We start from the raw sequence: 57671 nt of genomic DNA, 5'->3' as shown, positions 1-57671 counted from the left end.
CTTGCGCATAATTCAAAGCGAAGTCAAGCAAGGTAGGGCGCAGTTAATCGCATGGGGTAACGCCGAGTTTTTTACCGTTTTGCGCGAAGAAATTGCAGCAAACGGCAAAGAGTTAGTTATTGTTGCCGCAGCGGGTAAAAATTCAATTCAGTATTTAGATGTAATTCACAAACAAGCAGCGGCGCAAGGGTTCGCAAGCGTTCGGCTCCACACAATGCGCCCCGACTCAATGCTAAGAATGGGTAAAAGTCTTGGTTATCAAAAAGCCGAGACAATATTAAGGGCGGTATTATAAATGGGTTCATCTTCCCGCAGTGCCTCAACGCAGGCTACAGAAAACAATTCAACAACGTTCGGCATTCAAGGCGCTAACAACGGCCTGATTTTAAACGGAAGCGGTAACACGGTCACAGATGGCGGCGCATTTAATTTGGTCGGTAAACTGGTCGAACTCTTGCCCGATTTTAATCAGGCGGGCTTAGATATGGTTAGTGACGGTTTTAATGCTGTTAGTGATGTATCAATGGTTGCCGAGCGCCAAAATGAGCATTTGCTCAATACGGCGGGTGATTTATTCGGTGATGTTAGTAATTCGCAAAATGAAATGATGCGCCTAGGTGCATCGGTACTGACCGAAACAGGTGATATTTTGCAAAACTCGCAAAACAACGCCTTTGATTTTGGCTCAGATGCAATGGAGCATGTAAGCCAAACCGCAGACGCCGCAATTTATGCCAACGGCATGGTAACAACCGAAGCCATGCGCGGTAATAGCGATTTAGCCGCAATTGTCGCGGGCGCAATTGAAGCGGCAAATGATAACAACACCTTTTTAGCTGGCCGCTCAATGGATAATAGCGCCGTTCTCGCTGAAACGCTGACAAAAACCACACTTGACGCAGGCAATGAAGCCAATGAAACCGCAATGGGGCAATTACAGCGGGGCTTTGATTCTATGATGGGGTTTGCAGAGCAGTATAGCCGCAGTGATGGCGCGGCACTGGCAGAAAACAACAACAAAACAATGATGTATACACTAGGCGGCGCGGCATTATTTGCGGGCGCGATTGTATTGGCGGGGCGTAAATAATGATTTTCAGAACAACATTAAAACCGAATGAGCCGAACGTTTTAAATAAACAGGGGCTTTATTTTTATTTGCTTACCGCGCAAGACTCGCTGAGCGTTCGGTTTAGAGATGCTGACAAGTATAAAACCGACTTTGAAAGCGAAATGCGCGAGGGCATGAGCGCAGATTTTAAGGCGTCAATAAATGAAATAACACTAACCAGCAAAACGGCACAATATGTTGAGTTTTGGTTAGGTGAAACAAAGCTTGATTATAGTGTCTCAAAAGATATTGATGTCGGCTCAAAAGCTGTTGAGTCTGACAGTAGGCAAGTGTTTTTTGGTGAAGCTGTAAAGATAGCTGACTATAAATTTGCAAGAAAAGGGGTTTTGATTTATTCAGAATCGGATTTGCTGATTGGGTCGGGTAGTCTCAATATTACCAACGGGGTGAGGGTTAAGGCGCTAAATACGATGGGGGTAAATACCCAAGGGGAGATTTACGCGATGGCAACAAATCCCGCATATAAAAAGAAAGTGTCAACGGTGGTGGATGGTGAATCAAATATTGTTGAACAGGCCGATTTAGGGCAGAGAATTGACGTTTTATCATATGATAGTGAATCAGATAGTTTGATTTTTGCTGATGGTTCAGGTTGTTATTATTCGCCTATGTCGGGGTTTTCTGTAACCCCAAGGGTTAACGTCTCAGGGGCGCTAGGTTTTGATTTAGCGGATTATATTATTCCTTTAGAGAGTGAAGACGGGCTTACGTATCCAGTAATTAAGGGCGGCTTTCATCAACTCCAAACACTAAACAAGAAAACTAAACAGGTTAGCTTTGTATCAACTGGAGTGACAAGCTCTAATTCTGGGATTATTGGCGCCGTAGTTGATAATCAATCAATGTTTCTAGTCTTGGATAATGGCGATTTAGTTAAAGCAAGCGCGGGAGGGTTTTCGGTCGTTAATTGTGGTCTGACAGGAATTGTTGCCGTAGCTGTTGAGGGGCAGACAGTGGTTGTTGCATCCTCTGATAGTTATGTAATGTCGATTGATGGCGGTCAAACGTGGTCAGGCGTTGGTGCATTGCCAAGGCCAGCACAGCAAAGTGGAAGTTTGATTCGTGTTATAGGTGGCGCCGTTTATGTTTGCGATAAAACAGCAGTAAGCAGAACACTGGACGGATTGAATTGGGAGACTTTAGTTGATGGTTTGAGTGGTATAACGTTTTTTGATTATTATTTGAGTCAGTTGGTGGTTTTGGATGGTTTTGGCTTAGGTATCATAGAGAGTGATTCGGGTTTTGTTAGAACAAAGTATACGGGCGGAGTGACTGGTTATTCGGCGGGAACAAAATTCAAATCAATAATCACTGGCCATTTATTGGTTGCAAACCAGACGGGACAGGTAACTAAGATAGAGGGTGAATCAGTTGTCTCTGGCGGTGTTAATGTTGCCGTAATGTCGGAGATTAATTAATGCGCCGCCTTGCGATAGTTACCGCAGGCGCGGCAATTGGTGCGGGCATTTGGTGGTTAATCAAAAAGCCACAAACGCCCGCCGCTATTAGTCAGCCTTTACCAGTGCAGCCACTAACCGAGCCGTTGACGCTCGGCGGCCTTGATTATCTAAACTTTGATTTTGAAAGTTTGCTTTTCCCTTGGGGGCAAAACGTGAAACCAGAAACAGCTTACCCAGTGCAGGGCGCTAACACTATGCAGCCGCGCGGCATTGCTAATAATAACCCGCTTAATATTGAATACGGCGATAACTGGCAAGGCTTAACGGGCAGTGATGGCCGCTTTGCAAAGTTTGAAAGCGCTTTTTATGGCATTCGAGCAGCGGGGCGAATTTTAAAGAATTACCGCGATAAGTACGGCTTAAAAACCGTTACAGGTATCGTCAACCGATGGGCGCCGCCAAGTGATAACAATCCAACGCAAAAATATATCAATTTTGTTGCAAGCAAGGCGGGCGTTAATGCTAATTCGCCATTATCAATGGCCGATTACCCGCGAGTGGTGGCCGCTATGATTCACTTCGAAAACGGGTTTAATCCATATGACCAAAACGAAATTATCACCGCAGTTAATGCGGGCTTTGCCTGATTTATTAACCGCAGCCGCCGCGCTTTATGTGGGGTACTGGCTTAAAAAGGGTTATCAGGTGGGCGATAAAGTAGCAGAAACCGCCACCGCGCCCGCTGGCCAATTGTGGTCTGATTTTTCAGCGTGGGCGGGTGGCTGGCAGCCTGTAGAATTAACCGATTTAATTATTCAGCCGTGGTACTTAGATAATAATTACCGCTTAACAGATGAAGCCTATAAAACACTAAGCAAAGCTTACCCTAAAGAGGTCGAACATTTTTTTAGTAATCGCGTATTAAAAAGCCATTACTGGCATTTAATAGGCCAACCAATAAGGGGGTTTTAGTGGGTAATTTAAAAAACTATTTAACGCAGTGGTCAACGTGGCGCGGTCTTGCGCTAATTGGCGCAGCAATCGCGGGCATTCATCCAGATGCAGCCAACGCCGTTGTTTCATTGGGTGACGCTGTTGTATCAGGTCAGGGCGCAGCAGTTGCCGCCGTTGGCATGGTCGGAGCGTGGGAAGCATTCAGAAACGAGCGCAAGCAAGATAAAACAAAAACAAACGGGTGGTAATAGATGGATAAGCATGTAGCAGAATTGTTGAAAACAGGCGGCGCGGGTAGCTTTGGTTTGATTGTGGTGTATTTGTTGATGACACTTAATTCAACGATGACTGATATTAGTAAAGCAGTGCAAGACAATGACAGCCGCTTAGATGTTGTTGAGTACCGACTAAACGCAGGCGGTTAATTATGTTTAGTGGCTTACCAAGTGATTACAGCGTGGCGATTAAGACGCCCGACCCGATAGTGTTAACCATTCAGCCAAGTAATGAATTAATAGCAATCTTTGCGGCCGTGGTGATAGTGGGCGCGGCATGGGTAAAGCGCCGATAAGCAAAACAAAAAAAAGCGCCACAAAGGGCGCTTTTTTATTACCTGTTTTTGGCTACCGCCTTTGTGAAACTTCGTTTTTCGGCAAGAATCGGGGAGTTTTTTAGCTTTCCAAGCGTTTTAATGATTACGTCTATTTCTTCGTTTATGGCTTCAGCCTCCTCATTATTCCTTAACGCGCTTATTTGCTTATTAAGCTGTTTATTGTCGCGGTTCGCTATTGCGTGAAACTGTCTATCATAAAACAGCATTAACAACTCGCTTGGCGCCAATTCAAGCCGCTTGAATGGCGTAACAAGTTTATTTCCGTTAAAACTAAAGCCTTGCCAATCGGTATTATCGGGGATTGATTTAGCGGCCATTTCTGCAAATTTATTAACCCAACTAGGACAGCCAACACGCCACCAATGGCGAATGGTTCGCGGTGAAACGTCAAAGTGTTGTGCGGCTTTTTCTGCGATTATGCCGCCTTTGTTGTTTCCGAACTGATTTAAAAAATAAAATCGTGTCTCTGATTTCATGGGTTTAAATTCCTTTTTATTAGATTTATTTGTCATATAAAACCCCGATCTAATAATCATAAGGTATAAAAACGGCTTACCCCAAAACTACTAAAAACAAGGGGTTGAATAGTAATAAAGTATTAAGACAATAAAAAGGCGTGTTTCCAAAATGGCAGAAATTGCCTTATGCGCACAATGTATATTATGTTAAATAAGATATTGTGAGATTATGCCCTAACTGTCTATTGTGTGGTTTTTCATTTCAAATGGTTTTATTGTCATTTCGTGGATCTGGAACTTTAGTATTTAAAATCAGTCAGCTACAACCTAAAAACCTATTCTACCGCACCGTTTTAGTGCAAAGTTTTTATTTAGAGCGCTTTTGGGTTTAATTAGATGCCTCAAAACTCCTTCAGCATGTGGTTAGAGTTTTGACTGGTTTTAGAATGGCTACAGCGAGTTTTAGATTAACAATAACCGTTTACCTGCAGAAATGGTCATGTTGAAATTTTTCAAAAACACTACGCTTATTTCCAAAGCCAGAATCCATTAATCCAAGTTGTTGGTACTCGAGCCACAAAGCAACTGCATTCTCGATTCCAAATTGTCCTTCCGATAATCCTTGAATAAAAAATTTTGGATTTATCGTCAGGTCTTCAGCTTGAAATCTTTGATTTGCTATAACGGTATCCTCAAGCTCATTTTAGCAAGCAGTCATCTGTCTTTTATGCTAACTAGAGCATTAATAACTAAATCAATAACATATGCAGATTGTGTTTGTGCAAACTTGAATTGCTAAAGTGATAGATTACATATCTATCATCACTCCAGATGAAACTGATACCTTTAGCATTTTATGACAGGAATTGACTGCCATTGGGTTGTGTATTGCGGAGTGAGTAGCTCTCTGCGCATGGCCCATTTTTGATCTATGCCTTGAGCCGCTAAAAACAAGGTGTCAGTACCATAACGTTGATTGATACCGTCTAACGCACCCATTAAGGCTGGATTAGCCTTAGGAGGATGAAATAAATCCAGTTGCACGTGTTTTTGGCTGGTTAAGTTAATCAACCCTACGCCTATTTTGTAATAACGTACACCTAGCCTAAACAGTTTAGGCGCAGCTTCTGCCATCGCCTTGGTTAACTCTGCGGTGCAATGGGTCGGGCAAGTAAAATAAACCAACACTTTAAAACTAACGGGATGTTCATCATAGGGAGAGTTATTGGCAAATAGCATCATGGTTTTACAATGTGATCGCTGCTGACGGGCTTTGGCTGCTGCAATAGCTACATGCTTACTTAAGGCTTGCAGTAATGAGTCATAATCAACTATACGTTCACCGACACTGCGGGTTGAAAAGATTTGCTGCTTATCTGCCCTCGCCTCATCCCATACCTTGCATACTTGGCCATTTAACTCACGTACAGTGCGTTCAATTTCAATGCTGAATTGCTTACGGGCTAACCCGCTTGGCATATTGGCTAGCTCAAAAGCGGTATTGATATTCATAAGGGCTAATTTTTTACTCATACGTCGACCAATGCCCCATACGTCACCCGCTTGCATCGATTGTAAAATATTCACTCGCTTTTGTTCGTTATCTATAACGCAAACACCTTGGTAATCTGCGAGTTTTTTAGCCGCGTGATTGGCCACTTTCGCTAAGGTTAAGGTGGCTCCTATACCGACACAAACAGGCAAGCGAGCTTCTTTCCAAACCGCTTTGCGTATAAGCAGCCCCTGGGAGTGTAAACATTGAATGGCTGGATAAGCGTGTTTAAAAGATAAAAAACTTTCATCTATTGAATATACGTGCTGTTCGGGAGCAAAACGGCCAATAATATTCATCATTTTCATCGATAAATCAGCGTAGAGTTCATAATTACTTGAACAAACAATCACGCCCAGCTTGGCGCATAAATCTTTTACTTGAAAATATGGTGCAAACTTAGGCACGCCAAGCTCTTTAGCTTGACGGTTAGCGGCAACAATACAGCCGTCATTATTACTCAATACAATAATAGGTTTTCCGCGCCAATCTGGACGAAAAACTTGCTCCGCACTGCAGTAAAACGAGTTGGCATCGACTAAGGCAAACATAGTTTATCGCCTAAGATTGGGTCATTAATAAAGGACTTTGGCGATGACAACGAATAGAGCGGATCACCACGCCTTCTATATTGAATGAGTCATATTCATTAATGACCTGTGGTTGATACATTTCATTAGATGAAAGCAGCATTCGACGGTGCTTATCTAAAATCTTACAAACAAACTCACCATTAAAATTAGCCACGATCACATCGCCATGACGTGCACTGACGTGACGATCTACAATTAATAAATCGCCATAAAAAATACCGCATCCCTGCATTGAATCTCCCTTTGCAATACCAATAAATGTCGCATTAGGATGTTCAACCAGCAGCTCATCTAAACTTAACGATAATTGCAAATACTCAGTAGCGGGTGATTCAAAACCGGTAATCCCCGCACTGGCATGGATAGGAATAATACGCATAACCACAACCACTGTTTTTATATACAGTGTATTTTAGGGGCTTTTTGTTTTTTTGCAAATTGTTACGTTGAAAAATTCATCTACAAGCTTAAACAATGCCATAAAAGTGAATATTCGCTATAGATTTAGATGTTAGGGTTTGATGGCGCTTAATGAATAAACTAATGGCATCGGGATGTCATTTTTTATCAGCTGATAACGCGGCGTAGCATGGCGCTTATCTTGAGTCAGTCCAGCAAAGCAGTTGTAAGGGCTATAATCGAACTCATTGAAATGTTTTAGCTGCAATCCCGCAGACAATAATGCATTTATCACGTCACTAATTGGATGAGCCCATGTGATAATGGTGTGTTTTTCGTTGGTGCAGTTTTCAGTATAAGTCCCCTCTTGTTCCACATCTGGCTGCTGACGATGAAAGTATGGGTAGCCTTCAAAAACATCGTGAAATGGATGAAATTCAGCCATGTAAAACGTGCCCCCCGATGTTAAACTGTTTGCTATCGTTTGAGCCCATAGCGATAAATTTGGCAGCCAGCAAATGACGCCAAAAGATGTAAACACAATATCAAAATCCGCTGTAGTAGTCTGACCCAATGCACAAACGTCCTGACAAACAAATTTAGCATTTAACTGAGTTTCAGCGGCTAATGCATTGGCTTTATCAATTGCCTTATCGGATAAATCGACACCGGTAACTAACGCTCCTTTTCTTGCGAACGAAAGGCTATCAAGGCCAAAGTGACACTGTAAATGCAATAATCTTTTACCATTCACGTCACCCAGCTCCGCGGTTTCGATTTCAGTTAACGATGAGGCGCCCTGTAAGAAATTGTCAATATCATAAAACTTGGAGGCCACATGAATATCTGTTCGTGCATTCCATGTGGCTTTATTGGTGGTGAGGTAGTCTTTACATAAATCCATGTGACTTTTTTCCTATAAAAAAACCGAGCGATTGCTCGGTTTAATCATGTAAAAATAAATGCGTTTTCGTTATTGGTATCGATTAACACTTATTCTCTAATGAGAAAGCATATTATTGTTCCACAACTTCAATCAATGGAAAATAATATGATGCGAACCCTTAATTTAAGCATATTAACGATTGAGTGTAAACTTACTGACAATATTTGACATTGCACTAGCGTCATTAAGTAATTGATCATTTAGCTCTGATATTTGTTGTGCTGTTTCTCGCGTATGTTGATAGATTTCACTGATTTTAAGTGCATTGCGATTCACCTCTTCTGCCACAGCTGATTGCTCATGGGTAGAGGTGGCAATTTGCTCGTTCATGCTGTCAATCACTCCAACATGTTTCACAATAAGATTCAGTTCTTTACCCGCATGCACCGCTTCCTCAACACTTTGTTGCGCTTGCGTTTGGCCACGCTCCATGGCTTGAACCGCTAATGAAGCACCCGATTTCAATTTGTCCGTCATGCACTTAATATCTTCTGTCGATTTTTGTGATCGTTGAGCTAATGTTCGCACTTCATCCGCAACAACCGCAAATCCACGACCTTGCTCCCCGGCTCTAGCCGCTTCAATTGCGGCATTAAGTGCCAATAAATTAGTCTGTTCGGCAATTGAACTGATCACATCCAATAAAGAGACAATATCCTGTACATCTTTATCTAATGTTTGGATTGCGGTTGCCGCATCGCCAATCTCAACGGCTAAGGTTTTGATCGCATTACTGGTTTTGCTAACATCACTGTTACCTGTTTTGGCTTCAAAGTTGGCTTGAGCGGATGCTTCTGAGGCTTGCACCGCATTGGCCGCAATTTGCGTGACTGTCGCACTCATTTCTGTCATTGCAGAAGCGACCTGCTCCGCTTCAGCGGAACCTTGCGACACATCACTTTGCATTGAATGGGTAAAACCATTCATTGTTTCAACAGCATTCACGAGCGTGATAGCATTTTTTCTGACTTGATCAATGATGATTTCAAACTCATTCATCATACTATTGAAAGAAGAGGCCAATTGACCAAATTCATCAGAGGTTTGATGATCTATGCGCGAGGTTAAGTCAAAATTAGCGCCCACATGGGTAATGGTTTTTTGTACTTTGCGTAAGCTAACATGCAAATATTTTGCAATACTCATCGTGACCGAGATAACAAAAGACAGTGCAATAATTAATGCCAGTAACGAGGTCAGCATATGCTGAGAAGCATTATCAAGCTTAGATTGTGCAGATTGTAGCAGCATCTGAGTAAGTTGATTCTCAATATCCTTTAAACCATTAATACGTGCGGTAGAGGTTTTGAACCAAGCTTCGGGAGATTGTTGCGCAATGTTGTTTGCTTCTTGCGAAAAAGCAATTTCGCGGATGTCGTCAACATCGGTAAATGCGCTGGTGTTCAACGCACCTTGATATAACTGCGCTTCATCTGGCATGGCTGAGGCTAAAAATCGTTCGGCATAAGTATTTTGCTCTGCGACTAAGGTTATGAATTTACGATACATACCAGGCTTAAACCCTGGCTGACCAAAAGTCGAACTTAAAACGGCCCTTTCTATACCTGCACGCTCTTTAGCTTGTAAAAATGCGGCAAAAGATTTTAATCTTAATGCTAGCTCACTGATTTGAGTTTCTGTCGCTGCGTCATCCACCATAGATAAAAGCAGGGTATTCATTAGAGTGTAATACTTTACTTCGTCGGCCACTGATATTGTCAATGTATCAACTGAGTCTCTTATTGAATTGAGTTGCGTTAAGGCTTGTGAAACTTGATTCAATTTGCTGTTGAAAGCCTGGGGCAACTCAACATTGGCGATAAACTGGTTAAACAGCTGCAGTTGTTGATTAGTGAGTTGACGTTGCTGGGGTAAATTATCTTTAAAAGCATTACCTTGTGAGCTAATAAAACCCGCACTCATACCTCGCTCTTTTTGCAGTTCATGTACAAAAGCGCTGTTGGTGACCGCAAGTTCTGTTAACGACATAATAAGGGTTAATTGTTGGCGAATTTGATATTTATTATGGACAAACATACCGCCATAAATCATGCATATTAATAGAGGGGGAATAGCCAGTAATGCAAGTTTTTGAAAGATTTTAAGATTACCAATCCATTGCCAATTCATATATATCCTTATTGATTTTATGAGTATTTATTCTATTAATGTTAATCTATATCGGTCAAAGCGCGAGAAAACTAAATCCTGAGATGATAAAAGAATACAAAGTTGTGAATTCCGTCATAAATTTAAGCTAATTTTAAACAGAAGTTTGTGATGAGGCTTGGCCATTCGTCAACATCAGCCATATTTTTCGCCTCGTGCAATTCGGCTAAAGGTAACAAAGAAGCTAAAGTGTTAGCGATAGATAAAGGATGGTTTGCGTCGTTATCCCAGGCTAGAATGAGACAAGGAATGTGAAGCTGTGTGAGTGGCGCTTGGGAGGGTAAATCATTTTCTGCAGCGGCTAAAAAAAGGGGTTCAAGACTTGAACGTTTCATACTTTTTAAGCCGTCCAACATACCAAGAACACTATGTTTATGCGCCTCTATTAGCCACGGGGGTAACATTCTATCAATATGCTTGGCATTAATTTTTGCCAGCCCTTTTCCACCAAGGATTTTTGCCGCTTTAGCCACTTTAATATAATAATCATGTTGTGCGGCTCTTAATTCCCAAGCGGTAGGAGGATTCATTAAAATAAGTCCTTTTACCTTATCAGGTTGGTTCAATGCCGCAAACAAACTACTGCCACAGCCCATTGATTGACCACCTAAAACAACCGATTGATTTGGCAACACTTTAAGTATTAGTTGTTGTAAATCATTTGCTAGGCTAGTCCACAAATAATCAGATTTGTGGGATGAAGATGCAGAAAGACCATGCCCACAGGCGTCATATCTGAGTAATGTTAGCTTTTTAGGAAATCGATGCCATGCATAAATTCCTAAAGCATCTTCACTTTGCATACAACCTAATAAGCCATGCGACCACACTAGTGGTTGCCCAAAACCAGTGGAGCGATAATTAAATTGATTAATATCAAACGAACGTGTCATAGGGCCTCCCTTGCTAATGATTATCTGATTATCAGCCGCCTTTAACAATTTCAATGAGACGACAAATAAATGCTTCAACTGCATTTTGGTCATCAAACTTAAAAGCTAAACCGTAATGCACTTCAGATACGCCTTTATTGCGACGAGTCGGAAAACGGGTCATTTGCGCATTGTGATGATAATCGTATTTTGCATGTACACCATTAATGGTAGCTAATTCGCCAGAAAAAACCTCAAAAGCAGGTCTAATTATCAGTAATGGTGTTTTAGCATCAAGGTGTAAATAAACGGCTTCTTTCAATTCAGGCAACATGAATTCAGTCACATTTTTAATATTAAAATTACTACGACAAAGCATTTTTGTCATTGTTTGAACAACTTGCTCTTGAGTTAAGCTCATAATTGCCTCTTATCGTTAATGATAAATTGAGTCTACATCGCTAAAAACAAAAAGCCCCGAACTTTCGTTCAGGGCTAATGACTTTCACTATTTGCAATTAACCTTCAATACCTTTACTTGCAAGGAACTCATCATAAGTGCCTTTAAAGTCATTAATTCCGTTTGCGGTAATTTCAATAATACGCGTGGCCAAAGAAGACACGAATGCACGGTCGTGGGATACGAAAATTAAAGTACCTTCATACAGTTCTAATGCATTGTTCAATGACTCGATCGATTCCATGTCCATGTGGTTAGTCGGTTCGTCAAGCAATAGAATGTTCGGTTTTTGCATGATGAGCTTACCAAAGTACATGCGACCTTTTTCACCACCAGATAAAACTTTAACTGACTTTTTAATGTCGTCTGATCCAAATAACATCCGACCTAAAATGCCGCGCACCGTTTGATCGTCATCATTTTCTTTACGCCATTGGCTCATCCATTCAAACAAGCTCATATCGTTAGCAAAGTCTGCCTCATGATCCTGTGCATAGTAACCAATGTTAGAGTTTTCAGACCATTGTATTGTACCTTCATCCTGTGGAATGTCATGGACCAAAGTACGCAGTAAAGTTGTTTTACCTATACCGTTTTCACCTAAAATGGCGATACGCTCACCCACTTCAACCATTAAGTTTAAGTTACTGAATAATGGCGCATCGTAACCTTTTGCAAGATTTTCCACGACCAATGCATTACGGAATAACTTCTTTTCCTGCTCAAAGCGAATAAACGGATTAACACGACTTGATGCTTTAATCTCATCAAGTTTTATTTTATCAATTTGCTTGGCACGTGATGTTGCCTGTTTTGCTTTTGAAGCGTTAGCAGAGAAACGCGCAACGAAAGTTTGCAGCTCAGCAATTTGGGCTTTTTTCTTGGCGTTATCAGACTGCAAACGTTCACGCGCTTGCTGCGCGGCCATCATGTATTCATCATAGTTACCAGGATAAACACGCAATGCACCGTAATCTAAGTCAGCCATGTGGGTACACACTGAGTTAAGGAAATAACGGTCATGCGAAATGATGATCATGGTGCTGTTACGTTGATTTAGCATATCTTGTAACCAACGAATGGTATCAATGTCCAAGTTGTTGGTGGGTTCGTCCAGCAGCAGTAGATCAGGGTCTGAGAATAGTGCTTGGGCCAACAACACACGTAATTTAAAACCAGGAGCAATTTCACTCATTAAACCAAAATGTTGGTCGGTACCAATACCCACACCTAAAAGTAAGTCACCAGCACGAGATTCTGCTGTGTAGCCATCCATTTCGGCAAATTCCATTTCGAGCTCAGCAACTTTAATACCGTCTTCTTCACTCATTTCGGGTAGCGAGTAAATACGATCGCGCTCAAGTTTTACTTTCCACAGTTCACGGTGACCCATGATCACAGTATCAACAACCGAGAAGGATTCATAAGCAAATTGATCCTGGTTCAATTTACCCATGCGTTCGTTAACGTCTAACGAAACGTTACCGCTTGATGGCTCTAGATCGCCAGCAAGAATTTTCATAAAGGTGGATTTACCACAACCATTTGCGCCAATTAAACCGTAGCGATTTCCGCCACCAAATTTAACAGAGATGTTTTCAAACAGTGGCTTTGCGCCAAACTGCATTGTGATGTTAGCTGTAGTAATCAAAATGAAATTCCAAATCGGGTTGTCTGCGAATGCCGTACTTTAGCAAGCATAGTTGACAAAGTAATGACCTGCACCATGCAAGGCATAGACAAAAAAGTATTAAAAATGAAGCAAAAATAAGCGCTGCATTATAGAGAGATTTGCTTGGGGTATCAACCAAAAGCCCTGTTTTGACAATAAACAATACGGAGTTGTGGTGAAAGAAATGATGGCGCGTAAAGCAATACAGTTAATATTTTAAAACAACACTAAAGCAAAGCCATGTCGCTTTAGTGTTGATGTCTAAATCAGATTACTTCATATAATCAATAATGTAATCAAGGGCGCCAGTAATTGCGGCTACCTGAGCATCATTACATTCCTGCGTTGTCACTAAAGGACTGTCAGGATAAACCTCTGTAGTGGTATTGAACTGATTATTTGTCATACCTGCACACAAGCCCAGTTTCTTGGTTGGATAGTTAATTACCCCAAACTGCTCGATAGCAACACCGATTAATTCGCCATCATCATCGGGAGCGATATGGGTAATTTTTTTCACTGAGTCAATAATGGCTTTTTGAAACTCAGGGCAAGGGTTGTCTGAGTCCCCAACGAGATAAAAACCATCGGGTATAATTCCCTTTTCGTAGTGTTTGCCATCTCTAGCGGACAATGCTGGACGAAACTCTAGCTCATCAGTATCGGTTGTCTCATGTAAATCAATATGAGCATAAATGTCACCCAGTGTTGCAACAAACGACATTAATGCCGCTGATTCATTGGCAGGACTATCAGGGTAAAATGATCGATTGGGATCGACCGCATAAGGATTCCATCGATTAATGGTTTCATATCCCCACGGGCTAACACAAGGGGCGACTACAATATTAAAAAATGATTCATAAAAAGCAGCTTTAGTTTTTAAGAATTGGATGGCGCCATGTACACCACTGGTTTCATAACCATGAACGCCGCCTGTCACTAAAATGGTTTTTTTATTGTTATCCCAGTTTTTAGATTTAAACGCAAACAATGGGTATTTTTCAGGGTTAAAATCAAGGGCGCCGTAATTAATCTGTTGAAAAGTGTCAGAAATACTTGATAACTGGCTAATAACCTCGTCTTGATAACTGCGCTTGATTGTCACTTGCGCAAGCCACTGTGCTTTTTCTTGCTCATTCCAAGGTTGTCCAGGTGTCCCTATGGGGAAAAAAACGTCTTGTGTCATAAGTGCTCTGCCCTAACTGAAATAATGTTTATTAATGGCGAATACTAACTGATTGAAAATTTCATAGCTATTAATCAGGCTTAAAACCCCTCTCAAATGCTGTAAATGGCTGAGCATTAAGCAAGCATTGTTATATTTATACGAATTACATAGCGTAAAACAACGATTTGCCATTATGGATCTCGGTGATAGTATTGATTAAAATATGACATTGAGAATGCACATCATTGAACATGAAAAACCAAAGTAAACTGCAAAGTTTTGGTGAATTGCAACAAGCTCGTGTGATCGCCTTGTTTTCGTTGGTCGGCATGAGCATTACCTTTGTCATGATGTGTTTTGCTGTAAAAAACGCAAACAGCATACTTGCGATCAGTTTACTCTTTGCCAGCGTTGTCTATGGACTGGCGTTTTATTTGGTTAACAATAAAAACAAAGTAAAACTCAGTTCTTACATCATTATTTATTCACTTTATGCCTTAATGCTATATCTCGTTTACTCTGGTGGCGTTGCCTCTACCGGTCCGCTATGGATTTTTATCGTTCCTCCGGTGTCTTTATATGTCCATGGTTTACGAAGAGGTCTGATAAATATTGCGGTTTTTGTTTTACTGATTTGCTTAATTATGTTTATTCCGCAATCGTTTTACGCCCATGCCATTTATCCAATCGAATTTAAACTGCGTTTACTATATTCATTTTTGACAATCAGTTTTTTGTCCGCGTTGTATGAATATTCACGAAGCGAGTTATATAATAAAGCATTGGAATTAAATAAAAAATTTCATCGTTTAGCCCATTATGATGATTTAACTGGATTACACAATCGTCGTGATGCTCAACTGAAATTAAATGAACAAATTGCTGTTGCTGATGTGTCCAAGCCATTTTCAATTTTGTTATGTGATATCGATTTCTTTAAGCTCGTCAACGATAAATATGGCCACAGTGCCGGAGATGCAGTACTGACTGAATTATCCCAAGTATTTAAAACATCACTAAGAGAAACCGATTATGTTGCACGTTGGGGAGGTGAAGAGTTTCTATTTATTCTGGCACAAACGGATCAAACAGAGGCCTTTGATGTAGCGGAACGATTGCGGTGCACTGTTTTTCAACATCCAATAAGCCTTGATGATGAAGATATTAGAGTGACGATAAGCATTGGAATTAAACAATATAACCCGCAATTAACCCTAGATCAGCTGATAAATCATGCCGATAAAGCGTTGTATGAAGCAAAAAGGTTGGGCAGAAATCGTTCACTTCCTACCCCATAATGTTGTATTTCATTATTCTTGATAATACTTAACACAATTTCTACCGTCTGATTTTGCCAGATACAATTGTTTATCAGCCCTTGCAAGTAAAGTGTCCAAATCATCGCCCGTTTTAAACTTGGAAACGCCTATCGATACGGTGATATGTCCTAGGTTTTGTTTCGTTTCTTTGCCGATGGTTAATTGCTTTGCACAAATACGTTCACGTAATTTTTCTGCAACCGTTACAGCATCTGAAATTTTTGTGTCCGGCAACATAATAATAAACTCTTCACCGCCATAACGGGCAACAAAGTCATCGCCTTTGACGGCATTTTTAAGTGCTAGTGCAACGTAGGCTAGCACCTTGTCACCAATCAGATGGCCATAGGTATCGTTGAAAATTTTAAAGTGGTCAATGTCAATCAACAGCAGGCAACAATCTACCTGAGCTTCTTGAAATCGCGTAAGCTGTTCTAAGGCGAAGGTTTCATAAGCACGGCGATTATTTAAAGATGTTAACTCATCAGTCATTGCAACTTTACTTAAGTTATCCATCTCACCTTTAAGATGATATAACTCTTCACCAAGGCTTGATAAATCATTTCGCATCTTGGCATTATCAGCAATCACCTGCTCAACCTCGGCCACAAGATTGAAGACTAAACCACTGAGCACCTCTGCTGTGGGGTTTTGCTGTAATTGATCACCAAATTGATGCAGGTTTTCACCAAAAGAACTTGTACCTGCTGTTATTTCATCTATTTTGTTAAATAGGCTTTTGATTAGAATTTGGGTTTCAATTTGAACATTTTCGATGATTTCAGGACTTCGTTCCTCAATGAAACGATTGTAAAGTCCCGTATTCACGCTAGGTGAAAACACGACTTTATTGGCAAGAAGTCCATCAATGGCACGCTTTAAATTTAAGTTTGTTTCTGCAAAATAATCGTACCAAATCGCATAATTTTCAGGGGTGACTGGAATATTCAACTCTGTCATTTTAGGTACCGCTAATCTCAGTATATCTGCAGTTTGTTCAATATTTTGGTTATGATGCATCATCTAGGACTACCTAAGAATATTTTTGTTATGTTAAGTATTATCACTATGTTATGTCACACTTGTTACAGGAAAACAAATGTTTAGCTGTAATATGTTATTGCTAATTTACGTATTCATCTCAAAATAATAAACAAGAATAAGTTGACGTAAGTTTTAAAAAAATTTAACCCTTTTCCATAATATTTACGTTTACACTTATCGTTACTGAATTAAATCATTCTAAAGTCTTTAAAATTAGGACTTTCAACAGAGGTTTTTATGATTAATACATCCCATATCATGGCGGGTTTTATTGGTTTGAGTATGACAGTGTCAGGAAGTGCAATGGCAACAAGTCCTATCGAACAGGAACAACTGAATACACCTGCAGTTCAAACTGAGGTATTTACTCAAAGTCATCCAAGTACATCGGACCAAATTAACATGTTTCCTGTGGCTGCCAGTGGTATGCAACAACATGTTATTACGTTACCGAAATTGGCCAATGAAGATGATTTTTTACTAGAGATTCAAATCGGCCAAAATAAATTAGTTGATTGTAATCGACACCGATTAATGGGTGATGTGCAAACTGTGACAGTTGAAGGTTGGGGTTATGATTATGTCAAAGTAGATAATGTCATGTCAGGCCCAAGTACTATGATGATGTGTAAAGATCCTAAAACTACCCAATTTGTCATGCTGGGAGAAAGTATTAAGGTAAATTACGACAGTCGCTTGCCAAAAATATTCTATTTACCAGAAAATACTGAACTGCGTTACCGCATTTGGCGCGCTGATAGCCCTTTTACTTTCAGTAAATAATGATTAATTATCCCAATTAGCTCGGCTTGATCCCCGAGCTAGTGTTTAACGTTAACTAAAACCGCCTAATACGCACAACCTGCATGGTTTCAACTTTAAAACCCGCTATGGTTTCTTCTCTTGGGTAATAGGTTAAATTGACTTTTTGGCCGGTTAAGTTTTTATATTTTTTATTACGACGATACTTAAACGGCACATCATAACCTTTCACCATCAAGGTTTGTAAAAACCACTCACCCTGCTCACGCTGGGTATGGGATTCAACGGTGACTCCCTCGCTGTGAATTAAATTTGAATGTTTTTTAAGTAGTTCATCACTATCAATAATCATTTATCCTCCAAAGTGTCTATAGCATTAGCGATATCTTGATAACGCCATTCACTTAACGCGCCATGCCCTGCTAAATTTTTAACCTTCAGCCTTGCAAAAATTGGCACACTCATACCGGCTAAAAATTTAATGATTGTGGTATGGCTAAGTATGATATTTTTACTGGCAACATGTTGCTTCAACTCGTCGATATACTGGCTAAGTTGTGTATCATCAATAACTTGACTAATTTGAGTTACGGGTAACTGTGCAGGCCGTCCATCACAGACACTGCAATGCTGGCAATGAATAGGTGCCTGTTTATCATCAAAGTAGTTGGCTAAGTTATTTGATAAACAAGACGTTAGCTCAAAAAAACGTACCAATTGAGCAATCCGTTTTATTTCTTTGGTTTCTTTGTCTTTAAAGTACTGCTGCATTTGTGTCGCGATGGTATGCTGCATAAGGTCTTTCATATTAACATGAAATACCTGAGTCATTTTTTTTGTTTCTAAAATAATCAGATCTTGCTCGGCTAAATATTCCAATGCGGCCACAACTTTAGCACGGGGAGTTTGAGTGGCTTGATGTAGCCCATCAAAATCGAGCTGCCCCCAGATTTTTTTAAACTGGGTATGATCAAAAATATGCTGTAAAAAGTCAGCTCTGGATGCGTTAAAACGGCTAAGTAGTACTGATTTGTCAACTAACAGTTGATACTTAAAATCGGCAAAATAAGCAAAGCGGGGTTCAATGATACCGTGCAATTCTAATTGCACTAATAAGGTTTTTAATGGCAAGGTTTTAATGTTACAGGCTTTTGAGAGTGCTAACTCTTGCATTTCCCAAGTGCCTGTTTTATCTGTTTCCTGCTTAATGATGTTGAGCAATAAGGTAACATCGGCTAAGTCAGGGGTATCCGCATAAACGAAGTTTTCAATGGTGTTTAATCCATCTAAATTGGCTAACGTTATGCAGGTTGATGGCTGACCATCTCGTCCAGCTCTGCCGATTTCTTGGCTGTAATTCTCAATCGACTTAGGTAAATCGTAATGGATAACAAAACGAATATCTGATTTGTCTATTCCCATTCCAAATGCAATAGTCGCCACAATCACTTGCACTTGATTAGACATAAATTGTTGCTGAATTTGTTGTCTTGATTCGGTATCCATTCCTGCATGGTAAGAGGTGGCATTAATGCCCGCTAATTTTAAGTATTGCGCAACATGTTCGGCGGTTTGTTGAAGCGTCACATAAACAATTCCGCTGCCAGTGAGGTGGTTAATATTATTAACTAAGGCCATGTTTTTATCGGCTTGCACCACTGGCTGAATTTGTAGATTAAGGTTGTTACGATAAAAACCCGTTTGGACTACATGTTGCGGCTCAATGGCAAATCGAGCACACATGTCCATCTTAACTTTTTTAGTTGCTGTTGCGGTAAGTAAAAGCACTTGCGGAATAGCGAATATTTGGCAAAGTTGGGGGATTTTTAAATAATCAGGCCTAAAGTTATGGCCCCATTCTGAAATACAATGGGCTTCATCCACCACAAGTTGGGATATCTTGATCTGCGAAAGAAATTGCCTAAATCGCTCATTCTTGAAACGTTCAACAGACACCATTAAAATTTTACAATCGCCTTGTTTGACCGATTGCATTACAGATTGGATTTGTTGTTGATTCAAGCCGGAGTCAATACTCGCAGCATTAATCCCTTTTGATTTTAAAAATAACAACTGGTCATGAATTAACGCGAGCAGTGGAGAAATAACCAAGGTCACATGGGGTAAATTCAACGCACTTAGCTGGTAACACAACGACTTACCTGACCCTGTTGGAAATATTGCTAAGGTTGAATGACCGTCAATCACTTGTTCAATTGTGGCTAACTGACCTTCCCTAAATGATTCAAAACCAAAAAACTGTTGTAATTGAACTAATAAAGTCGCGTGGTTTTGATTTTCGAACATGGGTAATCCTAATGTTATCGTTTATTCTGAAGAAGGAAGTTTCCTCGCAATATACTTATTAATCAGTTCAGTAAGTTTGTCTTCAAAAAATTCTTCAAGTTGGCTAAGTTCTGCATTGCACGCATGCATGTATTTAATTGCTTTGTCTTTAGTCAGAATTTTGCCCGCTAGACTATATTGTGCTTCATCTAAACTTTTATCAAATCTTGGGGTTAGCTGCCACTGACAAATATCAGCATTAAGTGAATGCAATGCCTTCTGGGCAATAAGGCAAAATACTTCAATATGATCAATCCCATCTGGCCCTAAACATCCAGGCTCAAGTCGGTAAAGGATCACCAATTTATGATTAACACGATTTGAACCTTGGTTAGTGGCTCCATCACTCATGGGTTAATTGTCCTTGGAAGAAATTGAAACTTGTTAGCAAACTTTATCTTACTGCGTCTACAGGACAATCGCGAATAAATTAACCCATTATGGCGCATGTTTAGTTGCCTGTAGGGCATTTTTATACTGCATTTCAAACTGAATGATTGGCGTGAGAGTGTCTTTGGCCCGTCTATTTCGGCCTAATAAGGAAGACTCAACAAACAAATCAAACCACTTTTGTAACACGATACCATTTAGGGGTTCTCCTGCAGCCTCGATTGCTAATGCCGCAACTTCCGCTGTACCTAATTGAAATTCATGACTACCTTTACGTAACGCATAAGTTGCCAACATCTCAGGTGCAAAAGATAATACGGGCATTTTTTGTAAGTAAGGACTTTTACGGTACATTTTGATTGCTTCACGCCAACTGCCATCTAACATCACCAATAACGGACGTTTAGTGGATAAATTGTCATGAGTGATCTGGCTAATGACCGTTTGGTCATTTTCAATATATTGCTCAGGAAAAATTAAATAGGGTTGGTAAATATTACTTTCGAGTAAAGCTAGCATTTGTGCAGCAGGTTCGGTTCTATTCCACAAAAATGCATGGGTATCAGGGATCAAATCAGCGATTAACCGCCCAGAGTTAGTGGGTTTGAGTACTTCATCATCGTACATTATCAGCATAAAACTGAGTGAAGAATTAAGTGATTCACGAAGATGGCAGGTACAAAACTGTACACCAAGCAAGCAAAAGTCACAGCGAATGAGTTTTTTACCTCTGGCACCAAAAGGCTTGGTTGAGAGTGATTTTCTGTATTGATATAACTGGTGGACGGCGTGCGGTGATGCTATTGACTTGTCCGTCATAACCTTGGCTCATGTAATGAAAAAATCATCACTGTTAACAGTGATGATTTTAGAAAAATTATTGAGTCATTATAAAATACGTTTAAGCAAAAAGTCTGCTTTTAATCGCCGAATGCGATTCATAATTTTTTGTACTGGTTGAGGATAAGTTCGTAACGAATCTAATTGGCTATAGTGAAATAGCCTTTCGGTATGTTGCAAAATATGCGCTTGTTCATTTGTGAATGACTGTTTCCAACTTCCAGATTCATCGTGTAATAGCAAGCCATTTTCAAGATCCAGTGCCCAAGCTCGTGGGTTTAAATTTGACCCCGTGATCAAGTGTTTTTTGTTATCACAACTTATTCCTTTTAAATGATAGGAATTATGTTCATGTTTCCACAAAAAGATATTAAGTAGCCCCGACTCTATTGCCCATTGTTGACGTTTGGCAAATTTACGTAACGACTGCTCATACATATATGGCAAAGCACCAATAGTTGAAAAATCTTTTTCGGGTGGAATATAGAAGTCATTTGCCGTCTTATCGCCAACAACAATATCGACTTTCACTCCCTCTTTTAACTTTTTGGTGATAACTTTTGATAAAGCTGCCGGAGGATTAAAGTAAGGCGTGCAAATAAAAAGGTGCTTAGTGGCACTATCAACTAGGTCAATTACAGCTTGGTTAAGAGCATTATCTTTTTTACCTAAACCAATCAAAGGCGTAACTCGATTGCCAGTTCGAGTTGAAAGATAGTCATATTTAGCTTGAGACAAACGACCTTTAAAACTGCGAATATCGTTCTTTTCCCCCACCACTTCAGTGTCAGCAGGTTGTGTTAAGGCTGTAACGGCAGGATCATTGATAATAAATTGCTGGATCATACTTCGCATGCTTTTTGCGAGTTCTGCACTTTTGATAACATGGTAACGATCAAAACGATATTTATCGCCCTGTTGCATATAAATATTATTTATACTTGCACCGCTGTAAATCACAGTGTCATCTATAATGAAGCCTTTTAAATGCAGGACGCCCATAAATTCACGCGACTTGACTGGCACGCCTAAAATATCAATGGGATATTCAGCTTCAGCGATGGCTTTACGATATAAAATATAGTTACCACTGTCCCCTTTTTGGCCAATTAATCCACGGCGTGCACGATGATAGTCAACAAGGACTTTTACATCTAACTGCGGATTACACGCTTTAGCATGAAGAAGTGCTTGCAGTACTTCTCTACCCGCTTCGTCATCTTCAAGATACAAAGCTGCGATATAAATGGATGTTTGGGCTGAAGCAATATGGTCCATTAACGTTTTTTTAAAGTTTTCGGGTGTTAACAACCAACTTAATGCATCAGGTGATAGTGAAATTCCACCTAGCTTGTCCAGCAAGGCATCCTCCTTAAAAATGTTTACCATTGCGATAGTAACGTTGACGATCTAATACGTGAAACATAACAGCGATATCATTTAATGAATCGTCCACAGCTGTAAGGGTATCGCGAATAGCGCATTCGACAGCATCTTGAATTGGCTTCTCACGTGGAAACCAAAATATCTCAACCAAAACGAATTTCAAAAAAGGTGTTGTACCGGTAAATTGTTTTGATGCTAATAACTCTAACGTATAACTACTTTTGGTGTTACCGCAGATAATTGATAACTGTTCAAATAGTGAGTTGCTTATGGTCTCGGCAATGTACGGTGTCACTCCGCGTATTGTGATATGAGGCATGTTGCTAACTCGGATGATGAATAAATTGGCATAGAAAGTACCGATATAACATCGAATGAGCAAGAAATTTCTCATCAAACGCATTAAACAAGCCCTTATAACGCTTATTTTATAAGCATTTGTGTCATTGGGTTAAGTAAAAACACATTTAATGTTTATTTGATGCAAAGGATTTCAAAAGAGATCAATATGGCGTAATTTAGTCGCTAAGCCGTTCAAAATTAGTATCTATATGCGTTTAGCTAAAATTAACCGTTTCATATTGCCTTATTTGTTATTCGTCACTGTTTATTCTACGGTGAACCTTGCTCACTCAGAAGAATCATCTATACAGTTACCATCAGAAGATCAACAACATGTCATGGCATTGATGGACTTTATCACGCCTAAACAGTCTTTAGTGGCACTCAGTGTTTGGGACTTAAATGATAATCGAAGTGTGTATCAACAAAACGCCTACGCACTCATGAATCCTGCAAGCATTCAAAAACTACTCACAGCCTTGATCAGTGCAAAACAACTCGGTCAATCTTTTCATTATCAAACCAGTTTATACACTGATAAGCCTTTATCTACTGTGAGTGGCACGTTGAATGATAATGTTTATATTGAATTTTCAGGTGATCCTACCTTAAAACAAAGTGATTTGACCGATTTGATAAACAATTTATCAAAGGCTGGGGTAAAAAAGATTGATGGTAACATTCATATAATCGGCCATCATCAAGATCAACTTCAAGCACCAGGCTGGGTGTGGGATGATTTAGGGATATGTTATGCCGCGCCGCTGTCGAGCTTTATTATTGATAAAAATTGTGTTTTTGCTCGTCTAAGTGCCAATGGTGTTAATAACACGGCAACATTAAAAGTGATGGGGAAAAGACCTATATTTGTTGAAAATGAGGCCGTCTATACACAAACCAAACAAAAAGGAGTTCCGTGTGATCTGCAGCTTTCACGTAAAGACAGTAACCACTTTACAATAAAGGGCTGTTATTCTGGGGCTAAATCACTCCCTCTGGCGATTGCGGTCAGTGAGCCCCAAGGATATGCGGTGAATGTGGTTAAAAGTATTTTTAAAAAGCATAACATCAGCTTTAATGGTCAAATAATTGTTCAAGCAGAATTGCAACGCCCGCAAGCATTCACTCTCATTGCGCGCCACTTATCAGCTCCACTTATCGAATTGATAGATGAGATGTTACTCAAATCAGATAATTTAATGGCAGAGGCTTTACTCCGCACCAGCGCAGAAAAATATGTTAACCAGCCATTAAATTTTAATCAAACCACCAAAGCATTTGTCGCTATGTTACAAGAGTTTGGCATCGATTTAACAACTGCCAATGTGGCTGATGGCTCAGGTTTATCACGCTATAATTTATTAGCCGCTGAACACGTAATGTCGGTATTAAAAGTAATTGCAACGGATCCAAATTATCATTATCTGCTCGATAGCTTACCTGTTGCCGGTAAAAGCGGCACATTAAGATACAAGCGATATTTTAATAAGCCACCATTAAAAAATAAGGTGATGGCGAAAACGGGCAGTATGTTGGGCGTCGCAAATTTGGCGGGGCAATTTATTGCGTCAAATGGCAAAACATATTTATTTGTGTTGATTGAAAATGGTTTAAGTCCACAAATTAAGCGTAAACAAAAAGCCCCATTTTCGGCGGTATTATTACAAGGTTTAATGGATATGCCATTAGTGAAGCAACCACAAGTGTTGATTGACCCTTTATCTGAATAAGCATCAAATCATGATAAGTGTTGAATAAGTGAGTTTTAACATATTCATATTCATTTATTTCAAATAAAACTGGTACAAGGTGTATCTAATTGGGTATTGCTCTAACGTCGTCTTCACACATCTTTGAGGCCGATGGCAAGTCAATTTATCGCAGTTAACATTACAAAGCGCAATTTGTGCTGCATAGATAATCAAAAGCTGAGCTTCATGACTCCTAGACAACAAAAAAGCATCTTAACGGTGCTTTTTTGTTTTAAATAATAGAAAGTTAGACAAATAAATTTTAAAACATTTCCGCTGGCATCTGCATAATCGATGTATCACCATTATTAACTTGCGCTAAATGATAATCAGCTTTAATGAGTAATTTGTTAATATAAAATTCAGACAAATAACGCTTTTGCATGGCAAACTGAGGATCCGCATGATCGGTAGATTTATCTGCCATCATTAACCAGAAGTAACCATATAAGGTGTAACCAAAAGCATCTAAAAAGTCTACCGCTGAAGCATTGATCAATGCAGGCTGAGTGCCTTTATTATCATTAATGTAGGTTGCAGTGGTTAAAAGTGCATTAAATCTTGTCGTAACCTGATTTACATGCTCATCAGAAACATGAGTCAAGGCTTTGAGTGTCTCTATGGATTCATTAACGAATAACGTCAGTGTCTCTACGTTATCTCCCGTGACTTTACGTCCTAAAAAGTCAATGGCTTGAATACCATTTGTACCTTCATAAATCTGCGCAATACGTGTGTCACGAACAAACTGCTCTATCCCCGTCTCACGAATATATCCATGTCCACCAAATACTTGCTGAGCCATGATTGTGGCGTCTAATCCTCTATCGGTTAAAAATGCCTTAGCAACCGGGGTTAACAATCCAACATATTGTGCAGCTTTAGTTTTAACATCGCCTTGTGCGTATTTTGCTAAATCTAATTGTTTACCTGTTAATACCGATAACGCTCTACCAGCTTCTGTCATGGCTCTAATGGTTAACAGCATGCGTCTCACGTCACCATGTACAATGATAGGATCTGACACGCCTGTAGGTTTCGCTCCTGCGGCAACACCTTGTAAACGCTCTTTAGCATATTCGCTGGCCATTTGATAAGCCGCTTGAGCATTACCTAGACCCTGAATACCAATGGCTAATCGTTCGTAATTCATCATGGTAAACATACAAACTAAACCACGTTCAGGCTCGCCAACTAAATAGCCAATTGCATTATCGTAATTCATCACGCAGGTAGCCGAGGCTTTTAAGCCCATCTTGTGTTCTATTGAACCTACAGTCACACCATTTGACTCACCCAGACTGCCATCTTTGTTTACTTTGATTTTCGGCACTAGGAACAGTGAAATGCCCTTGGAATCAGGCAGTTTAGCGAGCACAAGGTGAATGACATTTTCGGTTAAATCTTGATCACCCCCTGTAATAAAGATCTTGTTACCGGTAATGGCATAGCTTCCATCATCTAGCGGAACAGCTTTGGTGCGAATACCACGCAGATCAGAGCCTGCATGGGGTTCGGTCATGTCCATTGCTCCAGCCCACTGACCAGAGTATAGATTTGGTAAATAGGTGTTTTTTAATTCTTCATTAGCATGGGCATTGATACAGAGTGCAGCGCCGGCCGTCAGCGAGCTGTAAAGGACGAATGAATTACAAGCGCTGTAGCCCATTTCATCGACTAGAATACCAAGCATCTTGGGCATTCCCATACCGCCAAATTCAGCATCTCCGCATAGGCCTACCCAGCCACCTTCAGAGAACTGGTTATAAACTTCTTTAAACCCATCAGGTGTAATGATGTTATCACCCTCATGCACTACGCCCTGCTCGTCGCCGATTCTGTTCAAAGGATGAATAAGATCACGGCTGATTTTGCTAGCTTCGTCTAAAATAGCAAGCGCGGTATCAATATCGACCATTTCGGATAATTCTGGCAATTGTTGCCACGTATTTGTTGCCTCAAATACGTCTTCTAACAAAAATTGCATGTCCTTTAGCGGCGCTTGGTATGGGTTCATATCAGTCTCTCAAACGAATAATTTAAACGGTTGTTTAAATTTATAGAAATTAAGCGACGAATACAAGAACAAACTCGGCAAAAATCGTTACTAAGCACATTTTTTTATTTATGGATTATTTTGGCCTGTTTAGCATCTCAAGCTTGCATTGGTAACGACTTGCGAATGGGGGGCCAGATAAATTTAAATGCATCTATGTAAATAAACCGTGGCGAGGTATCAATCAAATTACCACCTTTACACCTGTTGAACTCGAATAAGTTTCAACCAACAAACTGCAACAAGCCTAAGAGGCCTTATTTGGGCTTAATCTAGTTTATTTTTTAAGTTAGAATATGCCCATTAATCGGATTTATAGTAACCATGATGTCTTTAGCAGCGCTATACCATTCTCTTGAACAAGCCACCATTATTGGTAATGCTGATGGTGAATGGCTGCCCTCTAGCGAAGGTGCGACCATTACATTTAACGCCACGGTACATACTGACACAATTAATATTTGTAATGGCCCATATGCTGGTGTGAGCGAAGCCTTTAAAGTTGAAAGAAGTACGAATGATAAAGCCTTTGTCGAGATACTCACCACTGTGGCGCAAAGCTTAGTCAATCGAATTGATTGCTGGCCATCATCAGGACTCACCACTGCGGTGACGTTGGCAATGATTTCGAAACAAGTTTCCTTAATGCGGATGTCATTGCTGCCCTCATTGCAACGTACCGAGCAAATGAGCGCTGCTGATACATTACCCTGTATGGTACATAATTGGCTTGGCGAGCGAAGAGTCGCTATGGGTATTGCTCTTAGTCACCCGCATTTATATTGGCCAGAGTTATATATAGCACCAAGGGTGTCACAAGAGCGTTCTGAACCATTCATTGACGATCCTTTTAGCATCCTATTGGGTTTACCACATGAAACAATCGACGGAACAGGATTTTCAAGCTTGAAAATTCAAACTCAGCGACCAAATGACTATGAAGATCAGTTAAACATCTTAAATGTATTGGCGTCGCTTGATATTCAATTTTGGTTGGCATTTGCAACCCAAGAAAAATTACTAAAGTGTGAAAGTTTGTTTTATAACCAAAAACCGGAGGTTCAACAATCAAACTGGTTTTTGCTCGATTTGAATGCTTCGCAATATCTCGATCCCATTCGACATCAGCTTGCCTATTGTCAGCAAGTTTTAGCACTACAACACATCAAAGCATAAAAAAACCTCACTATGTGAGGTTAAATAAATTGATTACCACATTAAATCATCTGGAATTGCATAATCAGCATAAGGGTCATCTGCATCGCTAACCTGCTCTAGTGCATTTTTAGCCGTTTCATCCCAAAGGTAGCCACACCATTGAGGCACTAAAAGCTTAACTCTAACAGCAAGTTTATGTGGTACTAAATAGCTTTTGTCTTCGTAACGTATGATCCCTAAAGATCCATTCAGCAGTTGTGCTTGAATTTTATCGTTTACATAAACAGAATAAATTTTGTTGTCTAACGTATAGTTAAACTTCGTTTCTGCATCTTTAGGTAGCGTAATTGCAAAACGGGTAAATTCGGTAATTAACCCCTTTACTTGGCCTTTTTCGCTGGCCTCTTTAAAACGCTGTTCATTTAACTGCTTGTCTTTAATGGCTTGCTGTAATTTTTGCTCAGCAATTTGTTGCTTTAATGCAGCACTGCCATCATCAACGTTCGCTTTTTTGTCTCTACGTTGTTGTGTTCTCGCATTTTTAACTTTTTGTTTGCTGGCTAAACCGGCTTTAAGTAACTGTTCTTGTAATGCATTTGCCATGGTAAATCCTTAATTATAAACCTTGTTTTACAGCCATACTGCCTAATTCTGTCATCGCGATGCTGGCGCCACCCAAAGACCATCCGCCATCGACGGGTAAAATCACACCTGTGATATAAGCTGCCATATCCGAAGCTAAAAACAATGCCGCATTTGCGATATCTTGTTTCTGTCCATTTCGTTGTAAAGGCACGCTAGAAGCCACTTTTTGCTGCAAAGCTTCACTGGGAGCTAAACGATTAAAACCTTCAGTGTCAGCGATAGGGCCCGGCACAATAGAGTTAATTCTAACGCCTTCTAATCCCCATTCAATTGCCAATGTTCTGGTTAACATATCAACCCCTGCTTTAGCGGCACAAACATGCGCTTGAAGTGGCATTGCAATATAGGCTTGCGGGGCAGAAATTTGAATAATAGAAGCATTGGGGCGCTGTAATAAAGGATATGCTTGCTTCAACACTTGAAAACTACCAAGTAAATCGATGTCTATAACAGATTTAAAGCCATTATTTGAAAGTTTGGCCGCACTGGCAGGAAAATTACCTGCTGCACCACTAACAAGGACATTTATATGGCCAAATGATTTTGCAATAACGTCAAAACCCTGTGTTAGAGCATCCTGATCACGTACATCAAAACTCACACCAAGGTGATTGCCGTTTGGATTCGTTTTATTTAATAATGCAACCGCAGCATTCACTTTGTCGATATTTCGACTTGCTACGGCCACATTAGCGCCCGCGCTCGCAAAACTCACTGCAATTTGTAAATTAATACCTGAGGTACCACCGACAACGACAACGTTTTGGTTAGTATAATCAAACATATTTATTCCTTATAAAAGTGCAGTGAGGTTGAATACAGCTAAATTTGTGTTTGCAACGATTGGTGAATTGCAGTTAAAGCTGCGAGTGGATCAACAGCTTTGGTAATAGGTCTGCCAATGACTAAATAATCTGAACCTACCGCTATCGCTTGTGGCGGCGTCATAATGCGATGCTGATCGCCCGCGTCACTCCCCGCAGGTCGTATACCTGGCGTCACTAATTTAAAGTGCTCTCCAAAAGTAGATTTCAACAATTTGGCTTCTTGAGCGGAACACACCACCCCATCTAACTCTGCTTGATGTGTCAGTTTAGCTAAGCGAAGTACATGTTCAAATGCGGGTACATTAATACCAAGTAATGCTAAGTCTTCATCTGACATTGACGTTAACACGGTTACGGCGATGAGTAACGGCGCCTCTTTACCATATGGCAATAGCGCATTTTTAGCAGCTTGCATCATAGCCAAACCGCCACTAGCATGAACGTTCGTCATCCACACACCTAAATCTGCTGCCGCACTCACTGCTTTGGCTACCGTGTTAGGGATATCATGAAATTTTAAATCTAAAAACAAATCAAAATGACGATTATGAATATCCTTAACTAATGTTGGTCCGAACAGAGTAAACATCTCTTTGCCAATCTTTAAACGACACATGGCAGGATCGAGTTTATCTATAAGCGTTAAGGCATCAGCTTTGTTGTCGTAATCTAATGCCACAACAATCGGTTTGTCAGTCATACTGTCTCCAACTTAAACATTTAGTGCTTTGAAATAATATTGATTAATGTTCTTTCTGCACGAGAAGTAAATCACTCCCCGTCTAACCCTTTTATACGTTTTATACTGCCCCACTGTTTACATGACGGACAATGCCAATATAAAGCATGGGCAGGAAAGCCACATTCGTGGCAACGATAACTAGGGCGAAATTTAATTTGTTGTTCTACAAGCTTTTCAAGCATAGCTAAACTTTGCTTAGCTTTACCATTTTCAGCTTGTTGTATATGGAGTTTCATTAAATGCTGAAACCCTTTCATTGTTGGGTGGCGATATAAATTATCCAGCATCATAGCTTCAGCTTTTTCACTGTTATCTTTGCTGATTTGATGCTCCGCTAATGCAATAGCAACAGTAGCGCCAGCACCTTTTGTTAATGCTTCGCTAAGCAGTTGCTCATACCCATCACAATCTGATGTTTGACGGTAAACCTGTTTAGCGATATTGATGCTGTCGGGGAAAAGCGCAAGATCAGCGTCTAATAATTGTCCCAGTGCCAGTTTGCATTCTTTAAATAAAAGGCTATCGAGATAAATTTTAGCCAAGGCTAACCAAGCACGCCCACATTTTTCATCTTGTTTTATGGCAGATTGTAATTTTTGAATTTTAACCTGAGTGTCAGATGCTTCATCTGCTAGCTGACAATAGAAGTGCGCTATGGTGCATTTAAATACTTGTTGACGTTTCTTTGGCAGTTTTTTGGTGACATTTATGGCGTTTTGCCATTCTTTAGTGACTTGATAAATTGAAATCAGTTGTGACTCAGCTTCTTCACTGTGTTCTTCTTGATTAACTAGGTTGAGAAATATTTCTTCAGCACGATCGTAAAAACCGGCTGCCATATAATCTTTACCTAACTCCATCATCGCAATATCGCGCTGTTCAGTGGTCAAGTGTGGCCTTGCTATCAAATTTTGATGGATACGTATCGAGCGGTCAACTTCACCACGTTTACGAAATAGTGAGCCTAATGACAGATGCGTATCTATGGTGTCATCATCAACATCTAACATACTGATAAAAAGATCGACTGCTTTATCTGATTCATTAGAAAGCAAAAAATTTAAACCCGTAAAATAATCACGGCTTAATTTTTTACTTTTTTGACTATCGCGCTGCAGAATACTTCTGCGCCCCATATACCAGCCGTAGCCAGCTGCGATAGGCAATAATAAGAACAGAATTTCAAGCATATTTAAGGTACGATTTCCACATGGGGTTGTACTGCTACTGTTTTGTTATTTTCAGCGGCATTTTGCGTTAATTTCGCAAGATTTTTATTGGCCTTACGCAAAGCAAGTTTCATTCGCATAATATAAAAACTGGCAAGTAACCAACTCAACACAAAACCGGTTAAAAACACCACGGCTAACACCACGGGTAAACGATACTGACCTTCGGCAATAAAGTAGCTTAATGTCACTACCTGTTCATTTTTAGCACCGAACAACAACGCTAAGATAAACAAAAGCCCTACAATAATAATTGCGAAAAAAGACTTCACGCGATTCTCCATTTGAACAAAGCAATAAAATGATTATCTAAGATATTTACTGCGCTGACCAGCTTTGACTTTGAATAGATACAAAAAAGCCTCCAAATGGAGGCTTTTTACTCAAGCGTTAATCATTGATTAACAGCATCGACACGTTCGCGCAGTTCTTTACCCGGCTTAAAGTGCGGTACATATTTACCATCCAATTCAACTGAGGTTCCAGTTTTAGGATTACGGCCAACACGTGGTGCACGATAGTGAAGTGAAAAGCTACCAAATCCACGGATCTCAATGCGATCACCGCCTTCTAATGTTGTTGCCATTTGCTCCAACATTTCTTTGATAACGCTTTCAACTTCTTTCGCCGACAGTTGCGACTGCCTGGTGGCGAGTTTTTCGATAAGTTCAGATTTTGTCATCCTAGCTATCCCCTATTTACAAGCCAAACACAGTCGCCTAATGGGGAGGGATACTCCCCATACAACAGGCGATTTCGATTACTTACGAGCTGCTTTGAAAGCTTCAGCCATTGCGTTGCTGATTACAGCATCGTCTTGCTTGTTCAATGTTGCGATCGCTTCTTTCTGTTCAGCTTCATCTTTCGCTTTGATAGATAAGCTGATAGAACGGTTCTTACGATCTACACCCATGAACTTAGCTTCGATTGCATCACCTACTGAGTATACTGTAGATGCATCTTCGATGCGCTCTGCAGAAATGTCAGCAACACGGATATAACCTTCAACAGTTTCAGCTAGTTCAACTGTAACACCTTTAGCGTCAACAGCAGCAACGGTACCGTGTACTACGGTGCCTTTCTTCTTGTCAGCTAAATATGCGTTGAATGGATCATCTTCAGTTTGCTTAACACCTAGGCTGATACGTTCACGCTCTGGGTCTACTGAAAGAACTACAGCGTGGATTTCATCGCCTTTCTTGTATTCAGAAACTGCGTCTTCGCCAGTACCGTTCCAAGAAATGTCAGATAAGTGAACAAGACCATCGATTCCGCCGTCAAGACCAATGAAGATACCGAAGTCAGTAATTGACTTGATCTTACCTGATACTTTGTCGCCTTTGTTAAACTTAGTAGCGAAGTCATCCCATGGGTTAACTTTACACTGTTTTAAGCCTAAAGAAATACGACGACGCTCTTCGTCGATGTCTAGAACTAACACTTCAACTTCATCACCTAAGTTAACAACTTTAGATGGGTGAATGTTCTTGTTAGTCCAATCCATTTCAGAAACGTGTACTAAACCTTCAACGCCTTCTTCGATTTCCACGAAACAGCCGTAGTCAGTTAAGTTAGTTACGCGACCAGTTAAACGTGTGTTTTCTGGGTAGCGCTTGCTGATTTCTAACCATGGATCTTCGCCAAGTTGCTTAAGACCTAGTGATACGCGAGTACGTTCACGGTCATACTTAAGTACTTTAACGTTAATTTCGTCACCAACATTAACGATTTCAGATGGGTGCTTAACACGTTTCCATGCCATATCAGTGATATGTAATAGACCGTCAACACCACCTAAATCTACGAATGCACCGTAGTCAGTAAGGTTCTTAACGATACCTTTAACTGCTTGGCCTTCTTGTAGATTTTCAAGAAGTGCATCACGCTCAGCACTGCTTTCTGATTCGATAACAGCACGACGAGAAACAACAACGTTGTTGCGCTTCTGGTCTAGCTTGATAACTTTGAATTCTAATTCTTTGTACTCTAAGTGAGCGGTGTCGCGAACTGGGCGCACGTCAACTAGAGAACCTGGTAAGAAGGCACGGATACCGTTTAATTCAACAGTGAAACCACCTTTAACTTTACCATTGATGATACCGATTACAGTTTCAGCATCTTCGTACGCTTTTTCTAGAACGATCCAAGCTTCATGACGCTTAGCTTTTTCGCGAGATAATTGAGTCTCACCAAAGCCATCTTCAACAGAGTCAAGCGCTACATCAACTTCATCACCAACTTGAATTTCTAAAACGCCTTGTGCGTTTTTGAATTCGTCAGCAGAAATTGGGCTTTCAGACTTAAGGCCTGCGTCAACAAGTACCATACCGTTTTCGATGGCAACAACAGTACCACGAACGATAGAACCTGGACGGAACTCAAGAGTTTGAAGGGATTGTTCAAATAGATCAGCAAAAGATTCAGTCATGTTTTAAGTTACTTTATGTAATAAACCACCATCCATCCTAGATGTGGAGTCTAGTAATATTATCCACGTCATCCATAACGTGAATACCTACAGTTAGTTTAGCTTAAATAACTAATAAAGTTACTATAAATCTTAACTAGCCTGTAATTTTTTTGTTTACATGCTCTAATACAAGAGCCAGTACGCCTTCAATTGAGATGCCACTCGTATCGATAACTAATGCATCTTCTGCTGGCACTAAAGGTGAGGCTGAACGATTGATATCACGTTCATCCCGCTCAATAATTTCAGCTAAAAGGCGGTCGATTTTAACATCGAAGCCCTTGTCCTGCAACTGATTAAAGCGTCTTTGTGCTCGCTCTTGAGCTGAAGCAGTTAAGAAAATTTTTGCCGGTGCTTGAGGAAACACGACAGTTCCCATGTCACGGCCATCAGCCACTAATCCAGGCATTGCCGAGAATGCACGTTGACGGCGTAATAATGCTTCACGTACCCGTGGTAATGCGGCCACTTTAGATGCCGCATCTGAGCACTCTTGACTGCGAATTGTCGTGGTGACATCTTCGCCTTCAAGTACCACTTTAATGGCATTACTATCAGTATTAGTTAAAAACTGTACATCTAAATGAGCGGCCATCAAAGTCAATGCTTCTTCATTACTCAATTCTATATGATGATGAATCGCCGCAAGGGCAAGCACACGATAAATCGCCCCGCTATCTAATAGATGCCATCCTAAATGTTTGGATAATAACTGACATATCGTCCCTTTCCCTGCACCGCTAGGTCCATCCACAGTTACGATTGGAGCCCGTTCAGTCATAAATTCCTCCGAAAAACATCATCCATGATTATAAAAAGTTTTACCCAAAATTAAGCGGCGGTATTGTATCCTAATTCTTAGTAAAAAGCCTTTGCTAAGCTAAAAATTTACTGAAAAGCAGACGAGACTGGCAAAATTAAATGACAATCTCGTTTGCTTAAATAGGTTTATAGCTGAGTTTACTTAATTAATAGAATGAGTTGATAAACGTTGAAACTCATCAAAATACGTTGGGAATGTTTTTGAAGTACAATCTGGATCGTTAATGGTTATACCGCAATCTGCAAATGCAACTAATGAAAAACACATTGCCATTCTGTGATCATTATAAGTATCAATCGCAGCGGTATTGATTGTTTCAGGCGGCGTGATAGTGATGTAATCGCGGCCTTCTTCTACAGTAGCACCGACCTTGCGCAATTCAGTCGCCATGGCGGCTAATCGATCGGTTTCTTTAATTCGCCAGTTATAAATATTACGTAAAGATGTAGTGCCTTTGGCAAACAATGCTGCTGTTGCGATGGTCATTGCGGCGTCAGGAATGTGATTCATATCCATATCAATGGCTGTTAACGACGACTGTCTTGCGATAATAAAATCATCTCCCCATTCTATTTCTGCCCCCATCGCCGCAAGTGCATCAGCAAACTTTACATCACCTTGAATACTGAGTTTACCCACGCCTGTCACTTTCACTTCTCCGCCACAAATGGCACCAGCAGCAAGAAAGTAAGACGCAGAAGAGGCATCGCCTTCAACCAACACTTTGCCAGGGGAAACATATTCCTGACCGGATACAATTTCAAAGCGAGCATAGTTATGGTTAATCACTTCAACACCAAACTGCTTCATTAATGCAATTGTAATATCAATATAAGGTTTAGAAACAAGTTCACCTTTGATAACAATATTAACGGTGTCTTTTGCTAAAGGTGCCACCATCAATAACGCGGTTAAAAATTGGCTTGATAAATCACCGGCAATTTCAACATCCCCTCCATTTAAACCGGTAGCATTAATGGTTAATGGTGGAAAACCTGGATTTTTAAGATAAGTGATGGCCGCACCTAGTTGTTGCAGTGCATCAACCAAATCGCCAATTGGTCGCTCTTCCATTCGAGGTTCACCGGTTAAAGTAAACTGGCCTTGGCCTAGGGTTAACGCCGCACACAATGGGCGCATTGCGGTACCCGCATTACCTAGAAAAAGCGTTTGCGGCGTGACTGAGTTCAATACACCAGCAAGACCTTGTACTTGGCAAACGGTATTATTTTCGCTGAGTTCAAATTTGACACCTAGCTGTTTAAGCGAGGCCAACATATATCGAATATCGTCAGAATCGAGCAAGTTTGTCAGCGTAGTTGTGCCTCTTGCCAAAGTCGCGAGCAACAATGCTCGGTTGGAGATACTTTTTGAACCTGGAATATTAATTTCGCCATTCATCTTCGCGATAGGCTCTAAACGCAGTTGCTTCATGTATGTCTTCTTCTATCTATTAATTAAATTCAGGATTCAAATTGTTATTACCCTATAAGGAACACATAAAGTAATTTGAATAAGTTAATTACATTTCCCATGATGGGCATACCTTAATGAATGCGCCACAGGTTTCAAGTCATTTTCACGCTTAGTTGTGAGATGATGAGTTTAGGGAATATAACATGACCAAATGTAATGGACAGCCATTACAGCAGATTGTATTAAAAGATAACAGTGTTTTTTGCATGTCATTAATTGTTTCCAACTGAATAATTCTCAACTTCGTAATTAAACTGATTTGTCTCAAATAAGGACTTTAACTCTGTGTTTAAAGCGCGTTATCCTAGATAAAAATAAATGTCATTGATTATAAGGTCCCCTCATGTTTGAACGATTAAAAGCCATGCCCGCTGATCCTATCTTAGGCTTGTTGACACAATATCGTGCCGATCCACATCCGAATAAAGTCGATCTAGGTGTTGGCGTTTATAAAGATCCACAAGGCCACACCCCGATTCTTGATTGTGTTAAGGTAGCTGAACAACGCCGTACTGATTCAGAAGACACCAAGGTTTATATCGGGCCTACCGGTTCACCTTTATTCAATCAGTTAATGACTGAACTCGCTTTTGGTAATCACCACCCCGCACTTTTGGCAAATCGCATTAGAACAGTATCGACACCTGGCGGAACTGGTGCACTGCGTGTGGCAGCTGATTTTATCAAACGTTGTCGCCCAAATGCTGTGTTATGGGTAAGCGATCCTACATGGGCGAACCATACAGGGTTATTTGAAGCCGCGGGCATAACAGTTAAAACCTACCCTTATTATGATTACGACACAAAATCATTAAAATTTGAGCAAATGATTGCAGCGTTAAATCAAGTTTCAAAAGATGATGTCGTGCTTTTACATGCCTGTTGCCATAATCCAAGTGGAATGGATTTAACCAAAGAACAATGGGATGAAGTCATTAGCGTGACTGCCAAACAAGGGTATACCCCACTGATTGATATGGCATATCAAGGATTTGGTGATGGCGTTGATGAAGATGCTTATGGTGTGCGTCAAATGGCAGCTGCCGTAGAAAACATGATTTTATGTAGCTCATGTTCGAAAAACTTTGGCTTATATCGTGAACGTATTGGTGCTTGTTCAATTATAGGTAAAGATGCGGCCCAAGCCGATGTCGCTTTTTCAGTATTATTATATGTTGTTCGTTGTATCTACTCTATGCCGCCAGCCCATGGTGCCGCAATTGTTGAAACCATCCTAGCGGATGCTGATTTAAAACAGCAATGGTTAGATGAATTAGCGGTAATGCGAAACCGTATTAATGGTAATCGCAGTATGTTAGTAAATAAGTTACTTGAAAACGGTGTTAAGCAGGATTTTAGTTTTATAGCTCAACAAAAAGGAATGTTTTCATTCTTGGGGGTAGATCAAACTCAAGTTGAAGCACTTAAATCACAACACAGTATTTACATGGTAGGTTCAAGCCGGATCAGTATAGCGGGGATCAGTGAGTCAAATGTTGACTATTTAGCAAAATCAATAGCATCGATATTGTAATGATTTAAAAAAGGGCTGATTTTTCAGCCCTTTCGTTTTGCTATCAACTCAGTTTACTTACTGTGTTTCTTAGCAAAATCTTGCATAAACATAACCAATTTTTGTACCCCTTCAATTGGCATAGCATTGTAAATGCTCGCACGCATGCCACCTACAATTCGATGACCTTTTAAGGCCACTAATCCTGCCTTTTCAGCATCCGCTAAAAACTCGCTATCTAATGCGCTATCAGCCAGCTGGAATGTCACATTCATTCTAGAGCGATTTTCAAGGGCGACACCATTTTTATAAAATGGGAGTTGATCAATACAATCATAAAGTAATTGTGCTTTTTGTTGATTGATTTTTTCCATGGCACTCACGCCACCAACGCTTTTCAGCCATTCAAATACTTCGGCAGCTAAATACCATGCAAAGGTTGGTGGAGTGTTAAACATCGAATCGTTATCTTTAGTGATGTTGTAATCCATAACAGATGATTGCACTAAACTCGGTAAAGACAACATGTCATCACGTACAATCACAATCGACAAACCTGAAGGACCAATATTTTTTTGGGCTCCGGCATAAATAAGTGCAAATTTACTGACATCAATTTCATGGGACATAATAGTTGATGATAAGTCAGCTACAACTGGCCAAGGGCTGTTGAGCGACTCAAATATTTCAATGCCGTCAACCGTTTCATTAGCACAGTAGTGCACATATCGATAATCTTTGTTGATTTGGTTGAGATCAGGCAAACAAACTTGGTGTAAGCCATCAATGGTTTCGACAATATTGATTTCATCTATTTGCGCTTCGCCTGCAATACGCTTAGCTTCTTTCACTGCAGAACTTGACCATTGTCCAGAGGTCAAATACAAAGCACGGCCATTATCACCGAGAAAATTAGTGACAACATTGGTAAATTGTCCCCTGCCACCACCATGCATAAATAATACATGATAATTTTGTGGAATATGCATGAGCTCGCGAAGTGTCTTTTCTGCTTGCTGTGTTAAGGCAATAAACTCTTTACTACGATGACTTATCTCCATGACGGAGACCCCTAGCCCATTCCAATCAATTAATTCCTGTTGTGCTTTTTGCATTACCGGTTGGGGTAACATCGCAGGACCGGCACAGAAATTATAAATTGCGTTCACAGACAACTCCTTCACTCAATATTATTGATATCAATTAGATGATTTTAGACTAGTAATATTAAGCACTTTATTCGCGAATGAATAGTGCTTAATTAAGCATTTTCAATGAATATTATTCCGTAAAACAAAACGAGCGCGAAAGGCGCTCGTTTGAATTGAATCACAGAACTCGATTATTCCTGTTCGTCTGACTCATCGTTTACGGCTTCGTTTTCAACCGGATCAGCAGCCACATCTTCGTTGTCATTTGCGTCAACGATAATTGGGTTACCTTCGTCATCCAACTCTTCATCAGATTGAATTTCTTCGATACGTTGTAAACCCACCACTTTTTCGTCATCAGCAGTACGAATAATCGTGACACCTTGGGTGTTTCGACCTATCACTGAAACACCTTCAGCCGGAGTACGGACTAATGTTCCCTTGTCACTGATCAACATGATTTCATCATTGCTACCAACCTGAACAGCACCAACAACGGCACCATTTCGTTCGCTTACTTTGATTGAAACCACACCTTTTGTGCCACGACTCTTAGCCGGGTACTCTTCAAGTTCAGTTCGTTTACCGTAACCGTTTTCAGTTACCGTTAAAATAGCGCCATCACCCTTAGGAACAATCAAGGATACAACGCGTTGGCCATCTTCTAACTTGATACCACGAACACCCGTTGCTGTTCGGCCCATTGGACGTAGCGCAATGATTTCTTCGCCAGTTTCAGGATCAATTTTCACCGCACCGGTTTCTGAATCGCGGGCTTTCTCGTTAAAGCGTACCACTTTGCCTTCGTTAGAGAACAACATGATGTCGTCACTGCCTTCCGTGATATCAACACCAATCAGCTGATCGCCCTCTTTTAGATTAACAGCAATAATTCCGTTTGCACGTGGGTTACTGTAGGCGGTCAAGGCGGTTTTCTTCACGGTACCGTGCGCGGTTGCCATGATAATAAATTTATCATCGGCATATTCACGAACAGGAAGAATCGCGGTAATGCGCTCGCCATCAGATAATGGCAATAAGTTAACAATTGGACGACCACGAGAAGCGCGACTTGCAAGTGGTAATTGATACACTTTTAACCAGTACATTTTACCAAAGTCAGAGAAACAAAGGATCGTATCATGGGTATTGGCCACTAATAGTTTTTCAACGAAATCTTCATCTTTAACTTTGGTCGCCGCTTTACCTTTACCACCACGACGTTGCGCTTGATAATCAGTTAATGGTTGATATTTGGCATAACCTAAGTGAGATAGCGTTACCACAACGTCTTCTTCATTGATTAAATCTTCAAGACTCATATCAATTTCATTAGCGTTAATAATGGTTCTACGCTCATCACCATATTGCTCAAGAATTTCTTGTAATTCTTCTTTGATGACTTCCATCAAACGCTCAGGGCTACGCAAAATAAGGAGTAATCCAGCAATAAGCACTAAGAGTTCTTCGTATTCACTTAGAATCTTTTCATGCTCTAAACCAGTTAAACGGTGTAAACGTAATTCAAGAATGGCTTGCGCTTGCTGTTCCGTTAAATAGTACTGACCGTCACGGATACCGTATTCAGGCTCTAACCATTCAGGACGAGCTGCATCATCGCCGGCTTTTTCTAACATTCCTTGAACGTGGCCTAACTGCCAACCTTGCGATATTAATTTGGCTTTGGCTTCAGCAGGTGTTGGAGAAGCTTTAATTAACGCGATAATAGGGTCAATGTTAGCTAATGCAATGGCTAAGGCTTCAAGGATGTGGGCTCTATCGCGCGCTTTGCGTAACTCAAATACAGTACGGCGAGTAACCACTTCACGACGATGAAGTATAAAACACTCTAGCATTTCTTTTAGATTAAATAACTTAGGTTGACCATTGGTTAGGGCAACCATGTTAATACCAAAAGAACATTGCATTTGAGTTTGAGCATACAGGTTATTAAGCACAACCTCGCCTACTTCACCGCGTTTTATTTCAATAACAATACGCATACCGTCTTTGTCAGACTCGTCGCGTAAACCACTGATACCTTCGATTTTTTTATCTTTAACAAGCTCAGCAATTTTTTCAATTAAGCGTGCTTTGTTAACCTGATAAGGGATCTCGTGAACAATAATACGTTCACGGCCGTTTTCATCGGTTTCAACTTCGGCTTTAGAACGCATAATTGCACGACCACGGCCAGTGTTATAGGCATCAATAATGCCCTTACGTCCGTTGATTGATGCTGCGGTTGGGAAATCTGGCCCTGGAATGTATTCCATTAACTGTTCAATCGATAAGCTAGGCTCATCAATTAATGCTAAACAGCCTTTTACCACTTCACTTAAGTTGTGCGGTGGAATATTGGTGGCCATACCGACAGCAATACCAGAAGAGCCGTTAATTAATAAGTTCGGTACTCGCGTTGGTAATACCGCTGGAATGAATTCTGTACCATCGTAGTTAGGTACAAAATCAACGGTTTCTTTTTCTAAGTCCGCCAACAAAGAGTGGGCTAACTTTTCCATACGAATTTCGGTATAACGCATTGCCGCTGCTGAGTCACCATCAACCGAGCCAAAGTTACCTTGGCCGTCTACTAAGGTGTAGCGTAACGAGAATGGCTGCGCCATACGAACAATAGTGTCATAAACAGCAGTATCACCATGCGGGTGATATTTACCGATAACGTCACCAACAACACGAGCGGATTTTTTATAAGGTTTGTTCCAGTCGTTTTTAAGTTCGCTCATCGCAAATAATACGCGGCGGTGTACCGGCTTTAAGCCGTCTCGCACGTCAGGCAATGCACGACCCACAATTACGCTCATAGCGTAATCTAGATACGAATTTTTTAATTCGTCTTCAATATTAATTGGCGAAATAGATGAAGCCAGATCAGTCATAAACTGCGCGTTCCCCTGAAATTGAGCTGACGACTTTTATTCCATATTATCGTCGAGCTTTAAAACGTGATTTGGCATTCTAACACAGATATCTATTGTCGCTAGAGCAAACCGAAACCAATTTAATTTTAGGGATAAAAAAAATACGAATTAATAAATGTGACAACGAGTTAGCAAAATTTGTATTCAATAAACTTAACTCAAAAATCAATCTAAATTAACCAATTGTGGCTATTAACACCCTGAGTTGTTCAAATAATATGCGTTTCATCATTATTATCGACCCATATCACATGCTGCAGGATATTTTAGCGCTATTAAAAACCGATTCAGACGATATAATGGTGGCATAATCAATAATTGATAAATTTAGGTACAGCATGTCTACTGAAACCTCTTCTAATGTGAACGTCGATCCACAAGAGATTGCTAAATTTGAAGCGATGGCGCAAACATGGTGGGATCCCGATGGTGAATTCAAACCATTACACCAATTAAATCCATTACGACTGAACTATATTGATCAAACCTCGAAAGGTATTTTTGCTAAGAAAGTACTTGATGTCGGCTGTGGTGGAGGGATTTTATCTGAAAGCATGGCTAAAATTGGTGCCAATGTAGACGGGTTAGACATGGGGGATGAGCCTTTAGAGATCGCCAGACTCCATGCACTAGAAAGTGGTGTATCGGTGAACTATATAAAAAGTACCGCAGAGCAGCATAGAGACAATCACAAAGAGTATTACGATGTTGTGACTTGTATGGAAATGCTTGAGCACGTTCCTGATCCATTATCGGTTATCCAGGCTTGTTGTGATATGGTTAAACCTAATGGTTATGTGTTTTTCTCAACCATCAATCGTAATTGGATGTCTTATTTACAAACCATCGTTGGCGCTGAATACCTGTTAAAAATGCTGCCAGTTGGCACCCATGATCACAATAACTTTATCCGTCCCTCAGAATTAATTAGCCTTGTCGATAAAACCGACCTACTGTGTAAAGATGCACTTGGCATCAAATACAACCCAATATCTGGCGTATTTAAATACAGTAAAAATGTGGATGTAAATTATATGATCGCCACACAAAAGGTTGACTAACCAGTGGCATTATCCAACCGTGAATTTGATAAATATAATATTAAAGGCGTGCTATTCGATTTAGATGGTACGCTTGCCGATACCGCACCCGATTTAATCTACGCGCTAAATCTTTCTTTAATCGATGCAGGCTTGGTTGCATGCGAGATTGATAAGGTTAAGCATGCTGTTACCCATGGTAGCCTAGCCTTAGTTAAAGCTGCCCTTCCAGATGCTGATGAAGCACTCCACCATCAATTACAACAGGCATTACTCCGTCACTATAAAGTGATTAATGGTGATAAAAGTTGTTTATTCAGCAAACTCGATGCCCTTCTTACCTTGCTTGATCATCGGAGCATCCCCTATGGGATAGTGACGAATAAGCATGCATGTTTTGCGCGTCCTTTAGTACGCAAATTGGGTTTAGTCCCACTGGTAAAGTCGCTTATAAGTGGTGATAGCACAATTCATTCAAAACCACACCCTGCCCCTATGTTGCTTGCCGCGCAACAGATAGGTATACCTGTACAAAACATTCTGTATCTAGGTGATGCCGAAAGGGATCTTGTCGCGGCGAAAAATGCCAATATGATTGGTGGTGTTGCCTACTGGGGTTACTTATCCTCTGATGACACTCCTGAAGATTGGCCGGCACAATTACATTTCAAATCAACTCAATGTCTATATGACTTCTTTGTCTAATTTTCAATGTGATTTAAGCGGCAGTTAACTTTAAATTTGATGACGTTAATCAGGCTAAAGTTCCCTGTTTGAGCTCGGTAATTAAAAAGAACCAAACATTGATTTAAAGATCAATAAAAAAATACCTTAAGCGATGCGATCGACGATAATTTTAGCGATCAAACTATTTTCATTTTTAGAACAATTAATCAACAGCAGAGAGAAATGCTATAGAAAATTGGGGTGTAGGGTTAGCTTTTACTAACCCATATCTTTATCCTCAACTTATCCACAAGATGTTCTTAAAATTGTGGCTTGCAAAATCCCTCCAACCTCACTATCTTGTATCTTAGATTTTAAATAACACCATATCTTGTGTGTCAAATACAATCTCAGACACTAGTGCGTCAACAAGAATGACGCATTATTTTAAGCTGAACGGGTGACTTATCTTACTGTAATGTCACAAACCGTCGTCTTTAATGCTTAAGGATGATTGTTTTTACAAGGGAACGTAACCGTGTGGTTAGACACGATCGCCTGTTGTAATAAGCGCTCAATCACAATAACAGATATAATCAAGGCCTCTCTTCAATGAATAGCAATATGACTGTCACAAAACGCTGTGGCGAACGTGAAACTATCGATTTAGATAAAATTCATCGCGTGATCACTTGGGCAGCCAAGGGATTAAAAAACGTTTCAGTTTCTGAAGTTGAACTCAGATCTCACCTGCAATTCTTTGACGGTATTCCGACAGAAGCTATTCATGAAACGATTATCAAGGCCGCTGCAGATCTTATTTCACCAGAAGCACCTGATTATCAATTTGTTGCAGCTCGCTTAGCCATTTTCCATTTACGTAAAAAAGCCTTCGGCCAATTTGAGCCGCCTAAGCTTTACGACCATGTCACCCGTTTGGTTGAAATGGGTAAATACGACATGCATATTCTGGCTGATTACAGTCGTGAAGAACTTGATATCCTTGACAGTTATATCGACCATTGGCGAGATATGAACTTCTCGTATGCTGCGGTAAAGCAATTGGAAGGTAAATATTTAGTACAAAACCGTGTGACACATGAAGTATATGAAAGCGCTCAGTTTTTATACATCCTTGTTGCGGCTTGTTTATTTTCTAAATATCCAAAAGAAACCCGATTAAAGTATGTTAAAGATTTCTATGATGCGACCTCTAGCTTCAAGATATCTTTACCGACTCCTATTATGGCAGGTGTACGTACTCCTACTCGTCAGTTTAGTTCTTGTGTCTTAATCGAGTGCGATGACAGCTTAGACTCTATCAATGCCACCGCGTCTTCTATTGTTAAATATGTGAGTCAACGAGCGGGAATTGGTATCAACGCTGGTCGCATTCGAGCATTAGGTAGCCCGATACGCGGCGGTGAAGCATTCCACACTGGTTGTTTACCATTTTATAAATATTTCCAAACTGCTGTTAAGTCTTGTTCTCAAGGCGGTGTTCGCGGTGGTGCTGCCACCCTTTTCTATCCGTTATGGCATTTAGAAGTTGAGTCATTACTGGTTCTGAAAAACAACCGTGGCGTGGAAGATAACCGTGTACGCCATTTAGATTATGGTGTTCAGCTAAATAAATTAATGTACCAGCGTTTGATTAAAGCAGAAAATATCAGTTTATTCAGTCCATCAGACGTTCCTGGCTTGTATGATGCATTTTTCGAAGATCAAGCTGAATTCGAACGTTTGTACCTGCAGTACGAACAAGACCCTGCTATTCGTAAAAAGCAAATTAAAGCCGTTGAGTTATTCTCATTGATGATGCAAGAGCGCGCGTCTACGGGCCGAATTTATATTCAAAACGTGGATCATTGTAATACTCACAGTCCTTTTGATTCTAAAGTCGCACCAATCAAGCAATCTAACTTATGTTTAGAAATTGCGCTGCCGACTAAGCCATTAAAGAATATTGATGACCCTAATGGTGAAATTGCCCTTTGTACCCTGTCGGCTTTGAATCTTGGTGCGATTAAACATTTAGAAGAGTTAGAGCCTCTGGCTGAGTTAGCCGTGCGTGCATTAGATAATTTATTAGATTATCAAGATTACCCAATTATTTCGGCTAAGTTAGGATCAATGAACCGCCGTACCCTTGGGATCGGTGTGATTAACTTTGCAAACTATTTGGCTAAAAATGGAAAACGTTATTCAGATGGTTCGGCTAACAACCTGACCCACAAAACATTTGAAGCTATCCAGTTTTACTTATTAAAAGCATCAATGAAGTTGGCTCAAGAACAAGGTGCGTGTCCGTTATTTAATGAAACCACTTATTCTAAAGGCATCTTGCCCATTGACACCTACAAACGCGATTTGGATAAAATTTGTGACGAACCCTTACATCTAGACTGGGAAAGTTTACGAAAAGATATTCAGCAGTATGGTTTACGTAACTCAACCTTGTCTGCATTGATGCCATCAGAGACTTCTTCACAGATCTCAAATGCAACCAATGGTATTGAACCACCACGTGGATTAATTAGTGTTAAAGCAAGTAAAGATGGACAGTTAAAACAAGTTGTACCTGATTTTGATCTATTAAAAGATCAATATGAGTTACTTTGGAATATGCCAAACAATGAAGGTTACTTACAACTTGTTGGTATCATGCAGAAGTTTATTGACCAAGCAATTTCTGCTAACACCAATTATGACCCAACGAAGTTTCCAAGCCGTAAAGTCCCCATGCAGACCTTGTTAAAGGATTTGCTAAGCGCTTACAAACTCGGTGTTAAAACACTTTACTATCATAACACCCGTGATGGTGCATCCGATCAACACGATGACATTACCGCCATCGAAAAAGAAGATGATGATTGCGCTGGCGGCGCGTGCAAGATATAAACCTGAGGTTTATTGATTGGTTATTTTAATAAGGAATTAATTGCGGGGAAGCTTCCCCGCTTTTTAGGAAAACAAACATGGCTTACTCAACATTTTGTCAAACACCTAATGACGCTACCCAAGAACCCATGTTCTTTGGTCAAAACGTTAACGTGGCACGCTACGATCAACAAAAATATGAGATTTTTGAAAAGTTAATTGAAAAACAATTGTCTTTTTTCTGGCGCCCAGAAGAAGTTGATGTCAGCCGCGACAAAATTGACTTTGCCAGTCTTCCTGAACATGAAAAACACATCTTCTTGTCTAACTTGAAGTATCAAACTTTACTTGATTCAATCCAAGGCCGCTCTCCTAACGTGGCATTTTTACCATTAGTGTCTATCCCTGAGTTAGAAACTTGGATTGAGACTTGGTCATTTTCAGAAACGATTCATTCTCGCTCTTATACGCATATTATTCGTAATATTGTCAATAACCCTTCGGTTGTTTTTGATGATATCGTCGAAAATGAGCAAATTTTGAAGCGTGCTGGAGATATTGCCAAGTATTATGATGATTTGATTTTTTTGACTCAAATCCATAATTTGCATGGTGAAGGCACTCACCTGATTGGTGATAAAGAAGTCACTGTTAATCTTCGTCTTTTAAAGAAAACCTTATATCTGTGCATGATGTCGGTTAACGCATTAGAAGCGATTCGTTTTTATGTCAGCTTTGCATGTTCATTTGCCTTCGCAGAACGTCGATTAATGGAAGGTAATGCCAAGATCATTCGCTTAATCGCCCGTGATGAAGCACTGCATTTAAATAGCACTCAACATATTCTTAGCTTAATGCAAGGTGGTAAAGACGATCCAGAAATGGCCGAAATTGCCATTGAATGTTATTCAGAATCTTACGACCTATTCCTTAAGGCTGCTGAGCAAGAAAAAGACTGGGCTAAATATTTATTTAAAGACGGCTCAATGATTGGTTTAAATGAGCAAATTCTTTGTCAATACGTTGAATATATCACTAACCAACGTATGAAAGCCGTCGGTTTACCGCTTCCTTACGAAGATCAATCCAACCCATTACCTTGGATGAAAAACTGGTTAGAAAGTGATGCCGTTCAAGTGGCGCCGCAGGAAGTTGAAGTGTCTTCATACCTTGTAGGTCAAATTGACTCTGCGGTAGACAGTGACGAGTTTTCTGATTTTGACTTATAAACATTTTTTTATAAAAGCGCCGATTGTTAGCCTTAAGGGCCAACCAGCAATCCTATTTGATGGCAAGAAAGCTACCTTGCTAGAGGCGCTTGAGTATAAAAAAGTGAAAGTATTTTCAGAGTGCCGCAATGGTTTTTGCGGCGCTTGTAAAACCGAAGTAATATCTGGTGAAGTCACTTATATTAAAGAGCCGTTAGCTGAACTTAAAGCTAATGAATGTTTGCCTTGCTGCTGTATTCCGCAAACGGATTTGAATCTTGCTTTATCTATGGAGAATGTCGAATTAGTTGTTCGTTCGAAGTCCATTAACAAAAAAACATTAACACAATCTAAAGATGCAATTGAATTAGCTTACAACATTGAAACGGCTACCGCACAACAAAGCTAGCCAGCAAACCGAAACTTGAAACTAGAAACTAGAAACTAGAAACTAGAAACTAGAAAAGCATCAAATAAAATCACACCAACCTTATTAAATAAGTAATTGTTTAAACAAGTTTTTGTGGAAAAATATTTTCAACACCGACAAAATAACCACCACTCACCAAAATATTTCACATTAATTTTAGCCATGATATTCAATCTTATGATTGCACTCTGTCATGCTGTTTTTGAAAATACTGCCATAGGGTTGTTACCAAGGTAAAACCTGTCCATTTGAGTGTTTAAATACCCCTGTTTCTGTCATATCGAGTTGATTGATTAATCCGATTATGCGAGAGGCGGACTCTGTTGCAGAAATATCTCCACCGTAGTTAACCATCCCGGTTTGCACATACCCAGGATGATAAATGCCTACGGCTATATTGCGCGGTTTAAGATCAACACTGAGTGACATTGAAGCGGCGTTTAAGGCAGCCTTTGACATACGATATCCATAACGCCCACCAGAAGTATTATCAGCAATGGATCCCATTCTTGATGTGATCATCGCCACTTTACCGCTATCGTTTATCTGTGTTTGAAGTGCAGTAACCATTCTTAGTGGTGCAAGGGCATTGACTTCGAACTGTTCGCGTATGCTTGTAATATTTAAATGTGATAAACTTTCATCTCGCAATATGCCTGCATTACAAATCAGTACATCAATGCTGACCTCCTGTAAGCCCATTAACATCTTATTGAGCCCAATATCAGTTGCAACATCAACATCATTAATTGTGATAACTGGTAATGCATTTAACTCATCAGAAGCCTGTCGGCAAATGGCATAGACTTGATACCCTTGTGCAACATAGCTCTTGACTAAAGCCAGTCCAATGCCGCGGTTAGCACCGGTTATGACAACATTTTTATTCATACTTATCGTCCTCATGTTGTATCGAAATGGATAAAATCAATATAGTTAAGTAAACCATAAAAACTAGCATATCAAGGTATTAGTGCGTAAAGTAAGATTTTAGCCAACGTTTGAGCATGCTTTGTTAAAAAATATACAATGGTATTTCTCCTCTGAGATTATAAGGACTTTCGGCTATGCCATCTGCCTCTAATTCGCCTGATCTACCTCAAACTGCTATTTCAAGCCCCGATAATATTCAAGCCCATGAGAATATCTGGCACCAGCGTATATCTGGTGAAGATAAACAACGCAGGAACGATCATCGCAGCCCTTTTCAGCGTGACAGAGCAAGAATCCTCCACAGTGCAGCGTTTAGACGCCTACAAGCCAAAACACAGGTTTTAGGCATAGGTATGAATGATTTTTATCGTACGCGCTTAACTCATTCACTCGAAGTGTCTCAAATAGGCACGGGTATAGCGGCGCAATTGAGACGTAAATACCCTAACCTTAAGTATTTACTTAACTCAATGAGCTTAATTGAGTCTTTGTGTTTGGCACACGATATTGGCCATCCGCCTTTTGGACACGGCGGAGAAGTCGCATTGCATTATATGATGCGCGATCATGGCGGTTTTGAAGGAAACGGTCAGACATTCAGAATATTAACTCGTCTAGAACCCTACACGCCATCTACTGGGATGAATTTAACCCGCAGAACGCTATTGGGGATATTAAAATATCCTGCCCCCTATTCCCAATTAAGAATAAACACTCATCCAGCCCCAGTATTACATCATAGACAGTTAAAACCATCAGATTGGCCGCCAGTAAAGGGCGTGTTCGATGATGATAAACCTATCTTAGATTGGGTGTTATCCAGTTTAACAGAAAAAGATCGCCAGTTATTTTTATCCAGTGAGCAGAGTCAGATCCATCCTGACTACCCACATCTTAAAACAAAGTTTAAATCACTCGATTGTTCCATTATGGAATTAGCAGACGACATCGCCTACGCAGTTCATGATCTTGAAGATGCTATAGTCATGGGTATTGTTAACCCACTTCAATGGCAGGAGGATGTGGTTGTTCCATTACAACACATAGAAGATAGCTGGCTTAAACATGAAATCCACACCATAGGTGCTAAATTATTCTCAAATCAACATCATTTACGCAAAGATGCCATTGGCACCCTAGTCAACGCCTTTGTTACGGCTATCAATATTAAAATAAAACCTGAATTTGACGAGCATTTACTCAAGTATCATGCTGAACTTGAATTAGATTTTGCTGCCACATTAAGTGTACTCAAGCAGTTTGTGTATAAGTACGTCATTAGAAAACCTGAAATTCAAATGCTTGAATACAAAGGTCAGCAAATTGTAATGGAGCTGTTTGAAGCTTTTGCCTCCGACCCACAGCGTTTATTACCCCTAAACACTGGTGAGCGATGGGTGAAAGCTGAACAAGAAAATAATAACCCCATGCGAGTAATGGCGGATTATATTTCTGGGATGACAGATGAATTTGCGGCGAGATTACATCAACAGCTTTTTGGCAGTAAAACTGCCGGTATTTTAGAACTGAATCGAGAACTTTAATCCCAGCTTTAATTCTTATCTTTTAATGTTGATCGAATTAATGTTTTCACAAGGCACTTAACAAAGCATAAAGTGCCTATCAAAAACACAACAGTTTAAAAGACTATCTGGATTAATCTGATTGAATTTGAGTTCGCTTCGTTTGTCCCCATGATTTAACAAAATAACGCAGTGGAATTTGCGACACTAAAATCCCTGTTAACATCAAGCTACAACCTAATAAAGCACGTGGTTCAAGGGTTTCACCTAATATTAAAATACCACCAATGGCAGCGAATACCGTTTCTAAACTTAAGATAATAGCAACATGCGCTGGATGGGCATTTTTTTGGGCAACGACCTGAAGCGTATAACCGACCCCAACAGAAACAATCCCGGAATAAGCCAATGCCGCCCACGCTAAACCGATATTACCTATTACCGTTGTTTCAATCATCATTGAAACACCAATACTTAATAACCCACAAAAAATGAACTGCAGATGTGATAATAAAATCGGTGAATGTTTTTTGGCAAAATGGTCAATAATCAGAATGTGAACCGCCCAAAATACCGCGCCAACAAGCTGCAATAGATCACCATAGCCAATACTCATGTCATCTTTAATACTTAAAAAATAAAGCCCGAAAACCGCAATAGCACAACCTAACCAAGTATTTGCCCCTGTTTGGTGTTTAAGGATGAGTCCTAATACCGGTACGATGACAATATACAATCCCGTAATAAATCCCGCATTGGCTGCAGAGGTAAATTGTAACCCGACCTGTTGCAATGAAGCCGCAAAAAAGAGTACCGAGCCCGCACTTATTGATGCCAAAATTAATGACTTTTTATTGCCAACTAACAGCGTTTTTTTATTGGCAAAAAACCACAATAATGGCAGTAAACTCACTGCGCCGATTAAAAAGCGTAACCCATTGAACATAAATGGCGATAAATGGTCCATCCCCATAGATTGGGCGACAAATCCGAAGCCCCAAACAGCAGCGGTTAACAGAAGTAATAAATTGGCAATCACAGCTCATTCCATCGACAAAAAGAAAACAAGACTACTTAAGTTACAGATTGACTACAAGTACACCTGATAATTATTCTTTGCAAACAAAATGAAGATAATACTTTGGCTTGGGCGAGGTCTGAGTTAACGTAAACTTAAGCCAAGTAAATATCTTGAGGCCAAGTTGTTCTTTAGTGACCGCGTTGATCATAAGAGACATAGTTACAGCAAATTGTTGATCATTATTACAAGGCAATGACTGCGTATTGTGGCCATTGTCCATAAACTGACTAATGGCGAAAAAACAATCGCCAAGCGCTGTCAGTCTTGAAAAATGCATCTTTGCGGCTAACATTTTGCTTATATAACGAGACATCAAGCCTTTCGCTAACAGTCAGATTTTTTTGAATTAGACTAAGTGAGTCAAGAAATGTTCATGGAGCTTTTAGCATTACTTAACAGCAATTATTCCATGGTCGGCTTAATGATGACATCACTTTTGCAACACACTAATGGCTCAGACACGCTAATATGCAATTACATGAATTTTTGATCCGCTTTCAATTACAACCTCTTGGTGTCAATAACATCACTTCAGCCCCTGCTCATTATCCTGGGAGAGAAGCTGCTGTGCTGATCCCAGTAGAGCAAATTGATAATCAACTTTACCTTCTGCTCACCAAGCGACCTCTTCACCTTAAACATCATCCGGGGCAAATCAGTTTTCCAGGCGGTAAATTTGAACAACATGACAAAGATGCCATTGACACTGCATTACGTGAAGCCAAAGAGGAAATAGGATTAGAAAGAAATAATGTCACGGTTATCGGCGCATTTCCGCCCCATAAAACCTTTACCGGATTTACCATTACCCCGATTGTAGGTATTGTTAACCAGCCGTTTGAGTTAGTAATCGACCCAAATGAAGTAGAGAGTTGTTTTAAAGTGCCTTTGAATTTCTTTAAACAAGGTAAGAATCGTCATTTAGGACAGCATTGGCGCAAAGGCAAAGCCTACAATGTGCATTATATGCCATTTGAAGATAAATTTATTTGGGGTGTGACAGCAGCAATTATCGATTTACTTTGCCGCCACATAGATAACTAAAAATTACACTACATAACGTATATATAAACCCGCCGATAATGAAACCACTAACAACAGCGGAATATTAAACCAAAATCCAATTCGAGCGGTAGTTTTAGCATAAAAGTTCACCAGTAAGTTAAGTAAACTGATCCCTGCGCACCACCAAATAATATGTTCTAATTTTACGGTTAACGCGGGGTCCCAATCAAAACGCACTTCAACCCCTTTAGATAAAAAATATCCAACAGCACGATCTGGCCTTGCCTCACCATAAATCAGTAATGCATAAATAGCCAAACTCCAACCTAAAATTGACAAGACCGTCAATACGACTTGTAGTACATCTAACCGCGACATTTTACTTCCCTAATCAATGTTGTTTTTGGGACCCAGATTGATTTTAGCCAAACGCTTCATCATTACTAAAATAACTTCAAAAATATTAATTTAGCAGATTATTTACGTCTTATTATTAAAACTATCAGATTAATACGTTTAGAATAACGTTTTCAGCTTGAGAAAAGCCACCATAAAGGTAAGATAAACACAAAATTACTTACTATTTTGATCTTGGAGAATAAAGCAACAATGAGCATTGCATCTGTCGCTTCAGTTTTTAAAGGTGAACACGCTGTTGGTTCATCAGTAACCGTACAAGGATGGGTTAGAACTCGTCGTGATTCCAAAGCGGGTATTTCATTCTTAGCCGTTTATGATGGTTCATGTTTTGACCCAATCCAAGGCGTTGTACCAAATAGCTTAGATAATTATGAGCAAGACGTTTTGAAGCTAACTGCAGGTTGTGCCGTTGAAATGACCGGTTCGATTGTTGAATCGCCAGGTGCTGGACAAGCATTCGAGTTACAAGTGACCGCTATCAATGTGACTGGGTTTGTTGATGATCCTGACACATACCCGATGGCCGCTAAGCGTCACTCGATTGAACATCTACGTGAATTAGCGCATCTGCGTCCGCGCACGAACATCATTGGTGCTGTTGCCCGCGTACGTAATTGTTTATCACAGGCTATTCATCGTTTTTACCATCAAGAAGGTTTTATTTGGGTGTCTACCCCACTTATTACCGCTTCGGATTGTGAAGGTGCGGGTGAAATGTTCCGTGTTTCAACACTAGACATGGAAAATCTACCGCTAACAGATGCTGGTAAGGTGGATTATGACAAAGACTTTTTCGGTAAAGAGGCCTTCTTAACCGTTTCGGGTCAGTTAAACGCTGAAACTTACGCGTGTGCGTTGTCTAAAGTGTACACTTTCGGTCCTACTTTCCGTGCTGAAAACTCTAATACTACCCGCCACCTTGCAGAGTTTTGGATGGTTGAACCTGAAGTGGCATTTGCAACATTAGATGATGCTGCACTACTTGCTGAAAAAATGCTTAAATTTGCTTTCAATGCCGTGCTTGAAGAACGTATGGATGATTTAACCTTCTTTAATCAGCGTGTAGATAACACAGTTATCGAACGTTTACAGTCATTCGTAAGCAGCGATTTCGCACAGGTCGATTACACTGACGCGGTTGAAATTTTAAAGAATTGTGGCAAAACATTTGAGTTCGCTGTTGAGTGGGGTATTGATTTACAATCTGAGCATGAACGTTACCTAGCAGAAGAACACTTTAAAACACCTGTGGTAGTGAAAAACTATCCTAAGGATATCAAAGCTTTCTATATGCGTCTTAACGACGATGGCAAAACGGTTGCAGCAATGGACGTGTTAGCGCCAGGTATTGGTGAGATCATCGGTGGTGCACAACGTGAAGAGCGTTTAGACGTTCTCGATGCTCGTTTAGCTGAAATGGATTTAAGCCAAGAAGATTACTGGTGGTATCGTGATTTGCGTCGCTATGGCACTGTGCCACATGCAGGGTTCGGTTTAGGCTTTGAACGTTTAGTCTCTTATGTTACTGGTGTAAACAATATTCGTGATGTGATCCCATTCCCTCGCGCACCTCGTTCAGCTAACTTCTAATCGGTTTGCTTACCAATATAAAAAACGCGCTAAATAGCGCGTTTTTTTATGAGCAAAATATTAACAGTTAACAATGTTTATCTACTATTTAAGCTAAGATGCTACGATTAGTTGCGCTCTTAGTTGTTTGACTTCATCTCTTAATGCTGCGGCTTGTTCAAATTCGAGATTCTTAGCGTGTTCATGCATTTGCTTTTCAAGTAAATCAATTTGATGACTGATATCAGCTATGCTCAGATATTGAGTACTGGGTTCTGCCACCTTATCGAGCTTACCTATGCTCTTAGTACGCTTCCCTTGCTTACTGTCACCCACATCCATCACATCGGTAATACTCTTAACGACACCTTTTGGAGTTATTCCGTGTATTTGATTATGTAAACGCTGTTTTTCACGGCGGCGTTCCGTTTCCCCCATAGCCTTAGCCATCGAGTTGGTGATCCTATCAGCATAGAGGATCACTTTGCCATTAATGTTACGCGCTGCTCGCCCAATGGTTTGTATAAGTGAACGTTCAGAACGTAAAAAGCCTTCTTTATCTGCATCTAAAATACACACCAATGACACTTCCGGCATATCTAAACCCTCACGCAGCAGGTTAATGCCGACAATCACGTCAAAATGGCCTAAACGGAGATCGCGAATAATTTCCATGCGTTCAACGGTATCAATATCCGAGTGAAGATAGCGTACTTTAACTCCATGTTCATCAAGATAATCGGTTAAGTCCTCGCTCATTTTCTTCGTTAATGTGGTGACAAGCACCCGCTCGTTTACCGCGACTCTTTTATGAATTTCTGATAATAAATCATCAACTTGAATTGCTACCGGCCTAACTTCTATTTCAGGATCAAGCAATCCTGTGGGTCTAACAACTTGTTCTGCAATCTCGCCTTCACTTTTATCTAATTCATACTGGCTTGGGGTCGCCGACACGAATATTGTTTGTGGCATTAAGTTTTCAAATTCTTCAAATTTAAGTGGCCGATTATCAAGTGCTGAGGGTAAGCGAAAGCCATATTCCACTAAGGTCGTTTTACGGCTTCTATCACCTTTATACATGGCGCCAATTTGTGGAACAGTAACATGGGATTCATCGATAATTAGCAAACCATCTGCAGGCAAATAATCTAGCAATGTCGGTGGACCTTCACCGGGTGCCCTCCCCGATAAATAGCGTGAATAATTTTCAATGCCAGAACAATATCCTAGTTCAACCATCATCTCGACATCATATTGAACACGCTCAGTTATGCGTTGTGCCTCTATTAGCTTATGATTTTCAAGTAAATAGTTGCGTCGCTCTCTAAGCTCTTCTTTGATGAATTCTGTTGCTGCCAGAATCTTTTCTTTGGGGGTAACGTAGTGTGTTTTTGGGTAAATAGTGGTGCGGACGATACGCTTAATAATGTGACCAGTTAGCGGGTCAAATTCACTTAGACGTTCAATCTCATCATCAAACAATTCAACGCGGATAGCATCACGTTCAGAGTCAGCAGGGAAAATATCTATGACCTCACCTCTAACACGATACGTACCGCGCTGAAGTTCCATGTCATTTCGCTTATATTGAAGCTCACTGAGTCGGATCAATATGTCTCGTTGCCCCATGAAATCGCCTTGGCGAAGATGCAGCAACATTTTCATATACGAATCAGGATCGCCTAGGCCATAGATAGCAGAGACCGATGCAATTAATACCACATCCTTACGTTCTAAAAGCGCTTTCGTTGCTGACAGGCGCATTTGTTCTATGTGCGCATTTACAGAAGCATCCTTTTCGATAAAGGTATTAGAGGCAGGAACATAAGCTTCTGGCTGATAATAATCATAATAGGAAACAAAGTATTCAACGGCATTATCAGGGAAGAATTCTTTCATTTCCCCATAAAGCTGGGCAGCAAGGGTCTTATTTGGGGCCATAATGATCGTAGGTCTGCCCATGGTTTGGATCACATTGGCAATGGTATATGTTTTTCCTGAACCCGTTACGCCTAATAAGGTTTGGCTCGCGACCCCATTGCGTAATCCTTCGACTAATTGATTAATTGCCGTGGGTTGATCGCCAGCGGGAGTATATTGAGAGTCTAAACGAAATAGCTGATCTGACACGCGGCTTCTCAAATATGCGAATAATATAAATATCATAATAAAAAAATGGTCATTTGCCCTAGTGATTAATTGATATCAGAACCGAAATCATGGATAAGTGGCTAATTGATGATAAGGAGATGAAACTAACAAACAAAATCCATTACCACAGTAAAAGAGCCTAATACAACCCGAAACAGCAGCGTTAACTGTAATTTAATACACAATAGCAGATTGAAACCAATTACATTTTTGCAACTTAAATATCGACAACTAAAAAAAACACCTTGCATTTTTTAAATTGCTAAAAAACAATCACTTAAGCAACAGCTAAATAAATCTACCAATTTAAGCTTAACTGAGGCTTAATCAGTGTTTGCAGCCTGTAAATACGAGTAACCCACAAGCTTATCCACAGATTTAGTGGATAACTCACACAACCTCAGTCAGCATGCGGGATTGACGTTATGGTCAATTCACATAAGTGTCATCAAAGCTTGATGAAAGTTTATTACATTTGAAAGTTTTCTTATTATTATGATTTGTAACATTGGGCAAAGGCATACCTCTTTTTTGCATTCAGATGAATGATTCCCTTACATAGATGGTATAGGAAATTATCCGTTTACAACGGGAACAAACACAGTAACCCGTTATTTCCATTTTGTAGGTACCCTATTAAAACAGCTATTGCGCCAACATGATCATGACGTCAGTATTCATTCAATATCACTATCAAGTCATTCAGCCTTCAGTTAACTCAGCGAAACTCTGGTTAATCAACCTATCGTCAGCGGCTATTTTTTAACTCACTGCGTTTTAATGAGTAGTTTGATATGCCTTTGTAATCCCTGGTAGCAGTTTTTCATTTTGTGAAGGTACAATTATCCATAAATACAGTCGATATCTTAATTTCGTATCTGCAATCAGAGATAACATTCCGCTAAGTCAGAAAACATAAGCAAAGTGTGCATTTTTTATCTTTAATGCCCAAAAGTCGTTCACGATGCACATTACATGAGCAGTTAACAAGTTAATTTCACTTTTTTTTAGAACTCGAGTTGACTCATGCAACAGAGCGTTTTACTATGCGCTCCGTTCTCAGCAATACATTGCTAAACGATTCCCCAGTAGTTCAGTCGGTAGAACGGCGGACTGTTAATCCGTATGTCACTGGTTCAAGTCCAGTCTGGGGAGCCAA

Annotated in this window: 53 protein-coding genes and 1 tRNA gene (1 of these 54 running past the window's edge); 22 read left to right on the top strand and 32 right to left on the bottom strand. The window is 40.2% G+C overall.

All coding sequences use genetic code 11. From position 1 onward, the window contains the following. The 8 genes in view from OHT75_RS14815 to OHT75_RS14780 are tightly spaced (at most 3 nt apart) and all read left to right on the top strand, a layout consistent with a single transcriptional unit that may run on beyond the window. On the top strand, positions 1-295 hold the 3' portion of the coding sequence (locus OHT75_RS14815; RefSeq protein ID WP_264727996.1) for a hypothetical protein. It extends 101 nt beyond the left edge of the window; 295 of the gene's 396 nt are visible here — the last part of the coding sequence; the start codon falls outside the window, past its left edge; the stop codon is at positions 293-295. After that, positions 296-1090 (top strand): hypothetical protein, encoded by a 795-nt coding sequence (locus OHT75_RS14810; protein ID WP_264727993.1) that lies wholly within the window; start codon positions 296-298, stop codon positions 1088-1090. Further along, positions 1090-2550 (top strand): hypothetical protein, encoded by a 1461-nt coding sequence (locus tag OHT75_RS14805; protein ID WP_264727991.1) that lies wholly within the window; start codon positions 1090-1092, stop codon positions 2548-2550. Before OHT75_RS14810 ends, OHT75_RS14805 begins: the two co-directional genes overlap by 1 nt. After that, positions 2550-3179: a hypothetical protein gene (locus OHT75_RS14800; protein WP_264727989.1), complete on the top strand. Its 630-nt coding sequence runs from the start codon at positions 2550-2552 to the stop codon at positions 3177-3179. Before OHT75_RS14805 ends, OHT75_RS14800 begins: the two co-directional genes overlap by 1 nt. Next, positions 3133-3504: a hypothetical protein gene (locus OHT75_RS14795; protein WP_264727987.1), complete on the top strand. Its 372-nt coding sequence runs from the start codon at positions 3133-3135 to the stop codon at positions 3502-3504. The genes OHT75_RS14800 and OHT75_RS14795 overlap by 47 nt, the downstream gene beginning before the upstream one ends. Then, positions 3504-3734: a hypothetical protein gene (locus OHT75_RS14790; RefSeq protein WP_264727986.1), complete on the top strand. Its 231-nt coding sequence runs from the start codon at positions 3504-3506 to the stop codon at positions 3732-3734. The genes OHT75_RS14795 and OHT75_RS14790 overlap by 1 nt, the downstream gene beginning before the upstream one ends. Positions 3735-3737: 3 nt before the next feature. Further along, entirely contained in the window at positions 3738-3911 is a 174-nt protein-coding gene (locus tag OHT75_RS14785; RefSeq protein ID WP_264727984.1) for a hypothetical protein, read from the top strand. 2 nt (positions 3912-3913) lie between these two features. Further along, the gene (locus OHT75_RS14780) at positions 3914-4057 is read left to right on the top strand and encodes a hypothetical protein (protein ID WP_264727982.1); all 144 of its coding nucleotides are present in this window, start codon (positions 3914-3916) and stop codon (positions 4055-4057) included. A gap of 38 nt (positions 4058-4095) precedes the next feature. Here the strand turns inward: OHT75_RS14780 and OHT75_RS14775 are convergent, their stop codons facing one another. From OHT75_RS14775 to OHT75_RS14735, 9 genes are all read right to left on the bottom strand, one after another. Continuing rightward, positions 4096-4575, bottom strand: a complete 480-nt coding sequence (locus OHT75_RS14775) for a phage protein (RefSeq protein WP_264727980.1) — start codon at positions 4573-4575, stop codon at positions 4096-4098. An 828-nt stretch (positions 4576-5403) separates the two neighbouring features. Beyond that, the gene (locus tag OHT75_RS14770; protein ID WP_264727978.1) at positions 5404-6660 is read right to left on the bottom strand and encodes a Y-family DNA polymerase; all 1257 of its coding nucleotides are present in this window, start codon (positions 6658-6660) and stop codon (positions 5404-5406) included. Between the two features lie 10 nt (positions 6661-6670). Beyond that, the gene (locus OHT75_RS14765; protein WP_264727976.1) at positions 6671-7081 is read right to left on the bottom strand and encodes a LexA family protein; all 411 of its coding nucleotides are present in this window, start codon (positions 7079-7081) and stop codon (positions 6671-6673) included. 132 nt (positions 7082-7213) lie between these two features. Continuing rightward, a complete protein-coding gene (locus OHT75_RS14760; RefSeq protein WP_264727975.1) occupies positions 7214-8005 on the bottom strand; it encodes a class I SAM-dependent methyltransferase in 792 nt (263 codons plus the stop codon). Between the two features lie 174 nt (positions 8006-8179). Beyond that, positions 8180-10177: a methyl-accepting chemotaxis protein gene (locus OHT75_RS14755; RefSeq protein WP_264727973.1), complete on the bottom strand. Its 1998-nt coding sequence runs from the start codon at positions 10175-10177 to the stop codon at positions 8180-8182. A 122-nt stretch (positions 10178-10299) separates the two neighbouring features. Then, complete coding sequence (locus tag OHT75_RS14750) at positions 10300-11109, bottom strand: alpha/beta fold hydrolase (protein WP_264727971.1); 810 nt, start codon at positions 11107-11109, stop codon at positions 10300-10302. Between the two features lie 31 nt (positions 11110-11140). Further along, positions 11141-11509: a hypothetical protein gene (locus OHT75_RS14745; protein WP_264727969.1), complete on the bottom strand. Its 369-nt coding sequence runs from the start codon at positions 11507-11509 to the stop codon at positions 11141-11143. Positions 11510-11606: 97 nt separating this feature from the next. Continuing rightward, positions 11607-13199: an ABC-F family ATPase gene (locus OHT75_RS14740; protein WP_264727968.1), complete on the bottom strand. Its 1593-nt coding sequence runs from the start codon at positions 13197-13199 to the stop codon at positions 11607-11609. A gap of 292 nt (positions 13200-13491) precedes the next feature. Further along, a complete protein-coding gene (locus OHT75_RS14735) occupies positions 13492-14409 on the bottom strand; it encodes a M14 family metallopeptidase (RefSeq protein ID WP_264727966.1) in 918 nt (305 codons plus the stop codon). Positions 14410-14642: 233 nt separating this feature from the next. On the opposite strand from OHT75_RS14735, the gene OHT75_RS14730 reads away from it, so the two are divergent. Beyond that, complete coding sequence (locus OHT75_RS14730; protein ID WP_264727963.1) at positions 14643-15689, top strand: GGDEF domain-containing protein; 1047 nt, start codon at positions 14643-14645, stop codon at positions 15687-15689. 12 nt (positions 15690-15701) lie between these two features. Here OHT75_RS14730 and OHT75_RS14725 read toward each other — a convergent pair whose 3' ends face one another. After that, entirely contained in the window at positions 15702-16730 is a 1029-nt protein-coding gene (locus OHT75_RS14725) for a GGDEF domain-containing protein (protein ID WP_264728204.1), read from the bottom strand. A gap of 261 nt (positions 16731-16991) precedes the next feature. Here OHT75_RS14725 and eco point away from each other — a divergent pair, with 261 nt between their 5' ends. Beyond that, entirely contained in the window at positions 16992-17537 is a 546-nt protein-coding gene (eco, locus tag OHT75_RS14720) for a serine protease inhibitor ecotin (RefSeq protein WP_264727961.1), read from the top strand. 55 nt (positions 17538-17592) lie between these two features. On the opposite strand, the gene OHT75_RS14715 is transcribed toward eco, so the two are convergent. The 6 genes from OHT75_RS14715 to OHT75_RS14690 all read right to left on the bottom strand — a co-directional run bounded on the left by OHT75_RS14715 (position 17593) and on the right by OHT75_RS14690 (position 22797). Continuing rightward, entirely contained in the window at positions 17593-17868 is a 276-nt protein-coding gene (locus OHT75_RS14715; RefSeq protein ID WP_264727959.1) for a hypothetical protein, read from the bottom strand. Then, positions 17865-19823 (bottom strand): RecQ family ATP-dependent DNA helicase, encoded by a 1959-nt coding sequence (locus OHT75_RS14710; RefSeq protein ID WP_264727956.1) that lies wholly within the window; start codon positions 19821-19823, stop codon positions 17865-17867. The genes OHT75_RS14715 and OHT75_RS14710 overlap by 4 nt, the downstream gene beginning before the upstream one ends. 21 nt (positions 19824-19844) lie before the next feature. Beyond that, positions 19845-20213 carry a hypothetical protein gene (locus tag OHT75_RS14705; protein WP_264727955.1) on the bottom strand — a complete coding sequence of 123 codons (369 nt, stop codon included), beginning with the start codon at positions 20211-20213 and terminating at the stop codon, positions 19845-19847. A gap of 87 nt (positions 20214-20300) precedes the next feature. Further along, positions 20301-21071, bottom strand: coding sequence for a tRNA-uridine aminocarboxypropyltransferase (locus OHT75_RS14700; RefSeq protein ID WP_264727953.1), 771 nt, complete (start codon positions 21069-21071; stop codon positions 20301-20303). A 69-nt stretch (positions 21072-21140) separates the two neighbouring features. Then, entirely contained in the window at positions 21141-22454 is a 1314-nt protein-coding gene (pssA, locus tag OHT75_RS14695; protein ID WP_264727951.1) for a CDP-diacylglycerol--serine O-phosphatidyltransferase, read from the bottom strand. A gap of 10 nt (positions 22455-22464) precedes the next feature. Then, the gene (locus OHT75_RS14690; RefSeq protein WP_264727950.1) at positions 22465-22797 is read right to left on the bottom strand and encodes a DUF1904 domain-containing protein; all 333 of its coding nucleotides are present in this window, start codon (positions 22795-22797) and stop codon (positions 22465-22467) included. A 232-nt stretch (positions 22798-23029) separates the two neighbouring features. Here OHT75_RS14690 and dacB point away from each other — a divergent pair, with 232 nt between their 5' ends. Continuing rightward, positions 23030-24550 carry a D-alanyl-D-alanine carboxypeptidase/D-alanyl-D-alanine endopeptidase gene (gene dacB, locus OHT75_RS14685; protein WP_264727948.1) on the top strand — a complete coding sequence of 507 codons (1521 nt, stop codon included), beginning with the start codon at positions 23030-23032 and terminating at the stop codon, positions 24548-24550. Positions 24551-24833: 283 nt separating this feature from the next. Here dacB and OHT75_RS14680 read toward each other — a convergent pair whose 3' ends face one another. Next, the gene (locus OHT75_RS14680; protein ID WP_264727946.1) at positions 24834-26588 is read right to left on the bottom strand and encodes an acyl-CoA dehydrogenase family protein; all 1755 of its coding nucleotides are present in this window, start codon (positions 26586-26588) and stop codon (positions 24834-24836) included. Positions 26589-26951: 363 nt separating this feature from the next. Between OHT75_RS14680 and OHT75_RS14675 the strand changes: the two genes are divergently transcribed. After that, a complete protein-coding gene (locus OHT75_RS14675; RefSeq protein WP_264727944.1) occupies positions 26952-27803 on the top strand; it encodes a hypothetical protein in 852 nt (283 codons plus the stop codon). A gap of 33 nt (positions 27804-27836) precedes the next feature. On the opposite strand, the gene OHT75_RS14670 is transcribed toward OHT75_RS14675, so the two are convergent. The 9 genes from OHT75_RS14670 to aroA form a co-directional block, all read right to left on the bottom strand. Beyond that, the gene (locus OHT75_RS14670; RefSeq protein WP_264727942.1) at positions 27837-28388 is read right to left on the bottom strand and encodes a DUF2058 domain-containing protein; all 552 of its coding nucleotides are present in this window, start codon (positions 28386-28388) and stop codon (positions 27837-27839) included. 13 nt (positions 28389-28401) lie between these two features. Further along, positions 28402-29214: an SDR family oxidoreductase gene (locus tag OHT75_RS14665; RefSeq protein ID WP_264727941.1), complete on the bottom strand. Its 813-nt coding sequence runs from the start codon at positions 29212-29214 to the stop codon at positions 28402-28404. Between the two features lie 38 nt (positions 29215-29252). Beyond that, complete coding sequence (pyrF, locus tag OHT75_RS14660; protein ID WP_264727939.1) at positions 29253-29957, bottom strand: orotidine-5'-phosphate decarboxylase; 705 nt, start codon at positions 29955-29957, stop codon at positions 29253-29255. Positions 29958-30028: 71 nt separating this feature from the next. Then, positions 30029-31189, bottom strand: coding sequence for a lipopolysaccharide assembly protein LapB (lapB, locus tag OHT75_RS14655; protein WP_264727937.1), 1161 nt, complete (start codon positions 31187-31189; stop codon positions 30029-30031). Positions 31190-31191: 2 nt separating this feature from the next. Further along, positions 31192-31500, bottom strand: a complete 309-nt coding sequence (locus OHT75_RS14650; RefSeq protein WP_264727935.1) for a LapA family protein — start codon at positions 31498-31500, stop codon at positions 31192-31194. Positions 31501-31622: 122 nt separating this feature from the next. Then, positions 31623-31910 (bottom strand): integration host factor subunit beta, encoded by a 288-nt coding sequence (gene ihfB / locus OHT75_RS14645; RefSeq protein ID WP_264727933.1) that lies wholly within the window; start codon positions 31908-31910, stop codon positions 31623-31625. 78 nt (positions 31911-31988) lie between these two features. Further along, complete coding sequence (gene rpsA, locus OHT75_RS14640; protein ID WP_188839695.1) at positions 31989-33656, bottom strand: 30S ribosomal protein S1; 1668 nt, start codon at positions 33654-33656, stop codon at positions 31989-31991. 136 nt (positions 33657-33792) lie between these two features. Next, positions 33793-34479 carry a (d)CMP kinase gene (cmk, locus tag OHT75_RS14635; RefSeq protein WP_264727930.1) on the bottom strand — a complete coding sequence of 229 codons (687 nt, stop codon included), beginning with the start codon at positions 34477-34479 and terminating at the stop codon, positions 33793-33795. Positions 34480-34662: 183 nt separating this feature from the next. Beyond that, positions 34663-35955, bottom strand: a complete 1293-nt coding sequence (gene aroA, locus OHT75_RS14630) for a 3-phosphoshikimate 1-carboxyvinyltransferase (protein ID WP_264727928.1) — start codon at positions 35953-35955, stop codon at positions 34663-34665. 385 nt (positions 35956-36340) lie between these two features. On the opposite strand from aroA, the gene OHT75_RS14625 reads away from it, so the two are divergent. Then, positions 36341-37531: an amino acid aminotransferase gene (locus OHT75_RS14625; protein WP_264727926.1), complete on the top strand. Its 1191-nt coding sequence runs from the start codon at positions 36341-36343 to the stop codon at positions 37529-37531. Positions 37532-37584: 53 nt separating this feature from the next. Here OHT75_RS14625 and serC read toward each other — a convergent pair whose 3' ends face one another. Continuing rightward, positions 37585-38679 carry a 3-phosphoserine/phosphohydroxythreonine transaminase gene (serC, locus tag OHT75_RS14620; protein WP_264727924.1) on the bottom strand — a complete coding sequence of 365 codons (1095 nt, stop codon included), beginning with the start codon at positions 38677-38679 and terminating at the stop codon, positions 37585-37587. A 173-nt stretch (positions 38680-38852) separates the two neighbouring features. Continuing rightward, complete coding sequence (gyrA, locus tag OHT75_RS14615) at positions 38853-41561, bottom strand: DNA gyrase subunit A (RefSeq protein WP_264727922.1); 2709 nt, start codon at positions 41559-41561, stop codon at positions 38853-38855. Between the two features lie 380 nt (positions 41562-41941). Between gyrA and ubiG the strand changes: the two genes are divergently transcribed. From ubiG to yfaE, 5 genes are all read left to right on the top strand, one after another. After that, a complete protein-coding gene (ubiG, locus tag OHT75_RS14610; protein ID WP_264727920.1) occupies positions 41942-42664 on the top strand; it encodes a bifunctional 2-polyprenyl-6-hydroxyphenol methylase/3-demethylubiquinol 3-O-methyltransferase UbiG in 723 nt (240 codons plus the stop codon). Positions 42665-42667: 3 nt separating this feature from the next. Next, positions 42668-43348: an HAD family hydrolase gene (locus OHT75_RS14605; protein WP_264727919.1), complete on the top strand. Its 681-nt coding sequence runs from the start codon at positions 42668-42670 to the stop codon at positions 43346-43348. A 573-nt stretch (positions 43349-43921) separates the two neighbouring features. After that, positions 43922-46210, top strand: coding sequence for a class 1a ribonucleoside-diphosphate reductase subunit alpha (nrdA, locus tag OHT75_RS14600; RefSeq protein ID WP_264727917.1), 2289 nt, complete (start codon positions 43922-43924; stop codon positions 46208-46210). A 77-nt stretch (positions 46211-46287) separates the two neighbouring features. Continuing rightward, the gene (nrdB, locus tag OHT75_RS14595) at positions 46288-47418 is read left to right on the top strand and encodes a class Ia ribonucleoside-diphosphate reductase subunit beta (RefSeq protein ID WP_264727915.1); all 1131 of its coding nucleotides are present in this window, start codon (positions 46288-46290) and stop codon (positions 47416-47418) included. Then, positions 47408-47806: a class I ribonucleotide reductase maintenance protein YfaE gene (gene yfaE / locus OHT75_RS14590; protein WP_264727913.1), complete on the top strand. Its 399-nt coding sequence runs from the start codon at positions 47408-47410 to the stop codon at positions 47804-47806. Before nrdB ends, yfaE begins: the two co-directional genes overlap by 11 nt. A gap of 246 nt (positions 47807-48052) precedes the next feature. On the opposite strand, the gene OHT75_RS14585 is transcribed toward yfaE, so the two are convergent. Continuing rightward, positions 48053-48718, bottom strand: coding sequence for an SDR family oxidoreductase (locus OHT75_RS14585; RefSeq protein WP_264727911.1), 666 nt, complete (start codon positions 48716-48718; stop codon positions 48053-48055). A gap of 176 nt (positions 48719-48894) precedes the next feature. On the opposite strand from OHT75_RS14585, the gene OHT75_RS14580 reads away from it, so the two are divergent. Further along, positions 48895-50304, top strand: coding sequence for an anti-phage deoxyguanosine triphosphatase (locus OHT75_RS14580; protein ID WP_264727909.1), 1410 nt, complete (start codon positions 48895-48897; stop codon positions 50302-50304). 112 nt (positions 50305-50416) lie between these two features. On the opposite strand, the gene OHT75_RS14575 is transcribed toward OHT75_RS14580, so the two are convergent. Further along, positions 50417-51322: a DMT family transporter gene (locus OHT75_RS14575; protein ID WP_264727908.1), complete on the bottom strand. Its 906-nt coding sequence runs from the start codon at positions 51320-51322 to the stop codon at positions 50417-50419. 510 nt (positions 51323-51832) lie between these two features. Between OHT75_RS14575 and OHT75_RS14570 the strand changes: the two genes are divergently transcribed. After that, positions 51833-52408, top strand: a complete 576-nt coding sequence (locus tag OHT75_RS14570) for a CoA pyrophosphatase (protein ID WP_264727906.1) — start codon at positions 51833-51835, stop codon at positions 52406-52408. 3 nt (positions 52409-52411) lie between these two features. On the opposite strand, the gene OHT75_RS14565 is transcribed toward OHT75_RS14570, so the two are convergent. Beyond that, complete coding sequence (locus tag OHT75_RS14565; protein ID WP_264727905.1) at positions 52412-52747, bottom strand: hypothetical protein; 336 nt, start codon at positions 52745-52747, stop codon at positions 52412-52414. A 231-nt stretch (positions 52748-52978) separates the two neighbouring features. Between OHT75_RS14565 and asnS the strand changes: the two genes are divergently transcribed. Next, positions 52979-54379 carry an asparagine--tRNA ligase gene (gene asnS / locus OHT75_RS14560; protein WP_264727903.1) on the top strand — a complete coding sequence of 467 codons (1401 nt, stop codon included), beginning with the start codon at positions 52979-52981 and terminating at the stop codon, positions 54377-54379. Between the two features lie 93 nt (positions 54380-54472). Here asnS and uvrB read toward each other — a convergent pair whose 3' ends face one another. After that, on the bottom strand, positions 54473-56491 hold the full coding sequence (gene uvrB / locus OHT75_RS14555; protein ID WP_264727902.1) for an excinuclease ABC subunit UvrB: 2019 nt from the start codon (positions 56489-56491) through the stop codon (positions 54473-54475). A 1103-nt stretch (positions 56492-57594) separates the two neighbouring features. On the opposite strand from uvrB, the gene OHT75_RS14550 reads away from it, so the two are divergent. Then, positions 57595-57670 (top strand) — tRNA-Asn (locus OHT75_RS14550). Position 57671: the final 1 nt, after the last annotated feature.

This window comes from Shewanella subflava (assembly GCF_025971955.1).
Classification (GTDB): Bacteria; Pseudomonadota; Gammaproteobacteria; order Enterobacterales; family Shewanellaceae; genus Shewanella; species Shewanella subflava.
This window is presented reverse-complemented; position numbering and strand designations above follow the sequence as displayed.

Bases quoted from the DNA above. Each gene is read 5' to 3' on its own strand.
- OHT75_RS14755 (WP_264727973.1), bottom strand. From the start codon at position 10,177: ATGAATTGGCAATGGATTGGTAATCTTAAAATCTTTCAAAAACTTGCA.
- pyrF (WP_264727939.1), bottom strand. From the start codon at position 29,957: ATGACTGACAAACCGATTGTTGTGGCATTAGATTACGACAACAAAGCT.
- OHT75_RS14670 (WP_264727942.1), bottom strand. From the start codon at position 28,388: ATGGCAAATGCATTACAAGAACAGTTACTTAAAGCCGGTTTAGCCAGC.
- gyrA (WP_264727922.1), bottom strand. From the start codon at position 41,561: ATGACTGATCTGGCTTCATCTATTTCGCCAATTAATATTGAAGACGAA.
- OHT75_RS14735 (WP_264727966.1), bottom strand. From the start codon at position 14,409: ATGACACAAGACGTTTTTTTCCCCATAGGGACACCTGGACAACCTTGG.
- OHT75_RS14580 (WP_264727909.1), top strand. From the start codon at position 48,895: ATGCCATCTGCCTCTAATTCGCCTGATCTACCTCAAACTGCTATTTCA.
- lapB (WP_264727937.1), bottom strand. From the start codon at position 31,189: ATGCTTGAAATTCTGTTCTTATTATTGCCTATCGCAGCTGGCTACGGC.
- OHT75_RS14745 (WP_264727969.1), bottom strand. From the start codon at position 11,509: ATGAGCTTAACTCAAGAGCAAGTTGTTCAAACAATGACAAAAATGCTT.
- OHT75_RS14730 (WP_264727963.1), top strand. From the start codon at position 14,643: ATGAAAAACCAAAGTAAACTGCAAAGTTTTGGTGAATTGCAACAAGCT.
- OHT75_RS14705 (WP_264727955.1), bottom strand. From the start codon at position 20,213: ATGAGTGATGGAGCCACTAACCAAGGTTCAAATCGTGTTAATCATAAA.
- OHT75_RS14675 (WP_264727944.1), top strand. From the start codon at position 26,952: ATGATGTCTTTAGCAGCGCTATACCATTCTCTTGAACAAGCCACCATT.
- OHT75_RS14785 (WP_264727984.1), top strand. From the start codon at position 3,738: ATGGATAAGCATGTAGCAGAATTGTTGAAAACAGGCGGCGCGGGTAGC.
- nrdB (WP_264727915.1), top strand. From the start codon at position 46,288: ATGGCTTACTCAACATTTTGTCAAACACCTAATGACGCTACCCAAGAA.
- OHT75_RS14805 (WP_264727991.1), top strand. From the start codon at position 1,090: ATGATTTTCAGAACAACATTAAAACCGAATGAGCCGAACGTTTTAAAT.
- ubiG (WP_264727920.1), top strand. From the start codon at position 41,942: ATGTCTACTGAAACCTCTTCTAATGTGAACGTCGATCCACAAGAGATT.
- OHT75_RS14715 (WP_264727959.1), bottom strand. From the start codon at position 17,868: ATGATTATTGATAGTGATGAACTACTTAAAAAACATTCAAATTTAATT.
- cmk (WP_264727930.1), bottom strand. From the start codon at position 34,479: ATGACTGAACGGGCTCCAATCGTAACTGTGGATGGACCTAGCGGTGCA.
- OHT75_RS14665 (WP_264727941.1), bottom strand. From the start codon at position 29,214: ATGTTTGATTATACTAACCAAAACGTTGTCGTTGTCGGTGGTACCTCA.
- eco (WP_264727961.1), top strand. From the start codon at position 16,992: ATGATTAATACATCCCATATCATGGCGGGTTTTATTGGTTTGAGTATG.
- ihfB (WP_264727933.1), bottom strand. From the start codon at position 31,910: ATGACAAAATCTGAACTTATCGAAAAACTCGCCACCAGGCAGTCGCAA.
- OHT75_RS14765 (WP_264727976.1), bottom strand. From the start codon at position 7,081: ATGCGTATTATTCCTATCCATGCCAGTGCGGGGATTACCGGTTTTGAA.
- rpsA (WP_188839695.1), bottom strand. From the start codon at position 33,656: ATGACTGAATCTTTTGCTGATCTATTTGAACAATCCCTTCAAACTCTT.
- OHT75_RS14780 (WP_264727982.1), top strand. From the start codon at position 3,914: ATGTTTAGTGGCTTACCAAGTGATTACAGCGTGGCGATTAAGACGCCC.
- OHT75_RS14810 (WP_264727993.1), top strand. From the start codon at position 296: ATGGGTTCATCTTCCCGCAGTGCCTCAACGCAGGCTACAGAAAACAAT.
- OHT75_RS14710 (WP_264727956.1), bottom strand. From the start codon at position 19,823: ATGTTCGAAAATCAAAACCACGCGACTTTATTAGTTCAATTACAACAG.
- OHT75_RS14750 (WP_264727971.1), bottom strand. From the start codon at position 11,109: ATGACACGTTCGTTTGATATTAATCAATTTAATTATCGCTCCACTGGT.
- OHT75_RS14680 (WP_264727946.1), bottom strand. From the start codon at position 26,588: ATGAACCCATACCAAGCGCCGCTAAAGGACATGCAATTTTTGTTAGAA.
- OHT75_RS14625 (WP_264727926.1), top strand. From the start codon at position 36,341: ATGTTTGAACGATTAAAAGCCATGCCCGCTGATCCTATCTTAGGCTTG.
- OHT75_RS14565 (WP_264727905.1), bottom strand. From the start codon at position 52,747: ATGTCGCGGTTAGATGTACTACAAGTCGTATTGACGGTCTTGTCAATT.
- dacB (WP_264727948.1), top strand. From the start codon at position 23,030: ATGCGTTTAGCTAAAATTAACCGTTTCATATTGCCTTATTTGTTATTC.
- OHT75_RS14585 (WP_264727911.1), bottom strand. From the start codon at position 48,718: ATGAATAAAAATGTTGTCATAACCGGTGCTAACCGCGGCATTGGACTG.
- OHT75_RS14725 (WP_264728204.1), bottom strand. From the start codon at position 16,730: ATGCATCATAACCAAAATATTGAACAAACTGCAGATATACTGAGATTA.
- nrdA (WP_264727917.1), top strand. From the start codon at position 43,922: ATGAATAGCAATATGACTGTCACAAAACGCTGTGGCGAACGTGAAACT.
- OHT75_RS14770 (WP_264727978.1), bottom strand. From the start codon at position 6,660: ATGTTTGCCTTAGTCGATGCCAACTCGTTTTACTGCAGTGCGGAGCAA.
- OHT75_RS14800 (WP_264727989.1), top strand. From the start codon at position 2,550: ATGCGCCGCCTTGCGATAGTTACCGCAGGCGCGGCAATTGGTGCGGGC.
- aroA (WP_264727928.1), bottom strand. From the start codon at position 35,955: ATGAAGCAACTGCGTTTAGAGCCTATCGCGAAGATGAATGGCGAAATT.
- OHT75_RS14795 (WP_264727987.1), top strand. From the start codon at position 3,133: ATGACCAAAACGAAATTATCACCGCAGTTAATGCGGGCTTTGCCTGAT.
- OHT75_RS14570 (WP_264727906.1), top strand. From the start codon at position 51,833: ATGCAATTACATGAATTTTTGATCCGCTTTCAATTACAACCTCTTGGT.
- OHT75_RS14775 (WP_264727980.1), bottom strand. From the start codon at position 4,575: ATGAAATCAGAGACACGATTTTATTTTTTAAATCAGTTCGGAAACAAC.
- OHT75_RS14760 (WP_264727975.1), bottom strand. From the start codon at position 8,005: ATGGATTTATGTAAAGACTACCTCACCACCAATAAAGCCACATGGAAT.
- asnS (WP_264727903.1), top strand. From the start codon at position 52,979: ATGAGCATTGCATCTGTCGCTTCAGTTTTTAAAGGTGAACACGCTGTT.
- OHT75_RS14690 (WP_264727950.1), bottom strand. From the start codon at position 22,797: ATGCCTCATATCACAATACGCGGAGTGACACCGTACATTGCCGAGACC.
- OHT75_RS14700 (WP_264727953.1), bottom strand. From the start codon at position 21,071: ATGACGGACAAGTCAATAGCATCACCGCACGCCGTCCACCAGTTATAT.